Raw genomic sequence first — 52,318 nt, forward strand, 5'->3', positions numbered from 1 at the left:
TTGGAAGACGCGCACGCGCGACTTCTCGAACCTGGCGCCGCGCGAAGAAATGCGCCGCCTGGTGGTCGAGGTGCAGTGGCTGGTGGTTTACGCCGCGGCCATTTACTGGGGCGCGTCGTTCTTCACGGAGCAGGACGGCACCTGGCACATGACGGTGATTCGCGACACGGACTTCACGCCGTCGCACATCATCGAGTTCTACATGAGCTACCCGATTTACTCGGTGATCGCGGTTGGCGGCTTCTTCTATGCGAAGACGCGTCTTCCGTATTTCTCCAAGGGCTATTCGGTGGCCTATCTGATCGTGGCGATTGGCCCGTTCATGATCATCCCGAACGTCGGCCTGAATGAGTGGGGCCACACGTTCTGGTTCATGGAAGAACTGTTCGTTGCGCCGCTGCATTGGGGCTTCGTGTTCTTCGGCTGGATGGCGCTCGGCGTGTTCGGCGTCGTGCTTCAGCTGCTGATCAACATTCAGCGTCTGATCGGCAAGGAAGGCGTCGCCCTCCTGACCGAGTAATTGAGACTGGCGCGCCGCTCGCCGTGGCGGGCGGCGTCACAACAAACCGGGAGAAACTCCTATGGTTGTCATCATGCTGCTGCTGGCCGCGACGCTGTCGCCGCTCGGCTTCCTGTATGCCGCGCCGCGTCGTGTCCCGCAGCGCGCCCGCTGCGAGGTCGCGCCGTCGCGCCGTCGCTAAAACTCATGAAGGCTGGCCCGCCAGCGTCGCTGTGGTGGCGATGAAGGCGGCGTCCGCCGACCGCCCGTTAGGTCTATTCATTCCGCCTCAGCCGCTCACCGGCGCATTGTCTTGCTTTTTTTACTGAACTAGATCGTCAATGGCGGCGCGCGAGATCCGCGCGCGGAATAGGAGAGGCCAATGAACGATCTTCTCGTGATTGCGTTTCCGTCGGAAGAAAAGGCCGAAGAAGTTCGGCAGAAGCTCTTCACCATGCAAAAGGAATATTTGATCGAACTCGGCGACGCGGTCGTCGCCGTAAAGAATGCCGATGGCGCGATAAAGCTCAATCAGCTGTTCAGCACCACGGCCCTTGGCGGAGTCTCCGGCGCCTTTTGGGGCGCTCTGATCGGATTGATCTTCATGATGCCGCTTGCAGGCGCCGCGATCGGCGCCGGCGCCGGCGCTGTCTCCGGCGCGCTGACCGACTTCGGCATTGACGACAAATTCATGAAGGACGTGGCGGCCGCGGTTCCGCCCGGCGGCGCCGCACTGTTCCTGCTCGTGCGCAAGATGACCACCGACAAGGTTCTCGAGGGACTGAAAGGAGTCGGCGGCGTGGTGCTGCGGACGTCCTTCGATAAGTCCAAGGACGACGCCATCCGCGCCGCGCTCGCAGCGCAGCCAGCCTCCACCTGATCGGACTGCGCGCCGAACGGCCCTTCGGCGCGCACCCTTTAGAGCGCTTCCCGATCACATGGACTCATGTGATCGATAAGGAATCGCTCAACGTTTTCGGAACCTGCTCTAGACGGTCTCCTCCGCCGCGCGAGCTTTTCGGCGATGGGAGTGCAGCGTGATGTAGATGCTGGCGGCGACAAAGACTATGCCGAGAACGGAAACGAGAATGAACAGCGACGAGCGCTGAATGATCGCCACCGCAGGGACGAAAATTCCGAGAATAATGCCGACGACGCAGATCTGCCATGCGGCCGCGTGAACGCCCGCGACGAAGGTTGCGACGGCGAGCAGCACCATCAGATTGAGCCCGGCCGCGTTGACGTCGATCAGCTGGCGCAGCGGCGGCGAATAGATCAGCCACATGCCGAAGAGAAACGCCGCCCAATGCAGTATTTGGGTCCAGACCAGCCGCGTGCGTTCATGCGTCGTTTCGGTGTGCCGCCAGCCGATATAAATGCAGATCGCGCAATAGACCGGCGTCAGGAACTCCCAGTAGAAGGCGACCGGCTGTCCCGTGAACGTGACGATGCCGATGCCGAGCACGGCCGTCGACAGCATCACGATGTAGGGCAGATCGATTTTGATGACGTCGAGGAAGAGGACGCCGGCGGACTGGGTTCTGATTTCTTCGAAGCCATGCTCGAGCGTCGTCGCCCAGCTCTCCTCCTCCGGCGTAACGTCGGGCTCTTTGGGTTCGGCCGGGCCGGAGCTATTGGACATGAGCAATCCCTACTGGTTCGGGCGCGAACGACGCAGCGGCGACCATCCCCGCTTGTCCCTCGCGCCTGTTGGCCGAATTAGAAGGTCAAGATAGTTCGTGCACGGGAACCGAGCAACCGGCGAGATGGGAATTGCGCCGGCTCGTCCGGCTGCTGGTAAACTCGGGCTCTAGGATCGCGTGAGGCGGTTGAAGTCGCGGGGGAAGACGATGAGCGCGTGATGCGGGACGTCGCCTAATGTCATCCTCGCGTCACAAGGGCGCCGGCAAAGGCTAAACTTGACGAAACATCCGACGTCGTTCGTTTTGATATCGGCGGGCAGGAAGCCGGGTTAGGAGCGCTCATGGCCAATGCTGACGAAGCGGCGGCGATCATCACGGTCGAGGGCCTACAGGCATTGCTGCGGGCGATCCGGGCGGGCGGCTATCGCGCCATCGGCCCCACCGTGCAAAATCAGGCGATCGTTTACGACGATATCGAATCTGTCGACGATCTGCCTCGCGGATGGACGGATGAGCAGGACGGCGGCCGCTACAGATTGGCCCGTCGCGATGACGATGCGCTCTTTGGTTTTTCCGTCGGGCCGCAGTCGTGGAAAAAATTTCTGCACGCGCCGAAGCTGCGACTTTGGACGGCCGAACGCGCTGGCGCGAACGCAAGCGTTACGCCCGAAGCGCCGCCGACCGATCGTCTCGCCTTTATCGGCGTGCGGGCGTGTGAAATTCGCGCGATCGAGATCCAGGACAGGGTTCTCGTCAGCGATCTCTATGTCGATCCGCACTACAAAGCGCTGCGCGAGCGCGCGCTGATCGTGGCCGTCAATTGCGGCAAGGCGGGAGGCACGTGCTTCTGCGTTTCGATGCACGCGGGTCCGCGCGTTGAGCAGGGGTTCGACCTCGCCCTGACCGAGCTTCTCGACGGGACCGAGCACAGCTTTCTCGTCGAGACCGGCAGCGACGAGGGGCGCGCGCTCCTGGCGCAGGTTCCGCATCGGCTTGCGTCGAGCCGCGAAGTCGAAGCCGGTGAGGCTGTCATCGAACACACCGCATCCTCGATGGGACGGGACATGCGGTCCGACGATCTCAACGAACTGCTGATGAGCAATCTCGAACATCCGCGCTGGGACGAGGTGGCGACGCGCTGTCTGAGTTGCACCAACTGCACCTTGGTATGTCCGACCTGTTTCTGCACGTCGGTGGAAGACACATCCGATCTTTCCGGAGAACGCGCGGAACGCTGGCGTCGCTGGGATTCCTGCTTCACCATGGATTTTTCCTACATTCACGGCGGCAGCGTGCGCGCCAGCGCAAAATCGCGCTACCGCCAATGGATGACTCACAAGCTTGCGACCTGGATCGATCAGTTTGGCTCATCGGGGTGCGTCGGCTGCGGGCGCTGCATCACCTGGTGTCCGGTGGGCATCGACATCACCGCAGAGGTGCGCGCCATCCGCGGCGGCGACGCCTGCGCCGAGGAATCGCGATGAAGGACATTGCCGATCTGCTGCGTCATCATCCCTTCGCTGAGGGTCTCGATGAAGAGACATTGGCGCTTGTCGCCGGATGCGCCAAGAACGTCATCCTGCAGCCGGGCGATTATCTACATCGCGAGGGCGCCGCGGCGGATTCCTTTTATCTCGTGCGACATGGCGCCGTGGCGCTGGAGACTTTCGTGCCGGGGCGCGGGGCGTTCACCTTTCTCACCGTCAAGAGCGGAGAAATTCTCGGCGCCGACTGGCTCATTCCGCCCTATCGGTCGTCATTCGACGCGCGCGCCATCGAACTGACGCGCGCCATCGCTTTCGACGGGAAGTGTCTGCGCGGCAAATGCGAGGCGGATCCGCGCGTCGGCTATGAAATGATGAAGCGCTTCATTCCGCCGCTCGTCAAACGTCTGCAGTCGGCGCGCATGCAGGCGCTCGGGATGTATGATGCCGCAAATGCTTAAAGCCTGCGCGCCGCAGCGCCCTCCGATGGTCCCGCGCATGACGCCGGTGACGCGTTTCATCCGCGAGTCGGCGGAGGTGTTCACCTTCGATCTCGCCCCCGACCCCCCCGCGCCGTTCGCGCCGGGGCAGTTCAACATGCTCTACGCATTCGGCGTCGGCGAAATACCGATCAGCATCAGCGGGGACTCGCACGCGCCGGAGCGGCTCACCCATACGATCCGCGCCGTCGGGCCGGTGAGCGCCGCGCTTGGCAGATTGAAGGCCGGCGATCAGGTGGGCTTGCGCGGTCCCTTTGGCGTCGGTTGGCCGGTCGAGGAAGCCAAGGGGTTCGACGTCCTGCTGATTGGCGGCGGCATTGGTCTCGCGCCGCTTCGGCCGGCGATCTACTGGCTGCTGCGCCATCGCGCCGCTTACGGCCGGGTGGGCGTACTCTATGGCGCGCGCACGCCGGACGACCTCATCTTTGTCAGCGAACTTGAAGAATGGCGGAAGAAGCCTGACTTCCAGTTGCGCGTCGCGGTGGAGCGCGCCGGGCCGCAGTGGACCGGAGACGTCGGCTATGTCACGCCGTTGCTGTCCAAGCTGCGCTTCGAACCGGCGGACACGGTCGCCATGATCTGCGGACCGGAAGTGATGATCCGGGCGACCGCGCTCGCGCTCGAAGACGCGGGCATTGCGGATTCGCGAATCTTCGTCTCGATGGAGCGCAACATGAAATGCGCCATTGGCCATTGCGGCCACTGTCAATTCGGTCCGCTGTTCATCTGCAAGGACGGGCCGGTCCACCGTTACGATCGCGTGCGCGATCTTCTCGCCTATCGGGAGCTGTGACGTGGCGCGTATTCGACCAAAGCTCGCCGTCTGGAAATTCGCCTCATGCGATGGTTGCCAGCTTAGCCTCCTCGATTGCGAGGACGAATTGCTGGAGATCGCCGGCGAAGTCGAGATCGCGCATTTCCTTGAGGCGACGAGCGCGTCGGTCGAAGGTCCATACGATCTTTCTCTCGTCGAAGGTTCGGTGACGACGGCGCATGATGCGGCGCGCATCCAGGAGGTGCGTAAACAGTCGCGGTTCTTAATTACGATCGGCGCCTGCGCCACCGCAGGCGGCATACAGGCGCTGCGCAACTTCGCCGATGTGCGCGAATATGCGGCGATCGTCTATGCGCGGCCGGACTATATCCAAACGCTGGCGACGTCGACCGCCATCGCCGATCACGTGAAGGTCGACTTCGAACTGCGCGGCTGTCCGATCAGCACGCGGCAGCTTGTCGAAACGATTTCAGCGTTCCTCGCCGGGCGTAAGCCGCAAACGCCGCCGCATAGCGTCTGCGTCGAATGCAAGATCGCCGGCAATCTTTGCGTCATGGTCGGTCACGGAACGCCGTGTCTGGGACCTGTCACCCATGCGGGCTGCGGCGCGCTCTGTCCGTCATATAATCGCGGCTGCTATGGCTGCTACGGCCCGATGGAGACGCCCAACGCGCCATCGCTGTCGGTTTGGCTGGGCAAGCTCGGCATGGATGAGGATGCGCTGAAGCGCGTCTATCGTAATTTCAACGCCAACGCCGACGCCTTCCGCGAGGAGAGCGAACGTCATGATCGTTAAGTCGATCAAGGTCGACCAGCTCGCCCGGGTGGAAGGCGAGGGCGCGCTCAAGGTCGTCGCGCGCGACGGCGTCGTGCAATCGGCGGAGCTCAACATCTTCGAGCCGCCGCGCTTCTTCGAAGCCTTTCTGCGCGACCGCATGTATAGCGAGGCGCCCGACATCACCGCGCGCATCTGCGGCATCTGTCCAGTCGCCTATCAGATGAGCGCGATCCACGCGATGGAGAGCGCGCTCGGCGTCGTCGTCGACGGACCGTTGCGCGACCTGCGACGGCTCATCTATTGCGGCGAGTGGATCGAGAGCCACACGCTCCATATCTACATGCTGCACGCGCCGGACTTCCTCGGCTATGCGGGCGCAATCGAAATGGCGCGCGACCATGCCGACATTGTGCGCCGCGGGCTCGATCTCAAGCGAGCCGGAAATTCGATCATCGCGCTTCTCGGCGGCCGCGAGATTCATCCGATCAATGTCCGCGTCGGCGGCTTTTATCGTGCGCCGCGCCGGCGTGAACTTCAGCCGCTCGCTGAAGAGCTGAAGCGCGCGCGGGACTTGGCGCTCGCGACCGTGCGCTGGACGTCCAGCTTTGATTTTCCGGATGTTGCGCGCGACTATGAATTCGTCGCCTTGCGCGGCGAAGGCGAATATCCTTTCAACCAGGGCCGCATCGTTTCAAGCTGCGGGCTCAACATCGCCGCCGCTGAATATGACGAACATTTCGAGGAGAGCCATGTCGAACATTCGACCGCGCTGCATGCGCACATCAAGGCGCGCGGCGCCTATCTCACCGGGCCCTTGGCGCGCTACGCGCTGAACGCCGCGTCTCTCTCGCCGATCGCGCGCGAGGCGGCGCGCGACGCAGGACTTGGCCCCGTCTGCGCCAATCCCTTCCGCAGCATCATCGTGCGCGCCGTCGAAGTTCTTTACGCCTGCGACGAGGCGCTGCGCATCATCGACGACTACCAAGAGCCGGAGCGGCCTGCGGTCGAAATCGAGCCGCGCGTGGGAACCGGCTATGCGGCGACCGAGGCGCCGCGCGGCATGCTGTATCATCGCTACAGCCTCAATGCCGATGGAAAGATCGCCGACGCCCGCATCGTGCCGCCGACGTCGCAGAACCAGCCGAGCATCGAAGAGGATCTGAAGATTTTCGCGAACGCTTGGCTCGATTTGTCAGACGACGCTTTGCGTCACCGCTGCGAACAGAGCATTCGCAATCACGACCCCTGCATTTCCTGCGCGACGCATTTTCTGCGGCTCGATGTCGACCGGGGCGGATAGAGCGCGCGAAGCGCCGCGCATCATCGTGCTCTGTATCGGCAATCCCGATCGCGGCGACGACGCGGCGGGCCGCGCGGTCGCGCGAGCGCTGAGAGCGTCGGCGGCCGACGTCGACATCATCGAGGAGGAGGGCGAGGCGACGCGCGTATTGGCGCGGCTCGAGGGCGCGGACGCCGCCTACATTGTCGACGCTAGCGTTTCCGGGGCGGAGCCTGGCGAAGTCCGCCGCCATGACGTCAGCGCCGGCCCGCTTCCGCGAGCGGCTTTCGGCGCATCGACGCATGGCTTCGGCCTCGCCGAAGCTCTGGAGCTCGCCCGCGCGCTGGGCGTATTGCCCCCGCGCTGCATCGTTTATGCGATCGAAGGCGGAACCTTCGACATCGGCGCGCCGATGTCGCCGGCGGTCGCGGCGGCGGTCGATATCGTCGCCGGCCGATTGCGGGCGGACATTGTCGGTAAATAACTGAAGCGGGGCGGTGCGCCGCACAAATTCGCCCCAAGCCCGAAACGACCAGCAACATTGCGGTAACCCGGCCGAAACGCTGGCATGCTTAAAGTGTGCGCTCGCAATACCCAGGATTAGCTCGCTTAGCGCCGCCGAATGCCTCCCCGCACAGCAGCGCCGCGCAGACCAAGTATGGAGAGTCGAATGCAGCGTCTCGTTTCCGCGTCGAAAGTCATCGCCACCGTCTCGACCGTTCGGATGCTCGTCCAACTCCCGATGCAGATCGTTCGACGCATCGCCGCTTCGCCGGAGGCGTTTATCAACGCCATAGAGCGTCTTGCAAAACATTAAGCTTTGCGATTGCCTCGGCTGCGCCAGCTTAGGATAGAAGTATAGCTGCGTGGGCGTGCTGAGAAACACGCCAGTTCGTTGAGACGCAAGGAACGCCCCGCTGCGACGCTTCAGTCAGAGACCGGGAGCGCTCGTCGTTCGCCTTGTGCCTAGGTGGGGCCGCATGTCGGCCATATTGGCGTTCCCAATTCAAGGTAGAGGAACAACACCTCCATCTATGAAGGCTAAGCATGGGCTTTTCACGGGCGCCATCATCTGTCGGGCTGTCGCCCGAAAAAAAGGAGATCGCCCTCTCTTCGGCGAATGCACTTACTACTCGGACGGACCGTCCGCTCGGCAAGTTGATTGGCATGGCCAGGGCAAATGGAATTTTTGCCGTCTCGGAAATCTGCAAGGGACTCGCGATACTCACAATCGGCGACATGGTGATCGCGGATGGAGTCGGCGAATTTGTATGCATCGCGGCGCTGACGATCGAGGCGCCGCCTTTCTTAGGATGGCGTGCATCGGAATATGCCAATTCAACCGCGTTACCGTCTCTCTGATCAAAGGCCGTTGAGAGCGCTCCGCGAAGATTGGGTGAATGAAGCCGCGCGAAACGCCGCCAAACAGTTTTTTTGAAAAAAGGCGTTCTAACGACATTTAAACTCGAATGCTCAAGCATATGAGTGCAGATTTTGCCTATCATTCATGACGTCGAAGCTGGCGCGTCCTCAGTCCTTGGGCGAATGATCGACACTGGCGGACGAAGATGCGGCTTGGCGCGCAAATGATTTTGACGATGCGCTGCTCAGGGGTCCGAGCGGTTGCGCTGCTGTTTTTGCTTCTCGCGGGCGCAGTCGCACATGCACGGGGCGCGAAGGTCACGGCTGAACCCATCCCCGACGCAGTATGGGCTTACATGCAGGGAAGGTCGTGGCGGGCGGAGCTTGCATGTCCGGGACGCGACGAACTTGTTCTGTTGAGGGTTCCCTACCGGGATTTCGACGGTAACGCGCAGACCGGCTCGCTGATCGTCGCAAGAAGCGTCGCAAAAGCGGTCGCAGCCGCCTTTGAGGAAATCTACGACAGCGGGAAATTTCGAATCTATCGAATGTCCCTGATCGATGAATTCGGCGGCGATGACTCAAGGTCGATGGCGGCGAATAATACAAGCGCGTTCAATTGCCGAACGACCGATCGTGGCGCGATGTCGCGACACGCCTATGGAATGGCCGTGGACATCAATCCCGTTCAAAATCCCTATCGGGAAGGAAACCTAACCGAGCCTGAAGCCGGGCGCGCTTATGACGAGCCCTCCGAGCGCAGGAGAGATATCGTCGGGATCATCGTCGACGGCGACGTCGTCACCAGGGCCTTCGCGCGGCGAGGCTGGCGCTGGGGCGGACATTGGAAAAGAAGCATCGACTATCAGCACTTTTCCAACGACGGACACTGACGCGTCAAAGGTTGGGGCGGCGTGAGCGATTGCGCCGGCCTTCTGTCGATCATTTCGATCGGCGAGAGTCCCGCCGAAGCCATCTGCTCCGTCACGACGAGCCGCTTTTATATCGGCAATGTGTGCGGCGACCATTGACGCGTCGGGTCGGGGAGCCAAATGACGCCTATCCAAAACTGAGCGAGCGCAGCAAGCGGCCCAGCGATGGGCTGAGGGCGACTCGCAAAAAATGGAGGATCCGCTATGACTGATCAAAGGCCGTCTGGGGAAAAGGATTGGGAAGTCACGCCCAACACTTACATTTTCGCAGGCGTCGGCGCGGTCATTTTGGGTGGCCTCGCCTATGCGGCCCTCGGCGGCATTCCTAACACCATCGCTGCGGCCGTTGTGGGCGCGCTAGCGGGCGGCAGTTTGGGACTTTTCTTCTAATCAGCGATCGAATCGGCGCGGGCCGGACTTGGGCTCGGCTCGCGCCCCGCTCTCCGACGCTCAGCGCCCCGGCCGGGCACGGCGGGTTTGATCAACGTCGATCTGCCGACAGCGCTGTCATCGTGATGAAAGCGGCTCACCAGGCGTCCTATTTACGGAGCCGCGGCCTAAGAGCCCCCGACCGATGATGCGTTTTTGCGGATCTCTGCGCTGTGGCGCCCCCGCCACAGTCGCGCGGAAAGCGTATGGGGAGGGCCGAATAGCGTGTAAATTGCTTTGACTGTGCAAGGGTTTGCGATTTTCTTACGTTCTATCGCTCCAGGCGCAAGGGATTCAACCCAAGGCGTTTTTTAACCTTAGGAGAAGGTATAATGAATAAGGCGACTTTTGCCGCTTTGGCCTTCGCGCTGACGACAGGGTCGGCCATGGCCGCCGACCTTCCGTACTACAAGGCGCCGCCCCCGCCGCCCCCGCCGCCGATCATGACCTGGACGGGCTTCTATGCCGGTCTCAACTTCGGTGTCGGCTTTTACGCCCAAAATTCATCCAACGCGTGGGGCGTGGGCTTCAACAATCACGGCGGTAGCCGGGCGGGCGTCGTCGGCGGCGGTCAAATTGGCTACAATTACCAGATCACGCCGATGTTCGTCGTCGGCGTCGAGACCGACTTCCAGGGCACCAGCATCGGCTCTGGCGCCGGCGGCAACAGCTTCAACTGGCTCTTTGGCCTCCCTCCGGTAACCACCGCGACTCTGAACTGGTTCGGCACCGTGCGTGGCCGCGTCGGCATCAACCTGCTGAGCCCGCAACTGCTGGTCTATGGCACCGGCGGCTTCGCTTATGGCGAGGTGAAACGCAACGGCTGGTTGAACCAGAACAGCACGGTGCAGACGGGCTGGACCGCCGGCGGCGGCGCCGAGTATATGTTCGTTGCGCTGCCGAACTGGTCGGTCAAGGCCGAGTATCTCTATACGCAGCTCAGCGGCAACAACAACAACGGCTTCAATTTCGGCTTGGGGTTGAACAACGTCAACAACCGCACACGCTTCCACACGATCCGCTTTGGCGTGAACTACCACTTCCACTTCGGCTCTTCGGCGCCGGTGTTGGCGAAATACTGATCGATCGTTCGAGCCAGATGCATCCAGGAAAGCCCAGCCCTCGTGGCTGGGCTTTTTTCTTTCTCAGCGCGTAGATCCTACGCGCGGGCCGCGACACAGTCGGACGTCGCCGATTGGGTCAGGGCGAGGTCATCCGGCGAGTGGGTTTATTCGTGGGTTTGACCGAGCGTCGGGGCGCAGGCGTCAAAGTCTTTATTGCAGGGTGCATCCGGATTGTAGATTGCATAGGCGTAGCTGCAACACGGATGGTGTGTTTTCTTTTCAGCGCCATAGTCCGCGTTGAAGGGGACTTCGATGCCGACGTGTTGATAGTCGCCGTTACGCTTTGGCGGAAGATTCGGTACGGTGTCGGCCGTGTTCACAAGACGGAATGTTTGCACCTTTAAGTTTTCGTAGTAATGCCGAAAGGGTTCTAGCCCCACCATTGGACTTGCGGAATTATAGTGCAAGGCCGCAATATTGTGAGAAGCCGCCAATGGCACAGCAAGTGTGGCAAGCGCCGAGCCGAGGCTGTGACCAGTGATGGTAAGAGGCTTACTGCCGATTGTTTTGAGCTGGGCATCCAGCGCCTCCACAAGCCCGGTGTACACTGCGTACCAGCCTCTTGCGACGAGAATGCCGGGAGGGGGATTGGGCGTCGGCGCGCTATACGCTACCGGTTTGAATTCAATATCTACTTCGAAGTCCTCAAGGCTTTTGCTGCCCCGGAAAACGAGATAAAGACTACCGTCGATCTTGGATTTAACAAGGCATCCGAAAGGTTCAGTGGCTGTTTTTTTAAACTCTAAAGTGAACGTACTCCAGATCATCTGACCAAAAGCGTAGTCTTCCACTTTGAAATCTTTGGTGATCGGGCAAGCGTTCACCGGCCGCCAATCAAAGTCTCGCGGCGAGCCGGCATTTAGCCATTGATCATACATTTGACTGAGCACGTTCACCAGAAACGTGCAAACCTTGAAGGTTTGCTGAGAAGAGTCCCCAAAGGATAGCGGTTGAGATGTTTTGCAGGTCGTAGGGGTCATAATACCCTCCAGAAGAATAGATGACGACGATAATATTTGTGATGACAAGCTGCTGCAGGCCGGCGCCATTGGGCGTTCAATGATTGCGTAAAGGAGGGCCTGAATTTCTCCCCGTTTGGTCGGGCTTTACCGGGAAATACCGGCTTTATCCGCTGAAGCTCTCGGCGCTTTATTGCCGAGCGAGCTATGCGGGCGCACGCCATTATAGCCCTAGCAAGCCTCGCATTCTTGGCGCGTTTCGTCGAGGCTTAAGGAATCAGGTCGCGTTCAGATGCTCCGCCCGGAGTTTTTGTTATGATGCGCGCTGAATAGCGCGCCTTCCAGTGGACCACCGGAGCGTCAACGCATCTTAGCTTTTTTGAGAATATTGGTCGGAGTGAGAGGATTCGAACCTCCGACCCCCTCGTCCCGAACGAGGTGCGCTACCAGGCTGCGCTACACTCCGACAGAAATGGCCGAAGCCGCTTTCGAGGCGTTTTATATCGATAGCCGCATTGCGCCGCAACTGGTTTCAGGCGCCTTGGCCACGGCGCCGCTCAAGCGTGACAAAAGCGAAGTCCGCCTCGTCCTTCGGGCCGCGCGGCGGCGCTTCGCGCGCGATCTCGCGCCAGTCTTTAGGGTCGAGCGCCGGAAAATGCGCGTCGCCAGCGATATCGAGCGCAACCTCCGTCAGTTCGATCACGTCGGTGAGGTCGAGAAAGGCGCGATAGATTTCCTCGCCGCCTGCGATGATGATCTCGTCGACGCCAAGCAGCGCGGCCAGCCGACGCGCCGTCGCCAAGGCCTCCGCCGGACTCGCCGCGACGTGCGCGCCTTCGGCCCTGAAATGGGGATCACGGGTGAGCACGACGCTTTCCCGCCCCGGCAGCGGTCGCCCGATCGATTCGAAAGTGCGCCGTCCCATGATCATCGGCTTGCCCCAGGTGCGCGCCTTGTAGCGCTTGAGGTCGCTCGAGAGCCGCCAGGGAAGGCCGTTGGCGACGCCGATCACGCCATTGCGTCCGCGCGCGACGACCGCGACGATTTTGGGCTCCATCGCCGTCTACACCGCGATCGGCGCGGCGATCGCCGGCCAGGAGTCATAATTTTCGACGCTCAAATGTTCATATCTGAAGTCAAAGAGCGAGCGCACCGAAGGAACGAGCTTGAGGCGGGGCAGGGGCTTTGGCTCGCGTGAGAGCTGAAGCCGCGCCTGCTCGACATGATTGAGATAGAGGTGAACGTCGCCGAAACTGTGGATGAAATCGCCCGGAACGCAGTCCGTGACCTGCGCGACCATATGCGTCAGCAGCGCATAGCTCGCGATATTGAACGGCACGCCGAGGAAAACATCGGCCGAACGCTGGTAGAGCTGGCAGGAGAGGCGCTTCACGCCGTCAATTTCCGCGACATGAAACTGGAACAGGCAATGGCAGGGCGGCAGCGCCATGTCGTCGACCTGCGCGGGATTCCACGCGGAAACGATCAGCCGGCGGGAGAAGGGATTGCGCTTGATCTCTTCGACGACATTGGCGAGCTGGTCGATATCCCTGTCGCCGTCGGGCCAGCGCCGCCATTGCATGCCGTAGATCGGACCGAGGTCGCCGTCTTCATTCGCCCATTCGTCCCAGATGGTGACGCCATTGTCGCGCAGATATTTGACGTTGGTGTCGCCCTGCAGGAACCACAGCAATTCGTGAATCACCGATTTCAGATGCACGCGCTTGGTCGTGACCAGCGGAAAGCCTTGCGAAAGGTCGAAGCGCATCTGGTGGCCAAAGAGCGACAGCGTCCCGACGCCGGTGCGATCGTCCTTGCGCACGCCTTCGCGGAGGATTGTATCCAAAAGGTCGAGATATTGACGCATGTCGCCGGTTTAATCTTTCGGGTTCGGAATGTCTTGCCAGCCCTCGCGAAAGCTGGGGACGGCTTATTTCACCCCATCCCGCAAGGCTGCGCCATGCGACCCTCCCCTCCGAGGGGAGGTTGATGCGCCGCAGCCGTCGGAAAGTGTCAAGAGGCGCAATTTTTGTTGTTGCGATAATTGCCTCGAAGGCTTTATTGTAGTAACAATAAATCAATGCCGATCGAGTTCGATCCCGCCAAGCGCCTCGCCACGCTCCAACATAGAGGATTGGATATGGCGCGGGCGGGCGAAGTCTTCGCCGGCGCGACGCTGACGGTCGAGGACGAGCGCCGCGACTATGGCGAAGACCGGTTCATCTCGATTGGTTTTCTCGACGGCCGAATGGTCGTCCTGGTTTGGACGAGGCGCGGCGGCGCGCGTCGCATCATCTCTCTGAGGAAAGCCAATGACCGCGAACAAGCCATCTACGGTCCCCGATTTCACCGATGACGCCCCGGACCTGTCGGCTCCCGAATGGCGCGAGAAATTCGCCGCCGCTCCTGTCCGCCGCGGCCGCCCGCTCGCGCGAGCGCGCAAGGTTTCGACAACGATCCGGCTCGATCCCGATATCGTGGAGGCCTTCCGCGCGGCGGGCGAGGGCTGGCAATCGCGCATCAACGCCGCGCTGCGCGAGTATCTGGAGAAGCGCGCACGCTCGTGAAGGGGAGGCACGCCGGCGGTTCAGCCGAGTCTCAACCATCACGCCCACGGATTGATGACCGGCGCGCGCGCTTTTTCGAAATCGCCAGTGTCTCGGGTCACGACCGTCAAGCCGTGGAGAAGCGCTGTGGCGGCGATGATGAGATCAGGCTGGGAGAAAGTATATCGCGTCTTGCGCCCTTCTTCGACAAGCAGGCGCCACTTCAACATGACGTCCTCGCTGACCGGCAGCGTCCTTTGTGTGAACAGCGGCCGCACTTTGAGCGTGAGCCAGTCGTGCAATTCGGCCCGACGCGCGGGATCAGGAACAAGCTCGATCCCAAAGCGGATTTCCGCAAAAGTAACCACGCTGACATAGAGCCGATCGAGCGGCTGCGCCGCTACGAATGCGACAACTTTTGCGTTGGGACTCGGACGACGCAGTTCCGAGAGCACATTGGTGTCGAGCAGCCATCCGCTCACAACTCGATCTCGCGCACGGGCATCGCTTCCCGTTTCGGCTCAATGTCGATGTCGCGCGCGGGCGACGCCTGCATCGCGGCGATCAACGAGTCCCCCGTGCGCTCTCCCTCGAGCCGACGAAATTCCTCCGCCGAAACGACGACGACGGCGTCGCGTCCGTGAACCGTCACGTGCTGCGGCCCTTCGCTGCGGACGCGCCGCACCAGTTCGCTGAAGCGCGCCTTGGCGTCCTGAAGGAGCCACCGCCTCGGTGAAGTCGGCTCCTTTTGGGTCGATTTCGAAAATCTAGTCATGCTGACTAGTTTAGCGTAAGACGGCTCGGATGCAAGCAGGTCCGCGAAGGCTGGCGATCGCGCTAAGAGAGTATCTGGAGAAGCGCGCACACGCTGGGAGAGGGCTTGCGCGCCGATTCCCGCGCCCGAGCCTTTGCGGACCCGTCACGCGGCCCTTATATATTGCCTCGCTGGGGGAGCGTCGCTTCCCGACAGATGGGGGATGCATATGTCGCGTTTCTTCGCGCTGAGGCGCGGATCGCTGTTTTCTCTCGCCCTTGCGGCGCTGCTGGCGCTTGCGCCCGCGATCGCCGAAGCGCGCATGGGCGGCGGCGGCAGCTTTGGCAGCCGCGGCTCGCGCAGCTGGTCGGCCCCGCCGTCGACCCGAACGATGCCGGGCCAGGCCTCGCCCTTCGAACGCAGCGTCGCGCCGCGTCCCGCGCCGGGGATGGCTGGGCCGATGTCGCGGCAAGGCGTCTTTGGCGGCGCTTTCGGTCGCGGCATGCTCGGCGGTCTCGCCGGCGGCCTGCTGGGCGCCGGCCTCTTCGGCCTATTGACGGGCCATGGCCTCTTCGGCGGCATGATGGGCTTCATGTCGATCATCGGCCTGCTGTTGCAGATCGCGCTGATCGTCTTCCTGGCCCGCATGGCTTTCAATTGGTGGACGCGTCGCAATGCGAACGCCATGGCTGGGGCGGGTCACCGTCCGAGCCCGGGCTTCACGTCGCCCTTTACCGCGCGCGCGCCTTTCGGCGCGGCTGGCTTCGGCTCCGGCGCTTCTCCGGAAGCGGCGATGGCGACGCCGATCAAGATTGCGGCGGCGGACTTCAACGCCTTCGAACGCCTGCTCGGCGAAGCGCAGGGCGCCTATAGCCGCGAGGATCTTGGCGCGCTGCGCGGCATGTCGACGCCGGAAATGGTCTCCTATTTCGACGACGAATTGGAGGAGAATCGTCGCAAGGGCGTCATCAACCGCGTCTCGGACGTGAAATTGCTTCAGGGCGATCTGTCCGAGGCTTGGCGCGAAGGCGTCGACGAATACGCCACCGTCGCCATGCGCTTCGCGCTCAATGACGTGATCGAGGATCGCGCCACCGGCAAGCCCGCGCCTGGTTCGCCCGGGCCGACGGAGACGTCCGAGGCCTGGACCTTCCGCCGACCGGCGGGCGCCGGGCCGCAGGAGTGGAAAGTGTCGGCGATCCAGCAGGCGGCGTAAGTTCACCATTGGCTGTAATCTTTTTGCCCCTCCCGCAAGGGAGGGGCTTTTTCATTGCCGGTCCAGCGCGACGCAGCGTCTTGACCCTTCGACCGGCGTCCGCAATGTGCGTCGCGCTATAGAATTTGGAACTTTTGAAGCGCACGCCTCCAATGCTGCATGATCTTTCTGCGCTGCCGATCGACGATGTGCTGCCGGCGATCCGCGCGGCGCTTGAGGCGTCGTGCAACCTTGTCGTCGTCGCCCCGCCCGGCGCCGGCAAAACCACGCGCGCGCCGCTCGCGCTGCTCGGCGCGGACTGGGCGAAGGGCGGCAAGCTCATTCTGTTGGAGCCGCGACGTCTCGCCGCCCGCGCGGCGGCGAGCCGCATGGCGGCGACGCTTGGCGAGACCGTTGGCGAAACGATCGGCCTGCGGATGCGCCTCGAATCGAAAATCTCGGCGCGAACGCGCGTCGAGGTCGTCACCGAAGGCGTGTTTGCGCGGATGATCCTCGACGATGCGGCGCTCGAGGGCGTGGCCGGCGTGCTGTTCGACGAATATCACGAACGCTCGCTCGACGCCGATCTCGGCCTCGCGCTGGCGCTCGACGCCCAGGCAGGACTGCGGGAGGATCTGCGGCTCATCGCCATGTCCGCGACGCTCGACGGCGCCCGCGTCGCCGCGCTGATGGGCGCCAGAACGATCGAGAGCCAGGGGCGCGCATTCGGCGTCGAGACGCGTTATCTCGGCCGCGACGCCAATGCGCGCATCGAAGAGTCCATGGCCCGCGCGATCATGCTGGCGCTGCGCGAAGAGCGGGGTTCGATCCTCGCGTTTCTGCCGGGGCAGGGGGAGATCGCGCGCGTCGCCTCGCGTCTCGCCGAGTCGCGCCTGCCGGACGACATCGACGTCGCGCCGCTCTATGGCGCGCTCGATCGCGGCGAGCAGGACCTCGCCATCGCGCCGGCGCGGCCGGGACGCCGAAAAGTCGTGCTCGCCACGTCGATCGCGGAAACCTCGCTCACGATCGAAGGCGTGCGCATCGTCATCGACAGCGGGCTGGCGCGCGTGCAGCGCTTCGAGCCGGATCTCGGATTGTCGCGGCTCGAGACGGTGCGCGCTTCACGCGCCAGCGTCGATCAGCGCCGCGGCCGCGCCGGCCGCACCGAGTCCGGCGTCTGCTATCGCCTGTGGGACGAGCCGCAGACGGCGGCGCTCCCGGCCTTCGCCGCGCCTGAAATTCTCGACGCCGATCTGTCCGGGCTCGCGCTTGATCTCGCGGCCTGGGGGGTGAGCGATCCGGGCCGACTCAAATGGCTCGATCCGCCGCCGGCGCCCGCCTGGAAGGAGGCGGTCGCGCTTGATCGCGAACTCGGGGCGCTCGACGACGACGGTCGGCTTACCGACATGGGCCGCGCCGTACGGGCGCTGCCGCTTGCGCCCAGGTTGGCGCGAATGGTGGTCGAAGCGGCGGGTCACGGCGCGGCGAAGCGCGCCGCCGAACTCGCCATGCTGCTCTCGGAGCGCGGGATCGGCGGCGTCGACGCCGACCTTTCGCATCGGCTCGAGCGCATGCGGAGCGAAAACTCCAAGCGCGCGCGCGACGCCCTGCGCCTCGCGGGGCAATGGGCGCGGCAGGCGATGGCGGCGGCTGATCGATCGCCCCCACCCCAGCCCTCCCCCGCTTACGCGGGAGAGGGAGCAGACCCGGCGCTTCCTGTCGCGAATCGCCGATCGTTAGCGTCCCCTCTCCCGCGAAGCGGGGGAGGGACAGGGAGGGGGCAGCTATCAGACGGCGCGCTGATCGCGCTTGCCTATCCCGATCGCATTGCCAAATCGCGGGGCGCGCGCGGCGAGTTCCTGATGGCGAACGGTCGCGCCGCGATATTGCCAGTCGAAGATGCTCTGTCACGCGCGCCATTTCTCGCCGTCGCTGAACTCACCGGCCGGGCGGCGCAGGCGCGCATCCTCGCGGCTTGCGCGCTCACCGCCGAGGAGGTCGAGGCGATCGCCGGCGACCGCATCGAGACTCGCGACGAAACCGTCTTCGACGCGACGAGCGCGAGCTTGCGGCGTCGCGCCTTCCGGCGTCTGGGGGCGATACGACTCTCCGAGCGCAATCTGGCGGTCGAGCCGTCCGAAGAAAACGCCGGGATGCTCGCGCGCGGCGTCGCTGGCCTTGGCGTGGCGCGGCTGCCGTGGACGAAGACGCAAATGCAGCGGCGCGACCGCGTCGCCTTTCTGCGTCGCGCCGAGGGCGACGAGTGGCCGGACCTCTCTGACGCCGCTCTGGCGGCGCGCGCCGAGGACTGGCTTGCGCCGTTCATTGAGGGGCGCACGTCGCTTGCGGACATTGCGGCCGACGATCTCGAGGCGGCGCTGGCTCCGCTTCTCCCCTATGAGTTGTCGCGCAGGCTCGACGCGGAAGCGCCCTCTCATTTCGAGACGCCTGCCGGGTCGCGCCATGCGCTCGACTATGCGGCCGAGAACGGACCAATCCTCTCGGTGCGCGTGCAAGAGCTTTACGGCCTCTCAAGTCACCCGACTCTTGCGCGCGGACGCGCGCCCTTAACGCTCGAACTGCTCTCGCCGGCGCATCGGCCGATACAGACGACGCGCGATCTGCCGAGCTTTTGGAAGGGCTCATGGAGTGAGGTGAAGAAGGAGATGCGAGGGCGCTACCCGCGCCATCTCTGGCCGGAGGATCCGGCGGTCGCGCAGCCGACGACCCGGGCCAAGCCGCGGGGCTCGTGAGCGCCGCGGCCGAGCGAAGCGCGAAACCTTATGGCGCGCTCGCGGTCGTGGCTCGCGCGGCGTCGCGCGGCAATCGCTCAATCATTACTTTCGCTGTGCCGGTGTTGTTGTCGTAAAAAATTTGTTTGCGACCGTCTAAGGACATGTGCACAGCGTCGTTGACGAAGAGGAAAAATTCTCCCGTGTCGCTCGCAACGAATTCCGACACGAAGGTTTTGCGCGGGAAAGCCGAATTGCAGCTCTTGCCGTCGTAAGAGTAGCTGTCTCGCGCCCAAGCCGCCTTGGCGGCATCCAATTCATCGGCGGGCAGCGGATCGATGCTCAGCGACAGGCCGCCGTCGACACAGGATTTCGCAGCGGGGTGATTCGCGCAAAAAGACTTATGTTCGGCAGTTTCGCTGTAATTCAGCGGGAGCATCGAGCATCGCCGGCCGCGCGGCGATAGAGCGCCGCCGCCGTCGATCGGGACGAGCGGCCACTCTGAATCTCCGCGCGCTCCGATGCGGGCGATAGGATGGAACCAAGCGGCTGAAGGCCAGCGACGCAAGGCGACGCCAGCGGTCTGAATCCAGCCTTTCGCATCAAAGCCGTAAGGATCGGTGAGCATCAGCTGATCCAGCCAGGGATCGTCGCTTTTAGGGTCGATGCTGATCGTCAGGCGATAGACGCCGCCGCGTTCAACTGTCCAGCGGCTCGCCCAGCAGGGATCATTCGTGGCAAATCGTGCAGATGCGCTCGCCACCCATTCGGGAGCCTCTGAATCCACGCAAACGCGACCAGATCCCGCGAGATAATTGAAGCCAATTCGATTGGCGGCGAGAAGCAGGGGCGCAAACACAAAGACAATCGCATAAGCGGCAGGCGCCATCGCGCGGCCGACGCCAAGGACAGATCTTGCCGCAGGCGAATTTCTCACCGCGCGCACTTTTTTCGATAATCCGCTCGGCTCGGGCTCAATGTCCGTCTTGAGTTTGTCGTTCTGGATGTTCCACGCCAGGCGCGCATGATAGCGCGTGGCGTCCTCGTAAGAGTCGCTCTTGTAGCGCAGAAAGAAATAGCCAATCACCAGCGTAAGGCTGAAAAACGGATGATTCAGCGCCGCTTTGACATGGGCATAAAGATAGGAAGGCGTGAAGGACAGGATTGTGTCGCCCATGCCGCGCAGCACATTTTCGAAGCCTGACATGAATCGCGATAATGCGTCGCCAATGGGGCCGAGCACGCGCAGCAGCCACTGGAACGGGAGCGCAATAACTGAAATTTGGCTCCAAACTCCTTCATTAAAGTCGTCAATCGCCGGAGCAATCAACGGAAGCGTGATGACCATGAGGAATAAGACCACGAAAAAATAATAAGCAATTCGGTTCAGCCACACATAGTCACGGGCGATCTCCATCTCGGCCCGGTCGGGGGCGTCGAGGCTCCTCATCGCCCCCTGGGCGATGTCGAGTTCGCGGCCGTCGCTTTGCAGGCGAGCTGGCCCCGAGGCGGAATCCGCTTCGCGAATGAGCGCGTACTCCGCACCAGTCTCGGCGCGCGCGATGGAGCCGTCCGGCATGAACACGTCGGCGCCTTTGGGTCCGCGCGCAGCTATGTCGGCGCTAATTTCGCCAAGCGCCAGCGGCGCGTAATCGCCACTGCCGTCCACGAGCCGTTCAACGACCGTATGGTGGATCGTTGGCCGGCAGTAGGGGTGATTGTCTGGATCCCTCAGCGTCACTTGCCGTGGATCGTAGCGATACAACACAGCCGCGCCGGCTCGAGAGTTGTGCAGCGGTCCGAACGGCGTCGCTATGCTTCTGAATCCGGCCAACGCCGTTGGATGGAAATTGAGCGCTCTGTCGGCCTCAGCGTTCTCAACTTCTCGAATCATCCACACCAGCGGGCAATGCGCCGTCATGTCGTCTGGATAACCGCCGCCGACGTCGGAATGCACGCCAGCGAACCAAACCTCCTCAATGCGTTTGGGCTTCGGCTTTTCTAAATCGTCCTCAGGTTCCTTCAGATCATCCTCAAGAAGCGATACGCGGATTGGATGAAAGGTTCGGCGTTCGTCATCAAGACTCAAGGCCTGACGAACCAGATTTACTTCTTCCCACATCGTATGATCGCCGCCGAACTTGATGGGGAAGACGAAGCGATGGATGACATCGCGCATTTCTTCAATCGGGACGCCATAGGCTTCCACGGTGTCGAACAGTCCCACAAAGTCGATCGAGAGCTTCTCAGGCGCGCGGTCCGAAGCCGCCTTTTTCACGTCAGCATGGCTCGGCTGCCCTCGAAGCTGTTTCCAGACGCCGAAGATGGCGTCTCGCAGCTTGGGCAAACGCAGAAACACCCAGATATTCTTTTTCCGTTCCTTATCCTGCTCGCAAAAGGCCCGCCAGGCGTCCTCCGAATTTCGGACCATCTCCTGATGCGTTACCCGCTTCCGATTGAATTCCGTCGGCAGCAGACCTTGCGTGCGGATCAGATCGATCAACATTCGAACGGTGAACGCGCCGCGGCTGAAGCCGAACATGTAGATTGCTGCGTCAGGCTCCCAATTCCAGGACAGGAAGCGATAAAGCTTGCGCACGTTCGACGGCACGCCCAAGCCGGTCGCGCCATCGAGCATCGCGAGCGGCTTGAACCCCTCGGTGCCGACGCCGGGAATGTAATAAACGACCTGATCTTTGTTTGAGAGGCAGAGCGCCTGGGAAAGCCGATTGATGTTTGAGACTTGCACCAGTCTTCCGTTTCCGGTGCCATCTGCCAAAATAACAATTTTCTTGACCATTTCGAAACCTCGAAAAGATAAAAGCAATTCGTCCCAGCAATGGAAAACCCTACGAGCGCCTTCGGCGTCCGGCAAGCCGAAATTGGCCGCCTTCGGACCCAAATTTGGCGCGGCGCGGATTTTCGCTTAAGTCAAACCCGCCAAGGCGACGCTCGTTAAGCGAAGGACCATTGATGTTTCCCAAGCCCGTCCCGAATTTGCGCCCCAATACATTCGAATATGAAGAGGCGCCGCTCATCAAGTCGACCGGCTTTCGCGAATATGACGCGCGCTGGCTGTTTGGCGCCGACCTCAATTTGATGGGCGTGCAGGCGCTCGGCATGGGCCTTGGCGCGCTGCTGCGCGAATTGGGCGTCGCGCCCGAAATCGTCGTCGGCCACGATTATCGCAGCTATTCTTCATCGATCAAATTGGCGCTGGTGAGCGGTCTCATGGCCGCCGGCGTGCGCGTGCGCGACATCGGCCTGGCGCTGTCGCCGATGGCTTATTTCGCGCAGTTCGATCTCGACGTCGCCGCCGTGGCGATGGTGACGGCCTCGCATAACGACAACGGCTGGACGGGCGTGAAAATGGGCGCGCGGCGGCCCGTGACCTTCGGGCCCGAGGAGATGGGCCGTCTGAAGGAAATCGTTCTCGCCGGCGAATTTCACGAGGCGGAAGGCGGCTCCTACCGCTACATCGAGAATTTCGGCGCGCGTTATATCGACGACCTCACCCGCCGGCCGCCGTTCGCCCGCAAGATGAAGGTCGTCGCCGCCTGCGGCAATGGCACCGCCGGCGCCTTCGCGCCGCAGATGCTGGAGCGCCTCGGCTGCGACGTGATCCCGCTCGACGTCGCGCCCGACTACACGTTCCCGCGCTACAATCCGAACCCTGAAGATTTGCACATGCTGCACGCCATCGCCGACAAGGTGCGCGAGACGGGCGCCTGCGTCGGGCTTGGATTCGACGGCGACGGCGATCGTTGCGGCGTCGTCGACAATCATGGCGACGAGATTTTCGCCGACAAGATCGGCGTCATGCTCGCGCGCGATCTCTCCAAGGTCCATCCGAACGCGTCATTCGTGGTCGACGTGAAGTCGACCGGCCTGTTCGCGACCGACCCCGAACTCGTCGCGCGCGGCGTCGTCACCGAATATTGGAAGACGGGGCATTCCTACATCAAGCGCCGCGTCAGCGAGCGCAAGGCGCTCGCCGGCTTCGAAAAGTCGGGGCACTTCTTTTTCAACGAGCCGATCGGACGCGGCTATGACGACGGGCTGCTCACCGCCGTCCATGTCCTCGAAATGCTCGATCGCAATCCAACGAAGTCGATGGCCGAGCTCTACGCCGAGCTGCCGAAAACCTGGGGCTCGCCGACGATGTCGCCGCATTGCGACGACGAAAAGAAATATGGCGTCATCGAAAAGGTGACGGCGCGCATCGAGGCGATGCGCGCGCAGGGCGAACAGATCATCGGGCAGCCGATCCGCGACGTCGTCACCATCAATGGCGTGCGCGTAACGGTCGCCGACGGCACCTGGGGCCTCGTGCGCGCGTCGTCGAACAAGCCGGAACTCGTCGTCGTCGTCGAGAGCCCGGTGTCGCAGTCGCGCATGAAGGAAATGTTTACGGCGATCGACGCCGTGCTGCGCGAAAATTCCGAGGTCGGCGCCTACAACCAGACGATATAGAGTCGTTGGAGGCGATCGGCTTCTCGACAAATCGGACGAGGCGCCGAAAATGGAACCGATGCTGCGCGGACTCCTCGCCGACGTCCTGACCTTTTTGCGGTTCTATTCGCGCCTTCCGATCGGCGACGGCGCTCCTTCGCGGCTTGATTTCGCGCGCATGGCGCCGGCGTTGCCGATCGCCGGCGCCTTGATCGGCGCCACGGGCGCCGCTGCTTTGCTCGTCGCGCGCATCTGCCATTTTCCTCCGCTCGTCTGCGCGCTCGTCGCTGTCGCGGTCCTCGTGCTCGCCACAGGCGCGCTGCACGAGGACGGACTCGCGGATGTCGCGGACGGGTTCGGCGGCGGCGCGACGCGAGAGTCGAAGCTCGCCATTATGCGCGATAGCCGCGTTGGGACCTATGGCGCCCTGGCGCTGTGTTTCTCGATCCTGCTGCGCGTCGCGGCGCTCGCGTCACTCTTTGAGCGAAGCGTCGCGCTCGGGGCGTTCGCGCTCGTCTTCGCCGGCGCTCTATCGCGCGTCGCCGGACTGGCGCCGATGATGTGGCTTCCGCCAGCGCGCGCCGATGGTCTGGGCGCGACCGTCGCTGCGCCCTCGCGTGAGGTCTGGGTGCGCGCCTGGTTCGCCGCCGCCGGCATTGGCCTTGCGCCCTGGCTCGCCGGCGCCGGCGCAAGCCAGATCGCGGTTGCGATCGTCGCCGCCTTCGCCGTCGCCGCTCTCATCGCCAATCTCGCCAAAAAACAGATCGGGGGCTACACGGGCGATGTGCTCGGCGCCGCGCAGCAGCTCGCCGAGATCGCCATTCTGGCGGCGTTGTCAGCTGTGTGAGTCAGGCGATTTCGGTCGATTAGGCGTCTTCCAAATTCGCCGCTCCGGCAAAGCGCGTCCGAGCGGCGCGCACTTCGCCGACGGCCTCGAGCAGCGTTTCGACTCCGGCGCCAGGCGCAACGGCCTCGAGCGCCAGCCGTCGACGGAACGACCGCGCGCCCGGCATGCCAACAAAAAGCCCGAGAAGATGGCGCGTCATGGCGGCAAGCCGTTCGCCTCTCGCCAACTGTCGCTCGACATAGGGGAGAAAGGCGTCGACGGCCTCGAAGAGGTCTGCCGCCGGCGCCGGCTGTCCAAACAATTCTGGGTCGACATCAAGAAGCAACGCAGGATCGTGATAGGCCGCGCGCCCGATCATCACGCCATCGACGAATTGCAGCTGCTCCTGCATCTCCGCCATCCGCGTCAGGCCGCCATTGATGGCAATGGGAACGTCGGGCAGGGCGCGCTTGAGACGGTGCACCAGCGGATAGTCCAGCGGCGGGACGTCCCTGTTTTCCTTTGGCGAGAGGCCCTTGAGCCAGGCCTTTCGCGCATGCACGAACAGCGCGTCGGCGCCGCTTTCGACGCAGGCTTCCGTAAGCGCGAACAGCGCATGTTCCTCCTGATCGTCGACGCCGATGCGGCATTTCACCGTAACAGGAATTGAGACGACGTCCTTCATCGCCTTGACGCAGTCGCCGACGAGCGCCGGCTCGCGCATGAGACAGGCCCCGAACGCGCCGTTCTGCACGCGATCCGACGGGCAACCAACATTGAGATTGACCTCCGCATAGCCAAACTTTTCGACGATGTTCGCGGCCTTCGCCAGCGCAGCCGGCTCGGCGCCGCCGAGCTGCATGGCGACGGGCTGCTCAAACGGATCGAACGCCATCAGCCGCGCCCGATCGCCATGGATCACCGCGCCCGTCGTGAGCATTTCCGTGTACAGGCGCGCGCGGCGCGACAAGAGACGATGGAAGTATCGGCAGTGCCGATCCGTCCAATCCATCATCGGCGCCACGGAGAATCTAATCTCGTGATTTGTAAGCATTATCAGCTTATTCTCAACGGCAGAGATCGCGTCGTATGCACTCTGTTCTACGCCTCGATACGACAGTTTTCGCGACTTTTCGACTTTCTCAGTGCACACAGAGCGCACACGAAATGGCGACGTTCACGAGGCTCAAGTCTGAATCCTAGCGCGCTCAGGTTCGGCGCAAAGGAAAATATGTCAACGAGTCGTTTCTCCGCCGCCGCAACGCGGAGGAATGGGCGCTGGACGTCGAGCGCTGGAGTGATCGTGGTGAATTCTCCAACCAAACGTGCGCGAAGGAACGCCAAGACGTTCGGCGATCTCGTGCGTCTCCATCGGGAGGACCTTCAGGCTCGTCGCTGCATTCGAAAGTAACACAGGACAAGACATTTCGGAAAAGGCAGGGGCGAATTGTTCCCTACAACGGAAAGTCGGCGCCTTTCGAGGGCAATGCCGTGAATTAAAGATCGAGGATTTGCATTTCGATGATTTGCGACATGAGGGGTAGGAGCCGTCTCTTTGAGGTAGGGTTTGCTATAGAGCAGGTCGCGTTGGTTACAGGTCACAAAGACTTGAAAACGTTGCGAAGGCGCTCATGAGCTTCGTCACCGCGTCAAGCCTCGCCGCATAGGTGATCGGAAAGGCGCTTACAGAAAACGAACATCAATCGCGGACCACTTTCGCGAGGGCGCCTCATATTTCGTTGCAATGCTTACGACTGTTTGCATTATTTCTCTTGCGGCAAAATGCCCTATTGGATTATGCTTATCGTTATGCTCCGCGCGCCCGCGCCAAAAGCCGCTAGGTATATAATATATAAAGAAAAATTGGCTTGTCCGGGCATGAGAACCTCCTAAGTGTAGTTGCGCGTCGACATCTTTTGGGTAGATGCCCATGGGTTTCAAAAAAAATAGCATTGACACGCAGCACGCTATGATTCTGCTGATCGATGATGACTCGGATATGCGCTGGGCCATGCGAAATATCTTGGCGGACGCCGGGTTCAGCGTGGCGGAAGCAGAAGCCGGAGGAGTCGGCCTCGAGATTGCCAGCCGCCGAACGCCGGATACGGTTCTTCTCGACATTCGGATGCCCGGCCTCGGCGGCGAAGAGGTCTTGCGACGGCTGCGGCGACTCGACCCCACTCTGCCGGTCATTATCATCACTGCCCACGGCACGATCTCCGGAGCGGTGAGCGCGGTGCACGATGGCGCTTTTGATTACCTCACCAAGCCGTTCCGCAACGAGCATCTCCTGGACACTGTGCAGCGGGCGGTCGCGCGCAGACATGCCGCTCATTCTGTGGCCACTGGCGTCCGCGCCGCCGTCACCGCGACGATGGGGCAAGGTCCTGCCATCCAGAAGTTGGCCGCGCAGATCGAGGCCGTCATCTCGACCGATTATTCCGTCGTCATCCAAGGGGAGACCGGCACCGGCAAGGAGCTCGTCGCTTGCAGCCTGCATCGGTACGGCCGCCGCGCAGCCCGCCCATTCGTGGTGGTCGATTGCGGCGCCATCTCCGAGGCCTTGACCGACAGCGAATTTTTCGGCCACGAGAAAGGAGCGTTCACCGGCGCCGGCGACCGGCGCCGCGGTTGGTTCGAGGCGGCCGCCAACGGCGGAACTGTCTTCCTAGACGAAATTGGAAATCTCGCTTCGACGGGGCAGAAAGCTTTGCTGCGGACCCTCGAGGAGCGCAAGATTCGCAGAGTAGGCGGAGGCGAGCTGATCGACCTGGACGTGCGCGTCATCGCGGCCAGCAACGACGACCTCAAGGAACACGCCCAGACAGGAGCCTTTCGCGAAGATCTCTTCTTTCGATTGGCCGAATATGTCATCACCGTTCCGCCCTTGCGCTCGCGTCAGGAGGACATCGTATTCCTCACGCAGCGCTTTCTGACGCAAGCGCGCGAGGCCTTGGGGCGGCCGCCGGTTGAAGTCACGTCGTCGGCCCTGGATCTGCTTCGAGCCTATCATTGGCCGGGCAATGTCCGAGAGTTACGCAACGTCATGCGGCGGGCCGCCCTTACCGTGTCAGACACACTGGGCCCTTCCCAGTTCGCGGACAGTCTCGGCCAAGGTGTCGCGCCTGTCGTCCCTGCTCGAGATACGCCGGACGGTTCTACATCGTTGCGTCATCGCGTTCAGCGCCATGTTCGCGCGGTCGAGCGCGACGCCATCGTTGGCGCGCTCGAGCAAGCGAGAGGCAACAAAGCCAAGGCGGCTCGTCTCCTCGGCATAGACTACAAGACCTATCGCATGAAGCTAAAGTTGTTTGAGGGACGCGAGGGAGCAGTCCCCGATGGCCGAAGTTGAATCGTTCCCACTCGCTGGCAGCGACGCCGATTTGCCTTTGGCGGCCGCCGAAGAAGTGATCTGCCTATTCGCCTTCATCGAGTGCGCCGACTCTCTCGAGCCGCCCGATGAACCGCCGGAGCGGCGGCTCATGCTGCACCGTGTAGGAGCTCGTGGCCTTGATTGGCGTCGCGCCGACGGCGGATTATTGCGGCGCTGACGCCGAACGTCGTTTGGCCGATGTCGCCTGGCTCGCGCCTCGCGTTCGTCGCCATGCCGAGATCATGGATTGGGCGATGCGACGATCGCCGGTCTTCCCCGTCCCCTTCGGAACCCTCTATTCGAACATTGCCAGTCTGACGACGTTCATGCGTGCTCACGAAGCGACGATCGCTGATTTCTTCGAGGCCGTCGCGGACAAGGAGGAGTGGGAATTGCGGGCGGTCGCCCAGTTTGACCGCCCAGATATCCTGGACAAATTAGCTTGTAACAAATGGCCGGACTGGCGGGAGCTGCCGAAGGGCGCCCGCTATATGCGTCTCTGCCGGGATCGCGCCGCGCTGGTCGATTTCGGCTGCGCCGAAGCCGCCGCCTTCGTGAGCGACTTCGTCCTGGAGCTGCGGCCGTTGACGGCAGGCATTCGCCTCCAAGACGTCCATCGCCTGCCCGACTCCGAAGGGAGCCGGCCTATCGCCCGTTATGCCCTCCTCGTGCCGCTATCAAATGTCGCCGCGATGCGGACGCGCATAGAGGAGATTGCCGCGGACGCTGCGCGCCGTGATGTCACGGTCACATTGTCTGGCCCCTGGCCACCGTTCAGTTTTCGGCCGGATCTCAAATCACCCCAATAAATGACCATGGTTTTTAAATGACCATGATTTTTCGAGAGGTATTATGTTCCTCGCCACGCTCGATTACGAAAGCTTTTTTCATGCCGTGATGGCGACGATCCCCTCGTCGATTCTGATCCTTGACGAACGCCTCGCCGTCTTATCCGTCAACAACAATTTCCTGGAAAAATCTCGAGGCGTCTTGAGCTCGACGCTCGGCCGCCGCTTGCACGAGATTTTTCCCGCCGCGTTCCAAGACACGGCGCTGGATCACCAGATCCGAGACGTTATCGCCACCGGCAGGACATTGCATCGCCAGCGCATGACCTATCGAGCGCCGGGCGTATCGCTCCGAACATATTCCTATAGCATCTGTCCGCTGCAGCTACAGAGAGGTCGGCGCGGCGCTATCTTAGTAATGGACGACGTGACGGACCTGTTGCAACTGGGAGAGGAAGTGCGGCGGATGCAGCTGCATCTTGCCAGCATCGTGGAGAGCGCAGGGGACCTCATCGTCTCCACGGACCCGCAAGGGGCGATCATGACTTGGAATACTGCGGCGGAGAAATCCACCGGCTACACGCATGTCGAAGTTCGCAACTCCAAGCTCGCGGACCATATAGAAGAACCTCAAAATCAAGATGTCGAAGCGTGCTACCGTGGAATTGCCGAGATCGACGATCGTCGCTCGGTCGAATGGCCGATGCGATGCCGCAATGGAGAAAGCATACCTGTGTCCTGGCGGCTGTCGCGGATGACCGACGACAGCGGCAAGGTTACGGGGGTCGTGGTCGTCGGACGCAATCTCGTCGAGCAGCGCGCCATGGAAGCGCAGATTCACCAAGGCGAGAAGCTTGCCGCGCTTGGCATGGTTATCGGCGGCATCGCCCATGAGATCCGAAATCCATTAGGAGTCAGCTCCGCCGCTGCGCAGCTCATGAAAGGCAGAATTGCCGCGCCGGTTCTACTCGGAGAGTGCATCGACAAGGTTATCGGCGGCATCGATCGGGCGTCTCTCGTCGTTGAAAGCCTCTTGCGTTTTGCGCGGCCGGGGCCGATCAGCGAGACAACCAAGATCAATGTGCTCGATATGCTAAAGAACGCGCTGATGTTCGCTTCTGGCGAGGCCGCGGCGGGAACCGCAATCGAGTGGAAGCTGCCGTTCATAACGGACTCTCTTTATGCCGAGGGCGTGCAGAACCTTCTCGAACTCGTCATCATCAATTTCGTTCTGAACGCCTTCCAAGCGATGCCCAGCGGTGGCAGGTTGACCATCGCCGTTCGGCGCGAAGGGGCCGAGATCATCATCGAAATCAGTGATACGGGCCCGGGGATACCAGAGGCTCATGTTTCGAAAATTTTCGATCCTTTCTTCACGACGCGGTCTGACAGCCGCCGATCCGGGCTCGGCCTTTCCGTGTCTCATTCGATCGTGCGCCAGCACGGTGGCAGCGTGACCGTCCGCAGCTCGCCGCACCAGGGCACAACATTCATCGTGCGTATCCCCGTCGCGCGCGACCGGGATACGCACGCCGAGGAGTTATCCTGATTTGACGGCGGTCGTGACTCCAACCGTGCCTGAAAAGGTCCTCGTCGTCGATGACGACCAAGACATGTGCTGGATTCTCGAGGTCGCGCTAACCGGTTTGGGTTGCGCTGTAACAACCGTCTGCTCGGCGCAAGAGGCTATCGCATCGGTTGCAGTCCATGCCTTTCCGATCGCCTTTGTCGACGCCCGGCTGCCGGATATGGATGGCCTGCGTCTAATCGAGGAGCTGCATAGTTTACGGCCGGCAATGCGAATAATCATGATCTCCGGTTATTATTTCGAAGACGACATACGGATATTGGAAGCTGTGCAGTCGTCTGCGATCGACGGTTTCCTCGCCAAGCCGTTTCAGATCGATGCGATCGTGGCGGCGGTCACGGGAAAGAGCAACGGGAAACATCGCCCATGATACCGGGCGCGCTCGCCCGCATTCTGCACGCGCCGCTGCGAGTTGGAATTGGCGTTGAATTCTCAATCATCTGATTTCGCACAGCTACTTTATTACTTGCGAAAGTGCGTCCGATTGGCATCGCGTTTGCTCCTCACATAGCGGCCGGAAGAATATCGATTCATTCCGGCAAGTTCGCGAAGAGCTCAGAGACGTCATTAAGGAGATACTCATGGCACGCGTACAAAAGTCCACTGACTCGTCGAGCCTCGCCGAAGTCGTCGATCGGATCCTCGACAAAGGCATCGTCATCGATGCGTGGGTCAAGGTTTCGCTTGTGGGAATTGAGCTGATCACGATCGAAGCTCGCGTCGTGGTGGCCTCCGTCGAGACCTACCTCAAATACGCCGAAGCGGTCGGCCTAACAGCCTCCGCCGCAGCGCCCGCGTAACTTACAGCCAATGCTTGCCGGGAGGGTGAGCGGTCCTTGGCTCACGCTTCCGGCGGCGACAGGCCTGAAACGGAGGATTCGACATGGCGAAAGTGGCGGAAGGCATGGCGCGCGTGGCGGACGGCATCACGTCGGGTCGGCAGCAGCGCAGTAAACTGGCGATAGAGATTAAGAACGCGACGAGAAATCGTCGGATCGAAGTCCGCTCATTGCTGCAGCGCTTGAATGCGTCGCGCGTCAGAGCGAGCCACGAGCAAGCGGCGGAAGCCAAGCGGGCAACGAGTGCGCGCCACGGCGAAGTCCAGTCGTTGATGCAAGGATTGAAGACGGCGCGGGGCAGAGCCACTCGCGAATACAGAAGAGAGGCGATTGTCGTAATCAACGGACGGCGCAGCGAGTTGAAGTTGCTTATGGGGCAATTCCGGCGCGTGCGGGTTGCGCGTCGGCAGCACTTCCAGGAACTCGCGGTGGCGCAGCGTGATAAGGCGGCTGTCTTCATGCGTGATCTGACCAATAGCGTCGCCGGCCTTCTCGACAATTTCGCCAAAGATGGTCGCGATCGCGCCGCGGCGATCCGCGAACGTCTCGCAGCTTACGCGTTGGATCGTCATGAAGCGGTCGCCATATGGAATGGAAGCCGGCGACAGGTCGTCCCCCAAGCCGCCCATCGGTCGGCGCCCGAGTCCCCCCCTGCTCAAACAGAATCGTCTGTTCCGCGGAGTCCATCCGCTCCCGCGCATGATATCGCCGCTGCGCAAGCGCCGGACACGGCTACTCGGTCAGGAAAGCGTCCGTTCGGCGGTTGGGGCCATAAAGGCTCGAGCGATCGTCATGGAAAGGATGAGAAATGAGCGCTGTCGCCGCCTTTCCAAGCCGTGATCCGATCGCCGATGAATCTTCTGGTGACGATCATGGCTCCATCGCTCTGGGCCCGAGCAATGCATTCGTGACCTCTCCGGCTGTCCAGGACATCACGGAACGAGCCCTCGCTTATCTCGAAGCGGGCTATGCGGTTCATTTCTCTGGGCCAGCCGGCACAGGGAAGACGACTCTCGCTTTCCATGTCGCCGCGCAGCTTGGTCGACCGGCCATCTTGCTTCATGGCGATCACGAGTTCGGTAGCTCCGACCTGATCGGGCGCGAGAGCGGCTATCACAAGTCGCGCGTCGTGGATAACTACATCGCGTCCGTCGTCAAGCTCGAAGAGGAAGGGCGCGCCCTCTGGATCGACAACCGCATCACGACAGCTTGCCGGCTCGGCCATTCGATCATTTACGACGAATTCAACCGCAGCAAGCCGGAGGCCAACAACCCCTTCCTGAGCATCTTGTCGGAAGGTGTCCTCAATGTTCCTGGCTTACATGGTCGAGGCGAAGGTTACGTCAACGTCCATCCCCGGTTTCGAGCGATATTTACCTCGAACCCGGCCGAGTATGCGGGCGTTTACCGTACCCAAGACGCGCTGTTGGATCGTATGATCACGCTCCCTCTCGACCATTATGACCGTGAGACAGAGGTCGCCATCGCGGCCAGTAAATCCGGCCTTGATATGGCGCGCGCCGCGCGAGTGGTCGATTTGGTGAGGCTGTGCCGCTCGGAGGGCGAGGATCCTCATCATCCAACTCTGCGGGCTTCGATCGCCATTGCACGGGTGCTCGCCGCGCGTGGCGGCGAAGCGAGCTTGCGCAACTCCGTCTTTGTTTGGTCGAGCCGGGACATCCTCAGCCAGACGTCGAAGCCTGGAAAGAGCGAAGGCGCGATCTCGTCTGCTTTCGTCGATTTTCTTCTTCGGCGGTTGGAGAGCGTGGGCGACGCTGCGCCGCTCAATTAGGGGACGATGACAATGGCGCTTGAAAGACGGCCATCACGGGGACTTGCCGAGCTACGAACGCTGACCGGGCGTTCGGATACGCAGATTCCCGCTCACAAAGCTTATCTCCGTATCAGCTTTCTCGAGCTAGAGCGCGCGCGGCGAACACAAGAATTGCGGACTTGCAGAGATCGCTCCGACATAATCCGCGACCGGTTTCGTGAGATCGACGCTGAAATTGCCAGCATTCACGCGAGTCTCGACGGGACTGCTCCTCGAGCACAGGCAGTCCAGGCGCCGCATCGGTCGCCCGTCGGACGTCGGCCAGCGACGCGACATTTTCAAATCAACTACTGAGACGCCTGAACGGCGACTCACGACCTGAATGCCGGGGGACAAAACAAATGGTGCAGAAAAGTGAAAAAGCCGAACATGCGGCGCCTCATCAAAAGACACCGATCGTCAAGACACCGCCGCTTTTAACGCCGGAGTCTGCGGTGGCGCCCATTGGCAGGCTGTCGGCGGCTCGCGCCGCGGTGGAGCGGTTTCTTTCGACCGAACTGGGCGCGCAGGAAGTCCGCATCACCAAGATCGTCCCCGTCGACCGCGGCTCGGAGGGATGGTCCGCTGAAGCCGAAATTCTCGTGCCGAATCTAGAGGTCAAGATGCTCGGCCTCCCGCTGACCCAAGAAGTTCTCGAACGGGAGCACTACACGCTCGAACTCGACGCGGATTTGACTGTCTGGTCGTACGAGAACGTCAGGCCGGAGGACGGCTAAGGCATGACCATCTCCAGTCGGATCGAACATACAATCTATCCGTTCATATCCAGCATGATCCTGGTTGAAAAGTCCGCAACTTTTCGAAGGTCATGGTCTTAGAAAACCAACAGGCGGGTCCGGCCCGCGGGAGGGTGGTTCATGGGCCTTTACGTCTATGCGGTCGGCAGATCCGACGATGGCGAATTGCCGCCGCTGCACGGCGTCTTCGACCGGCCCGCCTATCGGCTCGATGTGGGCTCCCTTTACGCAGTCGTGAGCGAGTGCCCAGTCGGCGCGGTGCGCGCCGAACGCCGTAACATCGCCGCGACGCAACGTGTGCTCGCCGCTCTCAACGCCAAGTTCGATCTCTTGCCGATGGCGTTTGGCACTATAACGAAATCGAAAGACGATCTCCGCCTTTTCCTCGATGAGCATCACGAGACTCTTACAGCGCAGCTGCAACGCATCTCTGGCGCAATTGAAATGAGTCTGCGTTTGAGCCTTGAGGTTCCCGATCCGATCGCCTACGTCGTCGAACGCACGCCGGCGCTGAAGGCGGCGCGGGAACGAACTTTTCACAGCCGCCGAGCGCCCTCGTACGACGACAGAATCCGCCTTGGCCAGATGGTCAACGACGCGCTGCGGCAGTACCGCGATGCGCGAACCTCGCAGGTCATGGCGGTGGTTGGAGCGTCCTGCGCCGAACTCATCGCATTGCCGGTTCGCGGCGAGAAGGAGATTGCGAACCTTGCGGCGCTCGTGTCTCGCTCCGATCTCGATCGGTTCGAAGCGGCCGTCCATGAATCGGCGGCGCAGACTGACGAAGACATCGCCTTCAATATCGGCGGTCCATGGCTGCCGCATAATTTCGTGCAGTTCGATCCAAGCGACCGATAGATCGCGCATCGTCGCGGTCTATCTGGGAGAACGAGGCAATGTTCATCCTCGATGATCTGTTAGCGGCCACGTCGAATGTTGTGGTCTCCATTTTGCGGAAAATTCTGACCGTCAGACACGGCAGCGCGGTTCGAAAAGCACGACTGAGAAAGCATACATCGGCGCCATCGATCGGCGGAGGACAAGATCATGATCATCATCGACAGCCTGTTGGCGGCGCCGCTACGCGGTCTAATGTTCGTTCTCGAGAAGATCGATGAAGCTGTCCAGAAGGAGATCGAGGCGGAGGAGCAGGCGGTCATGGCTGATCTATCGGCGCTCCACCGCGCGCTCGACAGCGGAGCGATGACAGAAGCGGAATTCGACGTGCGCGAACAGAAATTGCTGGACCGGCTCGATCGTCTGCATTCGGAGGGTGGAAGCGATGCCCACGGCGATGCCAGTTCCTGACTTTGGCCCGTCCAACGCGGCGCCGCCATATCGCGATCATTTGTCGCTGGCGGATGCGCTCGATCGAATCCTCCAACGCGGCGTGTCGGTGCAAGGCAACCTGACCATCGGGCTGGCGGACGTCGACCTGTTGTTCCTCGATCTGCGACTGCTGTTGGGTTCGGTTGACGTGATCTGGCCAGATGGCGCTCCGCCCGTCCCCGCGGTCTGTCCGCGGACGCCCCCATCGCCCCCGCCCCCATCGCCCCCGCCGCCCCCGTCGTCGGAGACACCCGCTGCTCGGCCCGAAATCGGATCGTGCGACGTCGCGCTGGGGAGAGTCGATGGCCGCCCGCCGATCGCCCGGAATGACCGCCGAAGCGCGGACGGGTCATCGCCGGCGCAAGGCCTCGTCCGACTCGTGCTCACCCTCGTGAAATTGCTTCATGAGGTGCTCGAACGTCAGGCCGTGCGGCGTATGGAGGCAGGGCGGCTCACGGACGCGCAGATCGATAATGTCGGAATGGCGCTCATCGCTCAAGCCGAGGAAATCTTGCGCTTGCAGCGGCAGTTCGGCTTTTCCGACAAGGATATCTCCCTCGATCTCGGCGTTCCCGACGGCGCGCTATGAAAGGTATCGCTATGCCTCCCGCCAAGTCCATGACGCATTCTGTCGAGAGCACGAACCTCGCCGATTTGCTCGAGCGCATTCTCGACAAAGGGGTCGTCGTCGCCGGCGATATATCGATCAAGCTCGTCGAGGTCGAACTGTTGACGATTCAACTGCGCCTGGTGATCTGCTCGGTCGATAAGGCGCGCGAACTCGGCCTCGATTGGTGGAACCATACCGGACGTCCAGACCGCCTGGCGTCCGAGCGCAATGCGGCGCTGGAGGCGATGGATGAACGATTGGGACGGATCGAGCAGGCGCTGGGCGCCGTCGTGGCGGCGCCATTCGAACGCGGGAGTACGGCTCATGAGTAAGAAAGACCCGAGTGATAAGGATGACGTCACTGGCGCCGCAGGCTTCGAAAAGATAGCGCGCGGGCTTTCCGACCTTTTCAATGTCCTCGCCGATTTCGACCAGCTTCCACGCCGCGGCCGGCACGAGAAGGATGGGCGGGTGATGGAATATTCCTTCGGAACGCGCACGCTAGGCGAAGCGGCGGCGGAGAAGCGGGCCTCGGAGGAGAGGCCGACGCGCTCAGAAACGCCGCCGCAAAGAGCGGCTAAGCGAAGCTCGCTCGAGGTCCTCGAGCCCGTCACGGACATATTCGACGAACCGGGCGAAATGGTGCTGCTCTTTGAATTGCCTGGCGTTGATCGCAAAGATGTTCGCTGTGTCCTCGATGGCGATATCCTGCTGCTCGAGGCGAAGGCGGGCGAAAGACTTTACCGCAAGGAAACTCTCATCGAAGAAAAACTCGCCGCGGGTTCGCCACATCTCAATCTGCGCAACGGCGTTCTCGAGGTTCGGTTGAACAAGCAAACGTAGCGTCCCCCGGTCGCGGTGTGGCTGGGAACGGAGCAACCTGCGAGATGGCGCGATTGATATATGTTCCGGTGGTTCACAGCACGGCGGAGATGGGCTCCGCCGCGCCAGGCTACAAGGCGGCGTTCGTCGCTCGTTATGGCGAGAGCAAATGGGTGGAGCGATCCGCTGAATTCGACGCTATTTGGGGCGCTATCGCCGACGCGATCAAGACGCTCGGGTTCGATCTCAAGCACGTCAAACTCTATCAGGACAGCCTGCCGGTCTGCGGCCGAGAGAATGATTTGGTGCGGGACTTGGCGTCCCAGGGGAGTCGCAATCACCAGCTCCTCGAGAGTCTCGTGCGCGAAGGCGCCACACTCGTCGGCACCGAGTCGCCGGCTCTGCTTCTCGATGAATATAAGCTGTTGCAGTCGCCCGAGCGTACGGAGGCGCAGGCTGCGGCTCTCCTGGAGGCGCGCGACCGATTCATCGCCGAGAAAATCGACTCGACGCTTCGCGATGATGAGGACGCCATACTGTTCATAGGCGCTCTACATAAAGTCACGAAGTTTCTACCTCAGCGCATCAAGGTCGAATATTTGGCGGTGCGAGGCCAGTAGCGACGGTCGATGACCACAAGTGGAGAGATCGATGTCCGACGAAGCACCCGACAATGGCGAGATGTTGCGGCTGACAGTCGTCGAGGCGCGGCGCGACGACATAGGACGCGGGATCGTCCGGATCGATCCCGAAACTTTGCGGAAGATCGGCGCTTCGCCTGGCGACGTGCTGGAGATCGAAGGTCGCGCGAAGACCGTCGCGAAGGCGATGCCGACCTTTAAGGATCAAAGGGGGCAACAGATCATTCAGCTCGACGGCGTCGGTCGCACCAATGCAGGCGTGGCGCTTGGCCAGAAGGCTCTGATCAAAAAGGTTTCTCATGCCGTCGCTCGGCGCGTGGTCGTGGCTCCGTTGGGCGCTGGCGCCTTGCATGAGGACGAAATCGAACACACGGCGCGCCGCCTCGACGGGCTCGCCGTGAGAACCGGCGACCGCGTGCGAATCGCCCTGTTCGGAGGAAATCATCGAGATTTTAATGTGATGCGGACAGAACCCGACGGGCCGGTCATGATCCATCCCGACACCCTGCTCGCGGTCGAAGGCGCCCGTGGCGGCGAGCAGAAACGAGCGGCTTCCGAGGCCGAGGACATCGTCACCTATGACGATCTCGGCGGAATGGAGCGTGAAGTCGCGAAGATTCGCGAAATGATCGAGCTGCCGCTGTCGCATCCGGAGATTTTCGAGCGTCTGGGCATGACGCCGCCGAAAGGGGTCCTGCTGCATGGGCTGCCCGGCTGCGGCAAGACACTGCTCGCGCGCGCGGTGGCGCATGAGTCCAATGCTGCGTTCATCTACGTCAGCGGACCCGAGATCATTCAGAAATTCTATGGCGAGAGCGAAGCTCAATTACGTAAGATTTTCGACGATGCGCGGCGGCGCGCGCCCTGCATCATCTTCTTCGACGAGATCGACTCGCTCGCTCCCAAGCGAGAACGCGTCGAAGGCGAGGTCGAGAAGCGCGTCGTCGCACAGCTTCTCGCCTCGATGGACGGCCTCAAGAGCCGTGGCGACGTGATCGTGATGGCGGCGACCAACCGTTTAAACAGCATCGATCCGGCCTTGCGGCGCCCCGGTCGTTTCGACCGCGAGATCGCCATCGGCATCCCCAACGAGCATGCTCGGCGGGAGATATTGGAGATCTATGCGCGCGGTATGCCGCTCGCCGAAGGCATTGACCTCGCTGACCTGGCGGAGACGACACATGGATTCACCGGCGCTGATCTGAACGCGCTTTGCCGCGAGGCCGCCATGGCGGCGCTGCGTCGCCAACTTCCAGAGCTGTCGCTCGACTCGGGGCCGGTTCCCTATGAGGCGCTGATGGCTATGGACGTCAAAATGTCGGACTTCACAGAGGGGCTGAGCGAGGTGACGCCGTCGGGGCTACGCGAAGTCTCCGTCGAAGTGCCAAACGTGCGATGGGAGGACGTGGGCGGCCTCGAGCCTATCAAGGCCACCCTGCGGGAAGCGATCGCTTGGCCATTGAGCCAACCGCTGTTGTTTGAAAAAATCGGGCTGCAGCCACCGCGCGGGATCTTGCTCTATGGCCCGCCAGGAAATGGCAAGACGCTTCTGGTGAAGGCATTGTCCACCCAGAGCAATCTCAACTTCATTTCGATAAAGGGCCCGGAGCTCCTGTCGAAATATGTCGGCGAATCCGAGCAGGGCGTGCGCGAACTCTTCACGCGGGCGCGCCATGCGGCGCCATGCATCATCTTCCTGGACGAAGTCGACGCCCTGGCGCCGAAGCGGGGCTTCGACGGCCGCTCGCCGGTTACCGATCGGGTCGTGAGCCAATTGTTGACTGAGCTCGACGGCGTTGAAGCGCTGGGGAACGTCTGGGTGATCGCCGCCACGAACCGGCTGGATATGATCGACGATGCGCTCCTACGTCCAGGTCGGCTCGACTTTCACCTTGAGGTGACGCGCCCAGATCGCGATGCGCGCGCCGCGATTCTGGGGGTCCATCTGCGCAAGAGACCTGTGGACGAGCGGATCGATCTCGCGGCCTTAGCCGACCTGACGGAGGGAATGTCCGCCGCCGAGATTCGCTTCCTTTGCGATCGCGCCGCCTTGAACGCGATCCGCCGCATCTTTCCCGCAACGCACGGAGGAGTGGTCGACATTGGCTCGCTACTCATCGAACAACGCGACTTCGATGACGCGCTCGCAGCGGAGGCCGGCGCTTCGGAACGGCCGTCGCAGCCAAAGGCAGTTGTTATGTAGCGCCGTGTGACTTCGGCGGCTCGACCGAAGTCCTGACAAAGGAGAACGATATGCAATCTGAACAATCCTTATCGTACGGAACCCGTTGGCAAGAACGCCGATTGGACACCGTTCGCCAAAGCCTCGATCACCTATTGGCTATGGCGCACCGCTACCGCAGCGAAGGAAGTCTGTGGCAAGCGCAGGAGATGTATTGGCGGTTGTCGGAAGACCATGCCGAGACAGCTCAAGCGTTGGAGGCGCAAGAGAGCCTGCTGGAACTGGCCGAGGCCTATGAACGCGACGACGCGCGACATGCCGCGCGCGCTGTTTATGAGCGTCTAAGCGACTTGGATGAGATAGTGTACTGCCGCGAAGTGAGGTCTTTGCGGCCGAACGCTCATTCCCTGGAGTGATGGCGTCATAGACGGAGTCGGACGTTCGTGCGGCCAAGTATCGTCGAGGGATGACCCTGCGCGCTCGGCCGCGCGATGGCTGGAGGCGTCGATGGGCTCGGTCGATCTGAATCACGTCATGGACGAAATCATCCCCCGGGGGGATTCAGGAACACAGGCGTTAACGCCGGCGCGCCAGTCTGCACGCGGCAGCGATGACGCCACCGCCGCGCTGGAGCTGGTGTCGGAAACAGCGGCGGCGATCAGAGAACTCGAGAAACAATCGGCTCAAGCGGTGGCGCGCGCTCACGCCGTCGCCAATGCGCTGAAGGAAAAGTTGGAACGCGCTGAGACCCGCTCCGAGCGCGCCGAGGCGGCGCTCCGCCAAGCCGAGGCCGAAGTCGAAGACCTCATTGCCGCCATTGTGCAGACGCGCAGCGATCTTGAGATGCTGCAATCACAAACTGCCGCCAAGGAAGCAGAGTTGGAGGCATCCGAACAGCGCGCGAAAGATGCCGAATGTCGCGCGGAGAACGCCGACGCCGCTATTCAAAGAATCATGGACGCGATCCGCACCCAGCTTCCTGTATAATTGGAGGTCGCCGCAGCGCAAGCTGTGGTTGCTTCCTGAGATCTTATTGGGTTCGGAAATGCCCCCGGCGCGGGCCGTTCGGTTCTTGAGATATGTAGCTCACGCTGGCGAGACTGCATGAGCAGTAAGAGTCCGTTTGAGAAACGTGTTCACTGAGTGCATGTGATCGACTTCGTCCCCGGCTCCGAACCTTACGAGAGCCTGATCGAGCTAGGCTTCGGCGCCGCTGGCGATCATGCGCGGATGGTGGCCACGCTTCACCCCCACCTCGACCCACATTGGACAAAGATGTCCGTCGAGGGCTTCAGCAGCCAGCTCACGAAGCTCGACAGGCGGTTCGGTTGGGCGGGGCAATAGCGCGACTGGAATCGCCTTCGGGGCGCAAAGACTGACTCCGGTGAGATGATCCTGCGGCGCGCCCGCTCAGGCCGCGCAACTTTGCCTCACTGATATCAAGACGAGTTTTGGCGCAGCCAGGGGACCTCCCCCGCAGAAGGGGTTGGCCGCGACCTCAAGCCGCGGCGTCCAATCGCCGCTCGATCCACCTTGACACTCTCTACGCACGCCACTCCACCCGGAAACGCTTCGCGTTTCCCCGCACGACGAGGTGGATGACGTGGCCAAGAGGAGCGTGGACACGAGAAAATCCCATTAACTTAGCTTGGCGTCGCCCATAGGGTTGCGGGCCTTCCCCTCCTTCGCCATATCGGGCGAAGGAGGAGAGGACATGGAACCACCCAATCGGCCTTGTGAGCTCGCCTTGCGCCTGCACGCGCTCGACAGCGAAGATCTTTCGCTGCTCTCGGCGCATCTGCAGGACGCCCTGGTGCGCGTCGGCGACATCGCCTTTCTTGCCGACAAGCGCCGGTTCGCCCTGGTTGGGTCGCGTTTCGACTGGGCCGCAGAACTGGACGGCCGGCTGGAGCGCTGCCGCTGCGGCCTGCATTTCGAGGGCGTGCAGCGGGTGCGCTGCCAGCGTATCTGCCGCGACCAGCCCGACGCGATCCTCGAACTCCTGGCGGTCACCTTCGAGCCCGACCCTGAACCCCCGTCAGGAGTCATCCGGCTCTTTTTCGCCGGGGGCGCGTCGATCGCGCTCGACGTCGAATGCGTCGAGGCGCAACTTTGCGACGTGGGTCCGCGCTGGAAGGTCGCCGCCCGGCCGAACCATGATTTCAGCGGCGAACTTGACGAGCACGCTCCCCGAGGGCCATGACAGCCGGACTTCCCGGCTGGAGAGGATCATGACCCTGCGTTTGGACGCTGCGGCGCCCGATTTCGAACAGCGTTTCGCGTCGCTGCTCGCCATGAAGCGTGAGGCGTCGCAGGATGTCGACGATACGGTCCGCGGCATCATCGAGGACGTCGTCGCCCGCGGCGACGCGGCGCTTGTCGACTATTCCAAACGCTTCGACCGGGTCGACCTTGAGGCGACCGGCATCGCCGTCTCCCGCGAGGAGGTCGCGGCGGCGGAAGCCAAATGTTCCGCCGAGCAGCTCGCGGCCCTCGATCTGGCGCTCGAGCGCATCACCGCCTTCCACGAGCGGCAGAAGCCGCAGGATTTGCGCTTTCGGGACGCCGCCGGCGTCGAACTCGGCTGGCGCTGGACCCCGCTCGACTCGGTGGGCCTCTATGTGCCCGGCGGCACCGCCGCCTATCCGTCTTCCGTGCTGATGAATGTCGTGCCGGCGAAGGTCGCCGGCGTAAAGCGCATCGTCATGGTGGTTCCGACGCCTGGCGGCCATGTGGAGCCGCTGGTGCTCGCCGCCGCCAAGCGTTCCGGCATTGACGAGATCTACCGCGTCGGCGGCGCGCAAGCCGTGGCGGCGCTGGCCTATGGCACGAAGACGATTGCGCCCGTCGTCAAGATCGTCGGGCCGGGCAACGCCTGGGTGGCGGCGGCGAAACGCCGGGTCTTCGGCCATGTCGGCATCGACATGATCGCCGGCCCTTCTGAAGTGCTGATCCTCGCCGACGCGACAGCCAATCCCGACTGGATCGCAGCCGATTTGCTTGCGCAGGCCGAGCATGACGAATCCGCGCAGTCGATTCTCATCACTGACGACGCGGCGCTTGCCGACGCGGTCGTCGCCGCTGTCGAACGGCATCTCTCGACGCTTTCGCGCAAGGAGATCGCCGGCGCCTCCTGGCGCGACTATGGCGCGACGATCGTTGTGAAGACGCTCGCCGACGCGCTTCCGCTCGCCGACCGCATCGCCGCCGAACATCTCGAGATCATCAGCGAAGACGCCGAGGACCTCGCCGCGCGCGTCTCCAACGCCGGCGCCATCTTCATCGGCGCCTATACGCCCGAAGCCGTCGGCGATTATGTCGGCGGCTCGAACCATGTGCTGCCGACGGCGCGCTCGGCGCGCTTCTCGTCGGGTCTGAGCGTGCTCGACTTCGTCAAGCGCACGTCGATCCTGAAATGCGACGCGGACTCGCTGCGCGCCATCGGCGCGGCCGCGGTGACGCTCGGCGACGCCGAAGGCTTGCAGGCCCATGCGCGTTCGGTGTCGATCCGCCTCAATCAGCTCGAGGCGTGAGGGTGGAGTCAAACGAGTCGAAGCGGCTGATCTCCGTCACGCTCGACGAAAACTCGATCGGCCGCGGCTCGGCGGATCAGGAGCATGAGCGCGCCATCGCGATCTACGATCTCATCGAGGAAAACAGTTTCGCGCTGATTGGCCATCATGGCGGACCTTATGAGCTGCTGATCTCACTCGTCGACGCCAAACTGGTTTTTAAGATTTGCGACGCGGAGGGCGTCTGCCTCGTCACGCACATTCTCTCGCTGACGCCGTTCAGACGCATTCTCAAAGATTATTTCATGATCTGCGAAAGCTATTACGCGGCGATCCGGCATGCGACCCCAAGCAGGATCGAGGCGATCGACATGGGGCGTCGCGGCCTCCATAACGAAGGCGCGCAGCTTCTCCTCGAACGCTTGAAAGGCAAGATCGACACCGATCAGGATACGGCGCGCCGCATCTTCACGCTGATCACGGCGCTGCACTGGAAGGGCTGAGCGTCACGCTCGGTCGTCAATGATGAGAGCGCTGCGCGGCGCAGCGTTCGGCGCCGTCACATTGTCATCATGGAATAATCCGCATGGGCAAAAGTAATTCGGATCATTTCGCCGAGCTGCGGCTGTCGATGGAAGCTGAAGGCGGCGAACTGCTCCGCGCCTTCGTTCGCGAAGCGTCGCTGGTCGAAGGGGTCCCGCCGATGACCGCGAGCCTGATCGCCGCCGACGCCGCGCAAACATGGCAGATTCTTTGCGGGTCGCGCACGACCGCGGAGCGCGCGGCGGTTCTTCTGTCCTCTTCCAAAGGCGAGGCGCGCGCACGGATTCTGCTCAACGGCCATTCCCGTTTTTCCACCGTCGTTGGTTCGCTCAGCGCGCAGGTGCGGCGAGATGCGGGATTATCTTACCGGGAACGCGGCGTCGACGGATGGGAGATCACGATCCATCGCGGTTTCGAACCCTCTCGCGAAGCGGCGGAACATAACGAAGAGCCGATCGCCGAAGCCGCAGAGACGACCGAAACGGTGCGGATCGACGTGCCTCAGCAGAGCGATTCAGCGGCGATCGCGCGCTGTTTCCTGGCGGTCTACGGACACAATTACGTTCACCGGGAAGTCTTTTCCCCGCACCGCTATTGGCGGAAGGTCGAAAGCGGAGAGCTCATTCCGGTCGTGACACGCGATGCGCGCGGCGAGGTCATCGGGCATGTCGCGCTCGAGCGCGAGCCCGGCGCGACGATCGCCGAACGCGGCGAAGCGGTCGTGCTTCCGTCCTACCGGGGACGCCATCTCTTGGAGCGCATGACCGAGCGGCTGACGGACGAAGCGGCGAAACTCGGGCTCGTCGGGATCTACGCCGAGCCGGTTACGACTCATACATTCTCACAGCGCAACGACGAGCGGGCCGGCATGCCGACATGCGCGATCCTGCTCGGCGCGGCGCCCGAAACCTCGCATTCGAAGGATTTGCCTGTGCCGACGGCCGGACAGCGCCAGAGTTTTCTGCTGACGTTCCGCTTCCTGGAAGCCGGGCGGGCATGCGAGATCGTCGCGCCTCCGGCGTATCGCGACGTCATGACGACGACATACGGCCGTCTCGGCGTCGGCGTTTCTCTACATGAGAGCGGAACGCCAACAGAGACTCGGTCGATGACGAGCGTGATGGTCAACCCATGGGGCTATGGCAGGATTCGCTTCGAGATGATCGGATCGAACGCCAGCATCGAATTGAGCCAGGCGGTGAGCGACGTCAGCGGCCTCGGCGCGCGCGCCGTGCAGCTTTCCGCGCATGTCGACGACCCGGGCTTGCCGCTCCTGGTTGAGAGCGCGCGCCGCCAGGGATTTTTCTATTGCGGGCTGGCGCCGGCCTTCTCCGAAGGCCGAGATCTGCTGCTGATGCAGCATGTGAGCGAGCCGCTCGACATCAATGAACTGCAATTGTTCACGGAGCAGACGAAGGAGCTTGCGGCGTTCATTGAACGAGACCGTCAGTCGGCGCAGAGCCAGCGATGAGAATGCGTGAGCAACGTGGCGCGCCCCCAATCCGTTCTTTTCGCCTGCACGCTGAACACTGTGCGATCGCCGATGGCGGAGGCGATCGCACGGTATTATTTCGGCCGCGAAACCTATTTCGCTTCCGCTGGTCTGAAGCGCGGCGCCCCTGACCCTTTCGCCATAGCGGCAATGGACGAGATCGGCGTCGACATTTCAGCACATAAGCCGCACACGTTCGAAGATCTCGAAGATTCGAATTTCGATCTGATCGTGACGCTGTCGCCCGAGGCGCATCACAAGGCGCTGGAGTTTACGCGCACGATGGCCGTCGACGTCGTCTACTGGCCGACGCCCGACGCGACCGCCGCGCAGGGCTCGCGCGAGGCCATTCTCGACGCCTATCGCGACGTGCGCGAGCGGCTGACGGGGCGGATCAAGGATCTGCTCGGACACGGGCCGTCGCTGAGCGGATGATGACGTGTCTGGCGGCTTCCGCCATGTCATTCCCGACGCGCGAAGCGCGATCGGAATCCAGCGTTGCGACGCGGAGAGGATTTTGCTCTGGATTCCCGGTCAGGCCTTCGGCCGGGAATGACAACCGGTTGCGTATAGAAAACTTAAAGAGACTTCTTCATCTGCGCGCAGAAGCGCTGCGCAAGGCCGATCAGCGCGTGGTCCGAGCCGCGCCGGCCGATGAAAGAGAGCGCAACCGGCGCATCGCTCGTCGGAAGGGGAATGCTGATCTGCGGCAGGCCAAAGAAGCTCGCGATGAGAAACAGGCGCATCATCTGATAGCGCTTGGCGTCGAGCGTTTCCTCGCTTTCGGTGAGCAGCGGCGCGCGAAACGGCGCCGTCGGCGACACGAGGAAGCCTTGCGAACCGAGGAGCGCGTCGATTTTTTTGCGCGCCTCCTCGCGGAAACTTTCAGCGGCTTTCTTTTGGTCGGCCGTGACCTTCGCCGCATAGGCGAAACGCTGCTCGACGCCCTTGCCGAAAGTGGGACTGTTCGCCGAAATCCACGCGCCATGCGAGGCCCAGGCCTCGAAAGCCTGCATGTTTCGGAAATGTCCGAGCGCCGCCTTGAAGAAGTCGTCGCCGAGGGTCGCTTCGCGCCAGGGCCCGGACGCCTTCAGAGCGTCGATGGGATCAGCCGCCGCCGAAGCGAAATCCATCCCGACTCCCGAGAAGGCGTCGGTGAGCAGCACGGCTTCTTTGAGTTCGGCGTTCTCCGCGTTTTGCGGCAACAAAGCCTCGCCGACAGAGGCCATGACGCCGATGTCGCGGGCGAACCAGCCGATGGCGTCGAAGGACGGCGCTAGCGGAATGATTCCATCCATCGCAACTGCGCCATGCGACGCGCGGAAGCCAAAAACCCCGCAAAACGCCGCCGGCGCGCGGCAGGAGCCGGCGGTGTCGGTGCCGATGGCGAAATTGACGAGGCCGGCGGCGACAGCGACCGCCGAGCCTGAAGACGAGCCGCCGGGGTGGCGATTTTGCGCGGCCGGATTGATCGGCGTGCCGTAATGCGGATTGGCGCCGAGAAGGCTATAGGCCATCTCGTCCATTTGCGTCTTGCCGACGAGCCGCGCGCCGGCATCGAGCAATCGATCGACGACAGGCGCATCGCGCTCGGCAGGGGCGTGGGTCGCCGCCCATTTCGGATGGCCGTTGGTCGAGACGTTTCCCGCGACGTCGATGTTCTCCTTGACGACGAAGCTCGCGCCGGACAGGCGTCCCGGCGTTTCCGTGCTCCGGTTGAGAACGACGGACAGCGCGCCGAGATCGTCCTTCATCGCGGCATCCTTCCTTCCAGCGGGTCTAGCATAGGCGGGCGCGGCGGGAATCCAAATAGCGCCTGATGGGCGCGACTATACTGAAGAATGTGGCGAGACAAAATGCAGACGCCGCGGGGAGACTGCTGTTGCGCCATTCGCAGGCTTACGCCAGATTGTCCGCTGCGGCGCGCGACCATTGGAGACGCAACATGGATGAGTTCGGCGGGGGCTTTATACGCAACGTCATGATTGGCTTTGCGCTGGCTTTGGCCTTTTCCATCATCTACGTCTGGTACACGCGATAGGGGAACCGTCGCGCGCTCGGGGACGGTCGCGCGGCGTCAGAATATCAGCGGCTTGGCGATCATCAGCCATATGATTGTCATAACGGCGCCGAACGCCGGAAAGCCGAAAGCGAACCACCACCAGAAAAATCGATGGTAGATCTGCGGTAGCGGCTGGTTCGCCGCTGCCGAGGCTTGCGCGATATCGCGGATGCGCATCTGCATCCACACGACAGGCAACCAGAAGGCGCCGGTCAAAAGATACAGCGCGATTGAGAGCGCGATCCAGCCTTCGGTGAGCGAATAGCCGGCCAGCCAGGTGAGCGCGACGCCGGTGATGGGCTGAACCACCACGGCGGAAGCGGTAAAGACGAAGTCCGCGATCACAACGATACGCGCCACCCCGGCGATGACCGGCACGGAGCGGGAGAAATGCGCCATCAGCATGAAGAACGCGATTCCGGCGCCGGTGCCCAGCAAAACTGCGGCGCCGACGATGTGAATGTATTTGAGGAGGAGATAAATCACCGGTCGTCGACGATCGCCAGAGAAACGACGTTCAGCACCATCACAGACCAAATTTTGAGCATTGGTCCCAGCGGGTCCCGCCAGAGTCGCGGCACGAGGATGGTGCCGAGGATGAGGTAAACGAACGACAGGATGAGCGCGGCGACAAGCGCAATTTTCGATGTGCGGCGAAAGGCGATGGCTATCCCGATGATGAGATCGGAAGACGCGCCGGCGATCACGGCCAGCGGCACGATTGGGCCCGACAGTCCACCCTCGTACAAAAGCCCGAGCCCAATGTCCCATCCCGGCCCGAAAGAAACCAAGGCGGTCGAAATCCAGAACAGCGCCGTAACGGCGAAAATGAGCGGCTTGAGCGCGTAGATGCGCGCAAACCATTTTTCGCGCACGTCGGCGGGCTCGGCCATCAGCGCCGCTTCAAGAGCTTGCGGTTTGATTCCCGTCATGTTTGTCCATGGCGTGGGATCGCCGACGGCGCCGCGGACCATTTCCTGTTTTGCGATGCTGCGGATCGGCGTGCGCCAGCCCAGCCAGGCGAGGAAATCGCCGAGGCGGTACATCCAGTCGATCAGCCAGTCGGGGACGTCGACGAGCTGGGCAGGACGCGATCCGAGCCATTGGCGATAGATCGCGACGACCTCGTTGAAGGTCAGGCGCCGCGGTCCGACGATCTCCAGCTCCACACGGGCGGGGGCGGACGGCTCCAGAAAAAAAAGCGCGGTCGCCACGACGTCATCGAGCTGGACGATCTGCAGTTCCCCCGCGTCCTTGAAGCGGGGAAGGATCGGCAACGCCGCCAGCCCACGAAACAACGCGCTTCCGCCGTAAGCGCGGCGTCCGACGACGACCGAGGGACGAAGAATGACCCAATCGAGATCGATCGCTTTTAAGGCGGCGTCGCCCTCCGCCTTGCTCCTCGAGAATTCGCTCGGCGTCTGCCGGTCGACGCCGACGGCGGAGAAGTGAACGACGCGCTTGACGCCAGCCTGTTCGCAAGCGGCGAACAGCGTCGCCGGGCCTCTGTGATGTGCCGCGTCGGTGGAATCGGACCCGCTTCCGCCAAGAACGCCGGCGCAATTGATGACCGCATCAACGCCTTCAAGATGCGAAAGCCATTGTTGGGGCGAGTCTACAACTCTCAAATCTAGCGACACCCATTGCGCCTCAGGAAATTGCCGTCGGACATTGGCGCGTCGCGAAACGGCGACCACCGAATGACCGGCTGAGAGGAGCTTGGCAAGGATGCTCGATCCGATGAGGCCCGTCGCGCCGAGGACAAGAATTTTCATGGGTAGGCCTCGACTATTGCGCGGACGATCTTGCGGCGAGCGGAACGAAGCGGCCGTGATTTGCGCGCAAGCCGCGCAAGAGTTCTTCCATAAGGCAAAATCGCGAACAGCAGCGCTGCGACAACAGCGCCTATGATGTAGGCCAAGGGCAGTGGATTGGCTTTAAGCGCGATATCAAAGCGCGGCGCTTCATCTCCGAGTCCAAAAAGGGCCAGGAACTGCGGCCAATGCCTGGCCGAGATCATCAGCACGGCCGTCAGCGGCAACAGTTCGAGGTAGCTGTGAACGTGCTGCTCAATGGGCGTGATTTTCCGCAACGTAACCGCATAGCTCAAATCCCAAAGCGTCGTCGCCTCGTGAACGAAGAACATCACGATCATAAAGGCGATCACGAGCGCGTTGACCTCCAGCAAGAGGACCGCGAGAAAAGGACCGCCGACTTCAGCAAACAGCAGCAGATGAATGACCGATTCCTTCGCGCCTGAGGTTATTTCGATGTTGGTGGCGCGGTGACACAGCCAATCGGCGAAACCCGCCATCAGCCAGACAGGCACGACAAAATACATCAGCAAGAGTAATGTCGGATCCTGTTCCATCCTCATCCGCTCTCAAGGCTTGTATTCCTGCAGCGGCGCGAAAGCGGGGCCATTGAGCGCTTCGCCGTCCGGCGCAAATTGAGATCCATGACAGGGGCAGTCCCAGCATCGCTCGAAGGCGTTCCAATGCACGAGACAGCCAAGGTGAGAGCAGACAGCTGAACGCAAGAACAGCTTCCCGTCTTCATTGCGGAAGGCGGCGACCTTGCTCAATCCGCTGCGAACGATCGCGCCTTCGCCGGGCTTCAACTGATCCCATGAATCGATCTCGCCGGGCGTGACATATTCGGCGAAGTTTTTGGGCGCGGCGAGATTCTCGCTCAAATATTCGCCGATCGCGCTGATTGGCTTGCGAGCCGGGTCATAGGTCTCGGTCCAGCGATTTGCGCCCGTCAGGATCAGGTCCTTGATGATCAATCCGGCGAGCGCGCCATGGGTCATCCCTTGCCCTGAATCACCCGTCGCGACGAAAACGCGTTCGCTTCCGGGATCGCGCCCAATGAAGGCGACGCCGTCGACAGGTTCGAGCACCTGGCCGGACCAGCGGCGCAGCTCTTTGCCCAGCGGCGGCAACAATCGGCGCATCCAATCCTCGAGCGCCACAAAGCGGCGATCTGCGTCGTTCGCTTCGCCCGAGCGATGATCCTCGCCCCCCACGATCAATATGTCGAGGCCGTCTTCGCCGGGCTGCAGTCGCACATAATGATAAGGATCGAGCGTGTCCCAATAGAGCGCGTCGGGAAGCGCGCCCGAGGGCAATTCGAACGCCATGGCGTAAGTGCGGTAAGGCGCCTGCTTCGTATGAATGGCGAAGCGATCGCTGATCGGCGCGTTCGTGGCGACGACGGCGTAGTCGGCGCGCACAGCCCGGCCGTCTGAGGTCGCCACGCGAACCCCACCATCTTCGTCCTCGACAGCAACTACCGTCGTGTTTGCGTAAAAATTGCCGCCAGCCTTGGCAATTGCCCGCGCAAGACCATGCAAATATTTGAGCGGATGAACGCGCGCCTGGTTGGGATAGCGGAGCGCTGGCGCGCTTTCATGACCGACAAAAGGCGCGCCCATCTGCTTGATGACCGGCAGCCCCGCCTTATTTGCCGCGTTGAATTCGCGCTCGAGCGATGCTGTGTCTTCTTCCTTCGCCGCAAAGAGATAGCCGTCGACCCGCCGAAAGTCGCAGTCGAAATTGAGCGTTTGTTGCAGGCTCTCGATGCGATCAATGGCGGCTTGCTGGCTTTCGCGCCAGGCGCTTGCGATTTCTTCGCCGCGCAATCGGATAAGTTCGTCAAATCCGTCGTCGCTTCCCGAAGCGAGATGCGCAGTGGTGCGCGCCGTCATTCCCTTACCGATCGGTCCGCGATCGAGAACAATAACCTTTTTGCCCGCGGTCGCGAGTTCATATGCGACCGACATCCCCGCGATGCCGGAGCCAATAACGACAACGTCGGCGCGTTCGTCATTGAGGAGAGCGCCGGCCCGCTCGATGACCGGCTGGTCCGTCCAATAGGACCGACTTCTTTCGGAAGCGACATTCATCGGATATTCGACGCTCTGCAAGGGGTGTGATCGGCGGCTGCAGACTAAAACGAACGCGCAGGCACAGTGTTCCATCACGCCCTTAGTCGCTGGGGAAGGGCATTCGCGTAACAGTCAGGAGAAGACGCGGAGCCTTCCCTCTAACGCACCATCCGATAAATCACGCCGAATAAAGTGGCGTTGACCGTCGCCAACATAAAGACGATCAGTAACGTCTCAGCTACTCGACTATGCCGTGACGACATTGACGCCTCACGCAAAGATTGCAAAGCGGCAAACTAGTTAGAGCGGCTGCGCGAAGCGACAATCCAAAATGCGCTTCTTATTTCGAATGGCGCCGTCCAGAGCCCCAAGCTCAACGATTGTTCTCACACACTTGCGATAGGCGCACGATGCCTACGCGCTCTCGGAACATGCGGACGGGCGGCCGGTTATCGCCATAGGACGCGTCGGCGCATCCTTCTGCTTCAAAAAAAGAGCGAGGCGGCCATGAGCGGCACAGTTGGCGATTTCTTTGTCCGCCGGCTGCACGAATGGGGCGTGCGGCGCATTTTCGGCTATCCGGGCGATGGCATCAACGGCGTGCTCGGGGCATTGTAGCGCGGCGCCGCTCATCTCATCACCGGCCTCTATGACGCCAAATGCGGTCACATGCCCGTTCTCGCGATCTCCGGCCAAGCGCCGCGAGCGGCGCGACGAGCCGTGCTGTTTCTGCATCACTGCCGAGAAAAAGATGGATGAGAGAATAACGCGCCATTTCATCGGCTTGCTGAAAAGCAAATTTGACGCATACTGTCAGTGACGTTCCCGCAGGGTGCGGTTAAGCCGGTGATGGCGCGTTCGCGCTCGACTCGGCGTGACCCTTCGCAGTGATGGCCCATGTTTGCTGCGGAGTCTGCAGTTGTCATTTCGTTCAGCCTTTGTCTGCTTTCTGACTGCAGTATTTGCGGTGCCGCCTTCGTTCACCGCACTGGCGCAAACCGCGCTTCCCACAATCCAAGTTGGCGCGCATCGGGCCGCCCCGGCGGCACGCTCCCATGCGTCCGTGCCGGGACGACCCGTCCATGCGCCGCCGCAACCGCCGCGCGCGTCGCCAATTGTCGCCGCGATCGCTCGCCCCGCGCCGCCCGCGGGCCCGACGCCGCCGCCAATCACCGCCTCGAGCGAGAAATTCTTCACCGGCAAGGAGGTCAACGCGCTTCCCTTCGCGCGCCCCGGCGACGCGCTGGAGATCGTGCCCGGACTCGTCGTCACCCAGCACAGCGGCGAAGGCAAGGCGAACCAGTATTTCCTGCGCGGCTTCAATCTCGACCACGGCACCGATCTGGCGCTCTATCTCGACGGCATGCCGCTCAATATGCGCACCCATGGCCATGCCCAGGGCTACGCCGACAGCAATTTCCTGATCCCCGAACTCCTGTCCTACGTCCTCGCCCGCAAAGGGCCGTATGACGCGCAAGACGGCGACTTCTCGTCGGCGGGTTCGATCTACATGCAATACAAAGACACGATCGACAAAGGCTTCTTCCAGCTCACCGGCGGCAGCTTCGGCTACGCCAGGGCTCTCGCCGCCGCCCCGTACCGAGATTTCGCCGGCGGCTCCGCCTATGGCGCGGTCGAAGCGCAATATTACAACGGACCCTGGGAGCGCGGCGACAATATGCGGCGCCTCAACAGCGTGTTGCGCTGGTCGCGCGGCACGCAGGACGACGGCGCCTCCGTGACCTTCATGGGCTATGCCAACAAATGGTATGGAACGGACCAAATTCCGCGTCGCGCGGTCAGCG

The 52,318-nt window shown here is 62.1% G+C and carries 56 protein-coding genes, 1 tRNA gene and 1 pseudogene; 43 read left to right on the forward strand and 15 right to left on the reverse strand.

Annotated features, from left to right (window positions below; all coding sequences use genetic code 11):
* Together IYW40_RS00770 and IYW40_RS00775 are read left to right on the forward strand one after the other, a co-directional pair.
* Positions 1–520, forward strand: a 520-nt coding sequence (locus tag IYW40_RS00770; RefSeq protein WP_196399022.1) for a methane monooxygenase/ammonia monooxygenase subunit C, incomplete at its 5' end; no start/stop codon positions are given.
* Between the two features lie 361 nt (positions 521–881).
* The gene (locus IYW40_RS00775) at positions 882–1,379 is read left to right on the forward strand and encodes a DUF1269 domain-containing protein (protein ID WP_196399023.1); all 498 of its coding nucleotides are present in this window, start codon (positions 882–884) and stop codon (positions 1,377–1,379) included.
* A 108-nt stretch (positions 1,380–1,487) separates the two neighbouring features.
* Here IYW40_RS00775 and IYW40_RS00780 read toward each other — a convergent pair whose 3' ends face one another.
* Positions 1,488–2,141 (reverse strand): hypothetical protein, encoded by a 654-nt coding sequence (locus IYW40_RS00780; protein WP_196399024.1) that lies wholly within the window; start codon positions 2,139–2,141, stop codon positions 1,488–1,490.
* 342 nt (positions 2,142–2,483) lie between these two features.
* Here IYW40_RS00780 and IYW40_RS00785 point away from each other — a divergent pair, with 342 nt between their 5' ends.
* The 11 genes from IYW40_RS00785 to IYW40_RS00835 all read left to right on the forward strand — a co-directional run bounded on the left by IYW40_RS00785 (position 2,484) and on the right by IYW40_RS00835 (position 10,763).
* Positions 2,484–3,626 (forward strand): 4Fe-4S dicluster domain-containing protein, encoded by a 1,143-nt coding sequence (locus IYW40_RS00785; RefSeq protein ID WP_196399025.1) that lies wholly within the window; start codon positions 2,484–2,486, stop codon positions 3,624–3,626.
* On the forward strand, positions 3,623–4,087 hold the full coding sequence (locus IYW40_RS00790) for a cyclic nucleotide-binding domain-containing protein (protein ID WP_196399026.1): 465 nt from the start codon (positions 3,623–3,625) through the stop codon (positions 4,085–4,087). The genes IYW40_RS00785 and IYW40_RS00790 overlap by 4 nt, the downstream gene beginning before the upstream one ends.
* Entirely contained in the window at positions 4,080–4,919 is an 840-nt protein-coding gene (locus IYW40_RS00795; protein WP_246720565.1) for an FAD/NAD(P)-binding protein, read from the forward strand. The genes IYW40_RS00790 and IYW40_RS00795 overlap by 8 nt, the downstream gene beginning before the upstream one ends.
* A 1-nt stretch (position 4,920) precedes the next feature.
* On the forward strand, positions 4,921–5,697 hold the full coding sequence (locus tag IYW40_RS00800; protein WP_196399028.1) for an oxidoreductase: 777 nt from the start codon (positions 4,921–4,923) through the stop codon (positions 5,695–5,697).
* Positions 5,687–6,979: a Ni/Fe hydrogenase subunit alpha gene (locus IYW40_RS00805; protein WP_196399029.1), complete on the forward strand. Its 1,293-nt coding sequence runs from the start codon at positions 5,687–5,689 to the stop codon at positions 6,977–6,979. Before IYW40_RS00800 ends, IYW40_RS00805 begins: the two co-directional genes overlap by 11 nt.
* Positions 6,960–7,442 carry a hydrogenase maturation protease gene (locus IYW40_RS00810; RefSeq protein ID WP_196399030.1) on the forward strand — a complete coding sequence of 161 codons (483 nt, stop codon included), beginning with the start codon at positions 6,960–6,962 and terminating at the stop codon, positions 7,440–7,442. The genes IYW40_RS00805 and IYW40_RS00810 overlap by 20 nt, the downstream gene beginning before the upstream one ends.
* A 186-nt stretch (positions 7,443–7,628) precedes the next feature.
* Entirely contained in the window at positions 7,629–7,775 is a 147-nt protein-coding gene (locus IYW40_RS00815) for a hypothetical protein (RefSeq protein WP_196399031.1), read from the forward strand.
* A gap of 230 nt (positions 7,776–8,005) precedes the next feature.
* Positions 8,006–8,320: a hypothetical protein gene (locus IYW40_RS00820; RefSeq protein WP_196399032.1), complete on the forward strand. Its 315-nt coding sequence runs from the start codon at positions 8,006–8,008 to the stop codon at positions 8,318–8,320.
* Between the two features lie 224 nt (positions 8,321–8,544).
* Positions 8,545–9,213 (forward strand): M15 family metallopeptidase, encoded by a 669-nt coding sequence (locus IYW40_RS00825; protein WP_196399033.1) that lies wholly within the window; start codon positions 8,545–8,547, stop codon positions 9,211–9,213.
* 243 nt (positions 9,214–9,456) lie between these two features.
* On the forward strand, positions 9,457–9,642 hold the full coding sequence (locus tag IYW40_RS00830) for a hypothetical protein (RefSeq protein WP_196399034.1): 186 nt from the start codon (positions 9,457–9,459) through the stop codon (positions 9,640–9,642).
* Between the two features lie 371 nt (positions 9,643–10,013).
* Positions 10,014–10,763, forward strand: a complete 750-nt coding sequence (locus IYW40_RS00835; protein ID WP_196399035.1) for an outer membrane beta-barrel protein — start codon at positions 10,014–10,016, stop codon at positions 10,761–10,763.
* A gap of 146 nt (positions 10,764–10,909) precedes the next feature.
* Here the strand turns inward: IYW40_RS00835 and IYW40_RS00840 are convergent, their stop codons facing one another.
* The 4 genes from IYW40_RS00840 to IYW40_RS00855 form a co-directional block, all read right to left on the reverse strand.
* On the reverse strand, positions 10,910–11,785 hold the full coding sequence (locus IYW40_RS00840) for a lipase family protein (RefSeq protein ID WP_196399036.1): 876 nt from the start codon (positions 11,783–11,785) through the stop codon (positions 10,910–10,912).
* Positions 11,786–12,153: 368 nt separating this feature from the next.
* Positions 12,154–12,230: transfer RNA gene (locus IYW40_RS00845), tRNA-Pro, on the reverse strand.
* Between the two features lie 66 nt (positions 12,231–12,296).
* Entirely contained in the window at positions 12,297–12,821 is a 525-nt protein-coding gene (locus tag IYW40_RS00850) for a dihydrofolate reductase (RefSeq protein WP_196399037.1), read from the reverse strand.
* A 6-nt stretch (positions 12,822–12,827) separates the two neighbouring features.
* The gene (locus IYW40_RS00855) at positions 12,828–13,631 is read right to left on the reverse strand and encodes a thymidylate synthase (protein WP_196399038.1); all 804 of its coding nucleotides are present in this window, start codon (positions 13,629–13,631) and stop codon (positions 12,828–12,830) included.
* Between the two features lie 213 nt (positions 13,632–13,844).
* Between IYW40_RS00855 and IYW40_RS00860 the strand changes: the two genes are divergently transcribed.
* Together IYW40_RS00860 and IYW40_RS00865 are read left to right on the forward strand one after the other, a co-directional pair.
* Positions 13,845–14,120: a BrnT family toxin gene (locus IYW40_RS00860; protein ID WP_175095139.1), complete on the forward strand. Its 276-nt coding sequence runs from the start codon at positions 13,845–13,847 to the stop codon at positions 14,118–14,120.
* The gene (locus IYW40_RS00865) at positions 14,077–14,331 is read left to right on the forward strand and encodes a BrnA antitoxin family protein (protein WP_196399039.1); all 255 of its coding nucleotides are present in this window, start codon (positions 14,077–14,079) and stop codon (positions 14,329–14,331) included. The genes IYW40_RS00860 and IYW40_RS00865 overlap by 44 nt, the downstream gene beginning before the upstream one ends.
* Positions 14,332–14,369: 38 nt before the next feature.
* Here IYW40_RS00865 and IYW40_RS00870 read toward each other — a convergent pair whose 3' ends face one another.
* Positions 14,370–14,792: a type II toxin-antitoxin system VapC family toxin gene (locus IYW40_RS00870; RefSeq protein WP_196399040.1), complete on the reverse strand. Its 423-nt coding sequence runs from the start codon at positions 14,790–14,792 to the stop codon at positions 14,370–14,372.
* On the reverse strand, positions 14,789–15,085 hold the full coding sequence (locus IYW40_RS00875) for a type II toxin-antitoxin system Phd/YefM family antitoxin (RefSeq protein WP_196399041.1): 297 nt from the start codon (positions 15,083–15,085) through the stop codon (positions 14,789–14,791). Before IYW40_RS00875 ends, IYW40_RS00870 begins: the two co-directional genes overlap by 4 nt.
* A 208-nt stretch (positions 15,086–15,293) precedes the next feature.
* Between IYW40_RS00875 and IYW40_RS00880 the strand changes: the two genes are divergently transcribed.
* Both IYW40_RS00880 and hrpB read left to right on the forward strand, forming a co-directional pair.
* Entirely contained in the window at positions 15,294–16,280 is a 987-nt protein-coding gene (locus IYW40_RS00880) for a TIM44-like domain-containing protein (RefSeq protein ID WP_196399042.1), read from the forward strand.
* Between the two features lie 152 nt (positions 16,281–16,432).
* A complete protein-coding gene (hrpB, locus tag IYW40_RS00885; protein ID WP_196399043.1) occupies positions 16,433–19,015 on the forward strand; it encodes an ATP-dependent helicase HrpB in 2,583 nt (860 codons plus the stop codon).
* Positions 19,016–19,043: 28 nt separating this feature from the next.
* Here the strand turns inward: hrpB and IYW40_RS00890 are convergent, their stop codons facing one another.
* Complete coding sequence (locus IYW40_RS00890) at positions 19,044–21,794, reverse strand: DUF2235 domain-containing protein (protein WP_196399044.1); 2,751 nt, start codon at positions 21,792–21,794, stop codon at positions 19,044–19,046.
* Positions 21,795–21,967: 173 nt separating this feature from the next.
* Between IYW40_RS00890 and IYW40_RS00895 the strand changes: the two genes are divergently transcribed.
* Positions 21,968–23,467: a phosphomannomutase/phosphoglucomutase gene (locus IYW40_RS00895; RefSeq protein WP_196399045.1), complete on the forward strand. Its 1,500-nt coding sequence runs from the start codon at positions 21,968–21,970 to the stop codon at positions 23,465–23,467.
* A 49-nt stretch (positions 23,468–23,516) separates the two neighbouring features.
* On the forward strand, positions 23,517–24,293 hold the full coding sequence (gene cobS, locus IYW40_RS00900; RefSeq protein ID WP_348644212.1) for an adenosylcobinamide-GDP ribazoletransferase: 777 nt from the start codon (positions 23,517–23,519) through the stop codon (positions 24,291–24,293).
* Positions 24,294–24,312: 19 nt separating this feature from the next.
* On the opposite strand, the gene dusA is transcribed toward cobS, so the two are convergent.
* Positions 24,313–25,326 carry a tRNA dihydrouridine(20/20a) synthase DusA gene (gene dusA / locus IYW40_RS00905; RefSeq protein ID WP_196399046.1) on the reverse strand — a complete coding sequence of 338 codons (1,014 nt, stop codon included), beginning with the start codon at positions 25,324–25,326 and terminating at the stop codon, positions 24,313–24,315.
* 915 nt (positions 25,327–26,241) lie between these two features.
* Here dusA and IYW40_RS00910 point away from each other — a divergent pair.
* The 5 genes from IYW40_RS00910 (at position 26,242) to gvpA (ending at position 30,821) form a co-directional block, all read left to right on the forward strand.
* Positions 26,242–27,624, forward strand: a complete 1,383-nt coding sequence (locus tag IYW40_RS00910; protein ID WP_281432851.1) for a sigma-54 dependent transcriptional regulator — start codon at positions 26,242–26,244, stop codon at positions 27,622–27,624.
* Positions 27,625–27,776: 152 nt separating this feature from the next.
* Positions 27,777–28,454, forward strand: a complete 678-nt coding sequence (locus IYW40_RS00915; RefSeq protein ID WP_196399048.1) for a GvpL/GvpF family gas vesicle protein — start codon at positions 27,777–27,779, stop codon at positions 28,452–28,454.
* A gap of 43 nt (positions 28,455–28,497) precedes the next feature.
* Positions 28,498–29,982 carry an ATP-binding protein gene (locus tag IYW40_RS00920; protein WP_196399049.1) on the forward strand — a complete coding sequence of 495 codons (1,485 nt, stop codon included), beginning with the start codon at positions 28,498–28,500 and terminating at the stop codon, positions 29,980–29,982.
* A gap of 1 nt (position 29,983) precedes the next feature.
* A complete protein-coding gene (locus tag IYW40_RS00925) occupies positions 29,984–30,391 on the forward strand; it encodes a response regulator (RefSeq protein ID WP_196399050.1) in 408 nt (135 codons plus the stop codon).
* Positions 30,392–30,602: 211 nt separating this feature from the next.
* Positions 30,603–30,821 carry a gas vesicle structural protein GvpA gene (gvpA, locus tag IYW40_RS00930; RefSeq protein ID WP_123176516.1) on the forward strand — a complete coding sequence of 73 codons (219 nt, stop codon included), beginning with the start codon at positions 30,603–30,605 and terminating at the stop codon, positions 30,819–30,821.
* Positions 30,822–31,027: 206 nt separating this feature from the next.
* On the opposite strand, the gene IYW40_RS00935 is transcribed toward gvpA, so the two are convergent.
* Complete coding sequence (locus IYW40_RS00935; RefSeq protein WP_196399051.1) at positions 31,028–31,432, reverse strand: hypothetical protein; 405 nt, start codon at positions 31,430–31,432, stop codon at positions 31,028–31,030.
* A gap of 236 nt (positions 31,433–31,668) precedes the next feature.
* On the opposite strand from IYW40_RS00935, the gene gvpN reads away from it, so the two are divergent.
* The 17 genes from gvpN (at position 31,669) to IYW40_RS01020 (ending at position 44,997) form a co-directional block, all read left to right on the forward strand.
* Positions 31,669–32,652, forward strand: coding sequence for a gas vesicle protein GvpN (gvpN, locus tag IYW40_RS00940; protein ID WP_196399052.1), 984 nt, complete (start codon positions 31,669–31,671; stop codon positions 32,650–32,652).
* Positions 32,653–33,128: 476 nt separating this feature from the next.
* The gene (locus IYW40_RS00945; RefSeq protein WP_196399053.1) at positions 33,129–33,410 is read left to right on the forward strand and encodes a hypothetical protein; all 282 of its coding nucleotides are present in this window, start codon (positions 33,129–33,131) and stop codon (positions 33,408–33,410) included.
* Positions 33,411–33,551: 141 nt separating this feature from the next.
* The gene (locus tag IYW40_RS00950; protein WP_196399054.1) at positions 33,552–34,289 is read left to right on the forward strand and encodes a GvpL/GvpF family gas vesicle protein; all 738 of its coding nucleotides are present in this window, start codon (positions 33,552–33,554) and stop codon (positions 34,287–34,289) included.
* Positions 34,290–34,478: 189 nt separating this feature from the next.
* Positions 34,479–34,739, forward strand: a complete 261-nt coding sequence (locus IYW40_RS00955) for a gas vesicle protein GvpG (RefSeq protein WP_196399055.1) — start codon at positions 34,479–34,481, stop codon at positions 34,737–34,739.
* Entirely contained in the window at positions 34,714–35,349 is a 636-nt protein-coding gene (locus IYW40_RS00960; protein WP_196399056.1) for a gas vesicle protein K, read from the forward strand. Before IYW40_RS00955 ends, IYW40_RS00960 begins: the two co-directional genes overlap by 26 nt.
* 29 nt (positions 35,350–35,378) lie before the next feature.
* Positions 35,379–35,702: a gas vesicle protein gene (locus IYW40_RS00965; RefSeq protein WP_245433711.1), complete on the forward strand. Its 324-nt coding sequence runs from the start codon at positions 35,379–35,381 to the stop codon at positions 35,700–35,702.
* Positions 35,695–36,213: an Hsp20/alpha crystallin family protein gene (locus tag IYW40_RS00970; protein ID WP_196399057.1), complete on the forward strand. Its 519-nt coding sequence runs from the start codon at positions 35,695–35,697 to the stop codon at positions 36,211–36,213. The genes IYW40_RS00965 and IYW40_RS00970 overlap by 8 nt, the downstream gene beginning before the upstream one ends.
* A gap of 44 nt (positions 36,214–36,257) precedes the next feature.
* A complete protein-coding gene (locus IYW40_RS00975) occupies positions 36,258–36,812 on the forward strand; it encodes a hypothetical protein (RefSeq protein ID WP_196399058.1) in 555 nt (184 codons plus the stop codon).
* Between the two features lie 31 nt (positions 36,813–36,843).
* The gene (locus IYW40_RS00980; protein ID WP_246720566.1) at positions 36,844–39,036 is read left to right on the forward strand and encodes a CDC48 family AAA ATPase; all 2,193 of its coding nucleotides are present in this window, start codon (positions 36,844–36,846) and stop codon (positions 39,034–39,036) included.
* Between the two features lie 50 nt (positions 39,037–39,086).
* Positions 39,087–39,431, forward strand: a complete 345-nt coding sequence (locus IYW40_RS00985; RefSeq protein ID WP_196399059.1) for a hypothetical protein — start codon at positions 39,087–39,089, stop codon at positions 39,429–39,431.
* Between the two features lie 91 nt (positions 39,432–39,522).
* On the forward strand, positions 39,523–40,002 hold the full coding sequence (locus IYW40_RS00990) for an ABC transporter permease (RefSeq protein WP_196399060.1): 480 nt from the start codon (positions 39,523–39,525) through the stop codon (positions 40,000–40,002).
* A gap of 162 nt (positions 40,003–40,164) precedes the next feature.
* Positions 40,165–40,359 (forward strand): hypothetical protein, encoded by a 195-nt coding sequence (locus tag IYW40_RS00995; RefSeq protein WP_196399061.1) that lies wholly within the window; start codon positions 40,165–40,167, stop codon positions 40,357–40,359.
* 370 nt (positions 40,360–40,729) lie between these two features.
* On the forward strand, positions 40,730–41,218 hold the full coding sequence (locus IYW40_RS01000) for a DUF2948 family protein (RefSeq protein WP_014892939.1): 489 nt from the start codon (positions 40,730–40,732) through the stop codon (positions 41,216–41,218).
* Between the two features lie 28 nt (positions 41,219–41,246).
* Entirely contained in the window at positions 41,247–42,548 is a 1,302-nt protein-coding gene (hisD, locus tag IYW40_RS01005; RefSeq protein ID WP_196399062.1) for a histidinol dehydrogenase, read from the forward strand.
* Between the two features lie 2 nt (positions 42,549–42,550).
* The gene (locus IYW40_RS01010) at positions 42,551–43,030 is read left to right on the forward strand and encodes a UPF0262 family protein (protein ID WP_018408731.1); all 480 of its coding nucleotides are present in this window, start codon (positions 42,551–42,553) and stop codon (positions 43,028–43,030) included.
* 83 nt (positions 43,031–43,113) lie between these two features.
* Entirely contained in the window at positions 43,114–44,541 is a 1,428-nt protein-coding gene (locus tag IYW40_RS01015) for a hypothetical protein (protein WP_196399063.1), read from the forward strand.
* Between the two features lie 6 nt (positions 44,542–44,547).
* Positions 44,548–44,997: a low molecular weight phosphatase family protein gene (locus IYW40_RS01020; protein ID WP_348644213.1), complete on the forward strand. Its 450-nt coding sequence runs from the start codon at positions 44,548–44,550 to the stop codon at positions 44,995–44,997.
* 143 nt (positions 44,998–45,140) lie between these two features.
* Here IYW40_RS01020 and IYW40_RS01025 read toward each other — a convergent pair whose 3' ends face one another.
* The 5 genes from IYW40_RS01025 to IYW40_RS01050 all read right to left on the reverse strand — a co-directional run bounded on the left by IYW40_RS01025 (position 45,141) and on the right by IYW40_RS01050 (position 50,531).
* Positions 45,141–46,316, reverse strand: coding sequence for an amidase (locus tag IYW40_RS01025; protein WP_196399064.1), 1,176 nt, complete (start codon positions 46,314–46,316; stop codon positions 45,141–45,143).
* Positions 46,317–46,639: 323 nt separating this feature from the next.
* Positions 46,640–47,110: a DUF2269 domain-containing protein gene (locus IYW40_RS01035; RefSeq protein ID WP_196399066.1), complete on the reverse strand. Its 471-nt coding sequence runs from the start codon at positions 47,108–47,110 to the stop codon at positions 46,640–46,642.
* Positions 47,107–48,399 carry an SDR family oxidoreductase gene (locus IYW40_RS01040; protein ID WP_196399067.1) on the reverse strand — a complete coding sequence of 431 codons (1,293 nt, stop codon included), beginning with the start codon at positions 48,397–48,399 and terminating at the stop codon, positions 47,107–47,109. Before IYW40_RS01040 ends, IYW40_RS01035 begins: the two co-directional genes overlap by 4 nt.
* Positions 48,396–48,995: a diguanylate cyclase gene (locus IYW40_RS01045; protein WP_246720567.1), complete on the reverse strand. Its 600-nt coding sequence runs from the start codon at positions 48,993–48,995 to the stop codon at positions 48,396–48,398. Before IYW40_RS01045 ends, IYW40_RS01040 begins: the two co-directional genes overlap by 4 nt.
* Before the next feature lie 12 nt (positions 48,996–49,007).
* Entirely contained in the window at positions 49,008–50,531 is a 1,524-nt protein-coding gene (locus tag IYW40_RS01050) for an FAD-dependent oxidoreductase (protein ID WP_196399068.1), read from the reverse strand.
* A 489-nt stretch (positions 50,532–51,020) separates the two neighbouring features.
* Here IYW40_RS01050 and IYW40_RS01055 point away from each other — a divergent pair.
* Positions 51,021–51,209, forward strand: a pseudogene (locus tag IYW40_RS01055) (thiamine pyrophosphate-requiring protein); the annotation flags it as partial.
* 367 nt (positions 51,210–51,576) lie between these two features.
* The coding region (locus tag IYW40_RS21525) for a TonB-dependent receptor plug domain-containing protein (RefSeq protein WP_348644214.1) at positions 51,577–52,318 on the forward strand (742 nt) is incomplete at its 3' end.

Origin of the sequence: Methylocystis sp. H4A (assembly GCF_015709545.1) — a bacterium.
Classification (GTDB): Bacteria; Pseudomonadota; Alphaproteobacteria; order Rhizobiales; family Beijerinckiaceae; genus Methylocystis; species Methylocystis silviterrae.

Excerpts from the sequence above, each read along its gene's own strand:
- IYW40_RS00775 (WP_196399023.1), top strand. The coding sequence starts at position 882 with ATGAACGATCTTCTCGTGATTGCGTTTCCGTCGGAAGAAAAGGCCGAA.
- IYW40_RS00780 (WP_196399024.1), bottom strand. The coding sequence starts at position 2,141 with ATGTCCAATAGCTCCGGCCCGGCCGAACCCAAAGAGCCCGACGTTACG.
- IYW40_RS00785 (WP_196399025.1), top strand. The coding sequence starts at position 2,484 with ATGGCCAATGCTGACGAAGCGGCGGCGATCATCACGGTCGAGGGCCTA.
- IYW40_RS00790 (WP_196399026.1), top strand. The coding sequence starts at position 3,623 with ATGAAGGACATTGCCGATCTGCTGCGTCATCATCCCTTCGCTGAGGGT.
- IYW40_RS00795 (WP_246720565.1), top strand. The coding sequence starts at position 4,080 with ATGCTTAAAGCCTGCGCGCCGCAGCGCCCTCCGATGGTCCCGCGCATG.
- IYW40_RS00805 (WP_196399029.1), top strand. The coding sequence starts at position 5,687 with ATGATCGTTAAGTCGATCAAGGTCGACCAGCTCGCCCGGGTGGAAGGC.
- IYW40_RS00810 (WP_196399030.1), top strand. The coding sequence starts at position 6,960 with ATGTCGACCGGGGCGGATAGAGCGCGCGAAGCGCCGCGCATCATCGTG.
- IYW40_RS00815 (WP_196399031.1), top strand. The coding sequence starts at position 7,629 with ATGCAGCGTCTCGTTTCCGCGTCGAAAGTCATCGCCACCGTCTCGACC.
- IYW40_RS00820 (WP_196399032.1), top strand. The coding sequence starts at position 8,006 with ATGGGCTTTTCACGGGCGCCATCATCTGTCGGGCTGTCGCCCGAAAAA.
- IYW40_RS00825 (WP_196399033.1), top strand. The coding sequence starts at position 8,545 with ATGATTTTGACGATGCGCTGCTCAGGGGTCCGAGCGGTTGCGCTGCTG.
- IYW40_RS00830 (WP_196399034.1), top strand. The coding sequence starts at position 9,457 with ATGACTGATCAAAGGCCGTCTGGGGAAAAGGATTGGGAAGTCACGCCC.
- IYW40_RS00835 (WP_196399035.1), top strand. The coding sequence starts at position 10,014 with ATGAATAAGGCGACTTTTGCCGCTTTGGCCTTCGCGCTGACGACAGGG.
- IYW40_RS00840 (WP_196399036.1), bottom strand. The coding sequence starts at position 11,785 with ATGACCCCTACGACCTGCAAAACATCTCAACCGCTATCCTTTGGGGAC.
- IYW40_RS00850 (WP_196399037.1), bottom strand. The coding sequence starts at position 12,821 with ATGGAGCCCAAAATCGTCGCGGTCGTCGCGCGCGGACGCAATGGCGTG.
- IYW40_RS00855 (WP_196399038.1), bottom strand. The coding sequence starts at position 13,631 with ATGCGTCAATATCTCGACCTTTTGGATACAATCCTCCGCGAAGGCGTG.
- IYW40_RS00860 (WP_175095139.1), top strand. The coding sequence starts at position 13,845 with ATGCCGATCGAGTTCGATCCCGCCAAGCGCCTCGCCACGCTCCAACAT.
- IYW40_RS00865 (WP_196399039.1), top strand. The coding sequence starts at position 14,077 with ATGACCGCGAACAAGCCATCTACGGTCCCCGATTTCACCGATGACGCC.
- IYW40_RS00875 (WP_196399041.1), bottom strand. The coding sequence starts at position 15,085 with ATGACTAGATTTTCGAAATCGACCCAAAAGGAGCCGACTTCACCGAGG.
- IYW40_RS00880 (WP_196399042.1), top strand. The coding sequence starts at position 15,294 with ATGTCGCGTTTCTTCGCGCTGAGGCGCGGATCGCTGTTTTCTCTCGCC.
- hrpB (WP_196399043.1), top strand. The coding sequence starts at position 16,433 with ATGCTGCATGATCTTTCTGCGCTGCCGATCGACGATGTGCTGCCGGCG.
- IYW40_RS00890 (WP_196399044.1), bottom strand. The coding sequence starts at position 21,794 with ATGGTCAAGAAAATTGTTATTTTGGCAGATGGCACCGGAAACGGAAGA.
- IYW40_RS00895 (WP_196399045.1), top strand. The coding sequence starts at position 21,968 with ATGTTTCCCAAGCCCGTCCCGAATTTGCGCCCCAATACATTCGAATAT.
- cobS (WP_348644212.1), top strand. The coding sequence starts at position 23,517 with ATGGAACCGATGCTGCGCGGACTCCTCGCCGACGTCCTGACCTTTTTG.
- dusA (WP_196399046.1), bottom strand. The coding sequence starts at position 25,326 with ATGCTTACAAATCACGAGATTAGATTCTCCGTGGCGCCGATGATGGAT.
- IYW40_RS00910 (WP_281432851.1), top strand. The coding sequence starts at position 26,242 with ATGATTCTGCTGATCGATGATGACTCGGATATGCGCTGGGCCATGCGA.
- IYW40_RS00920 (WP_196399049.1), top strand. The coding sequence starts at position 28,498 with ATGTTCCTCGCCACGCTCGATTACGAAAGCTTTTTTCATGCCGTGATG.
- gvpA (WP_123176516.1), top strand. The coding sequence starts at position 30,603 with ATGGCACGCGTACAAAAGTCCACTGACTCGTCGAGCCTCGCCGAAGTC.
- IYW40_RS00935 (WP_196399051.1), bottom strand. The coding sequence starts at position 31,432 with ATGACGATCCAACGCGTAAGCTGCGAGACGTTCGCGGATCGCCGCGGC.
- gvpN (WP_196399052.1), top strand. The coding sequence starts at position 31,669 with ATGAGCGCTGTCGCCGCCTTTCCAAGCCGTGATCCGATCGCCGATGAA.
- IYW40_RS00950 (WP_196399054.1), top strand. The coding sequence starts at position 33,552 with ATGGGCCTTTACGTCTATGCGGTCGGCAGATCCGACGATGGCGAATTG.
- IYW40_RS00955 (WP_196399055.1), top strand. The coding sequence starts at position 34,479 with ATGATCATCATCGACAGCCTGTTGGCGGCGCCGCTACGCGGTCTAATG.
- IYW40_RS00960 (WP_196399056.1), top strand. The coding sequence starts at position 34,714 with ATGCCCACGGCGATGCCAGTTCCTGACTTTGGCCCGTCCAACGCGGCG.
- IYW40_RS00965 (WP_245433711.1), top strand. The coding sequence starts at position 35,379 with ATGACGCATTCTGTCGAGAGCACGAACCTCGCCGATTTGCTCGAGCGC.
- IYW40_RS00970 (WP_196399057.1), top strand. The coding sequence starts at position 35,695 with ATGAGTAAGAAAGACCCGAGTGATAAGGATGACGTCACTGGCGCCGCA.
- IYW40_RS00975 (WP_196399058.1), top strand. The coding sequence starts at position 36,258 with ATGGCGCGATTGATATATGTTCCGGTGGTTCACAGCACGGCGGAGATG.
- IYW40_RS00980 (WP_246720566.1), top strand. The coding sequence starts at position 36,844 with ATGTCCGACGAAGCACCCGACAATGGCGAGATGTTGCGGCTGACAGTC.
- IYW40_RS00985 (WP_196399059.1), top strand. The coding sequence starts at position 39,087 with ATGCAATCTGAACAATCCTTATCGTACGGAACCCGTTGGCAAGAACGC.
- IYW40_RS00990 (WP_196399060.1), top strand. The coding sequence starts at position 39,523 with ATGGGCTCGGTCGATCTGAATCACGTCATGGACGAAATCATCCCCCGG.
- IYW40_RS01000 (WP_014892939.1), top strand. The coding sequence starts at position 40,730 with ATGGAACCACCCAATCGGCCTTGTGAGCTCGCCTTGCGCCTGCACGCG.
- hisD (WP_196399062.1), top strand. The coding sequence starts at position 41,247 with ATGACCCTGCGTTTGGACGCTGCGGCGCCCGATTTCGAACAGCGTTTC.
- IYW40_RS01015 (WP_196399063.1), top strand. The coding sequence starts at position 43,114 with ATGGGCAAAAGTAATTCGGATCATTTCGCCGAGCTGCGGCTGTCGATG.
- IYW40_RS01025 (WP_196399064.1), bottom strand. The coding sequence starts at position 46,316 with ATGAAGGACGATCTCGGCGCGCTGTCCGTCGTTCTCAACCGGAGCACG.
- IYW40_RS01040 (WP_196399067.1), bottom strand. The coding sequence starts at position 48,399 with ATGAAAATTCTTGTCCTCGGCGCGACGGGCCTCATCGGATCGAGCATC.
- IYW40_RS01045 (WP_246720567.1), bottom strand. The coding sequence starts at position 48,995 with ATGGAACAGGATCCGACATTACTCTTGCTGATGTATTTTGTCGTGCCT.
- IYW40_RS01050 (WP_196399068.1), bottom strand. The coding sequence starts at position 50,531 with ATGAATGTCGCTTCCGAAAGAAGTCGGTCCTATTGGACGGACCAGCCG.